The sequence below is a fragment of the Legionella sheltonii genome, assembly GCF_026191355.1.
In the GTDB taxonomy this organism is placed as follows: domain Bacteria; phylum Pseudomonadota; class Gammaproteobacteria; order Legionellales; family Legionellaceae; genus Legionella; species Legionella sheltonii.
The window spans coordinates 173015-230685 of record NZ_JAPHOQ010000003.1 but is presented as its reverse complement, the minus strand read 5'-3'; the positions used below and the strand labels follow the sequence as shown (position 1 = coordinate 230685).

Genomic DNA, 57671 nt, shown 5'->3' with positions numbered 1-57671 from the left:
TCTCGCAGAATAACTTATACGAACTTGCAAATAAAGATCATCTCACAGGCGCAATTAATCGAAATCGCTTTTATGATGTTGCTGCTGTATCTTTTGCTAATCATCTCAGGAGCAACCTAAACTTTGCGATTATGGTCATTGATGTTGATAGCTTTAAACATATTAATGATACATTTGGGCATTTAGAGGGTGATGAACAGTTAAAGTTAATTTCATCTATATGTCTCAGTAATATTCGACAGACAGATTATTTATGTCGATTCGGTGGAGATGAGTTTATAGTACTGGTTCATGGAGTAGATAGCGATGCATTAAAAATTAAAGCGGATTCAATTATAACTGCCATATCAAATAATCAAGACATCAAAACCAGTGTAAGCATCGGTGCAACATTAGTAGATAAAAAGGATACGAATATTGACGATTTAATTGCTAGAGCAGATTTAGCACTCTATCAGGCTAAGAAAAAAGGGAAAGGCAATGTGAGCGTCCTTTTGGGGTTAAATGCCTAGTGATGTAATCAAGCAAATTTGTACACCCCAGTTAAGCCACTTTTTTTCAATAACTCCCAATAACGATTTTCAAATTGATTCGTACTTTGATAATCCTACAACCAGGTGATTCCCTTATCACCATATTAACTTGTTGAAAATAAAATTCACTAGAGTTAAATGAATTATATATCTCTTCCATAATTTAATCCGATTGTATTCTCAGGGTAATTTACCCTGCTTTCTAAACCTTGACCAAGAAGCTCATGGGTCATAAACACATTTTCTGCTTCCTCGGCAAACACCCTTTTGGCTTTATCAGATAATTCAACCCGTATTTCCCCGAACGCATACCCTAAATACGGGTTGCATTGATATTGATGCTTTGCGCTGAAGCAAATCAAGCCCATTGGGTAATTCTATTCATCTTGGCATTATTTTTTATTCTGGGAAGAATTCTTCATGCTTATGCTTTTATTTATAATAAAAAGCATTTCAAATTTCGTGTGCGGGGAATGGTTCTGACGTTTTCTGCACTTTTTTCCTTGCGGTGTTAAACATTAGTTTAATACTTTATAAACTCGGGTGATAAAACAATTATTTTTTTACCCTGCATAAATCTGTTCAAAGTATTTACTTTTTCTGAGCGGGCAATCTATTAGAAAAAGAATTATTGAGATCGCTGGACTTATTATACTCAGAAGCATTATGCACACCAAATTTGATTTAGGCAACATCGCCACGCGAAGATGCCAATAATCCAAATTTCTTAGAAATTAAGTGGTCAAGAGATAGTGAACCCGGGCCATAAAATAAAATCAAAGCAAGCAGCATAGCCCAGTAACGATGGTCTATTAAATCGAGATAGGTAAACTGAATGACAGCGGTCATAGCCAGTAAAGGCAATGTTGCAAGTCTTGTTGCAAACCCAAAGATAAGAAGTACAGGGCAAGCGAGCTCAAAAGAGGTTGCAAGACAAGCAGTAATTTCTGGAGGCACAAAAGGAACTTTATACTCTTCCCTAAACAAGAAGACGGTCGACTGCCAGTTTGATATTTTAGTCATGCCAGAATACCAGAAGATTTTAGCCATCCAAAAGCGCATGAATAAAACAAGCACAGGAAGGGCAATTTTCTCCAAAACCTTTGTAACTAATAGATAAATCTGAATGATTTTAGAAATGAACGGCTTATTTATAGAAGTCTCTACCGAATTATTGAGCATTATTGCCTCCGGTTTTAATGATATTGTCGACCAGCTGCTCCTGTAACACAAAAGCAACTGCTGAAGTTAAGTCAAAATTTTGATTGATTGTTTGTGCATACTGGACGCTCTCTAAAAGCTTTGCACCTTCAAATAATTTCTTTATGAAATGCCACTGATCTTCGGCAATCCAATAGGTATGTATTTCGTTTTCCTTACAGCCAATAACACCATAAGCTGCTTCTGTCTTAAGGGTAATTGCTTTTGAACTACAATTCTCAATGGTATCATGAATATCAAACAACGGGTATTTGGACTGAAAAATACAAACTGAAGGACAAAAATTCAGTTTGATATGATCTATTTCCTCTTCGGGGATGGTCATTAAATCTTGAGGAGAAATGGACTTAGAGTCTACAGCCCCATACGCCAAATGTTTGAGCCATTCATAGTGGGCATAATCACTTAAATAGGGCAACTCAGACAGTTGCTGTAATGTGGATAGAAAGTCAGGGAAATCTCCACCAAAATCATCAAGCCAGCCTGTCTTTGGTAAGTACTTATCCTTTTTGCAATAAGTATAGGCAACACTATTGGCACACTCATTGCCGATTAATTTCCAAACGCCTGGATAAGTAATCCTCAAAGCATTGATCATATTTTCAAAAATAGTCTGACGATAAACATCTAGCCGTTCTTGGGAGAAATCCGAGCTTATAAAACTTAAATCATCGTCTTTTTTAAAGACATTTCGATAAAAAGACTGTTGTAACTTAAGTAATTCATGCATTTGCTACCCCCCTATTAACTTTGTAAGACGAGAGGTATGACTCGCATTTTGAAGCTTCCTCAATTAAAATATTGAGAGAAGGGATGTCTGCATCCCATTCAAGTAAAGTTGGTATAGGGCCAAATCTTTGAACAGTATAATCGTATAGAGCCCACACCTCATCACACACATAATTATTGTGAGTATCTATACGCAGAGTACTATCGTTTGACAATTCTTTTATGGAATGACCAGCAATATGAATTTCTTTTACTAAATTAAATGGAATAGAATCAATGTACTCTTTGGTATTCCATCCGTGATTCCAGGATGAGATGAATAGGTTATTCACATCGAGCAGAATCTTGGCACCTGTTTGATTGCAAAGCTCCACCAAAAAATCGGATTCATGGAGCCTGGATGACTTATATTCTATATAGGAAGATGGGTTCTCAATAAGAATTTCTCGTTTTAAAAAATCCTGTGCTATCGATATACTACGCTTAAAGGTGTTAAAACTTTCTTCTGTATAAGGCACTGGAAGTAAATCAGGCATGTGTATGCCACCAACATGTCCCCATGAAAGATGCTCAGAAACAAATTTAGGCTGCACCTGATGAACAAGATTCGATAGACGATCCAAATGGACTTTGGAGATACCATCGGATGAACCCAAAGATAGCCCAACACCATGAAGGCTTATCGGATAATATTCGGAAATATTTAAAAGAGCTTTTATCTCATTTCCGCGGTTGGAGAAGAAATTTTCGCTATGAACTTCAAACCAGCCAATCGAAGGTCGCTCCTCTAGAACTTGTGTGTAATGAGGGTACCGAAGTCCAATACCTATTAGCGGGTTCAAAGTCATAATATACGAATCGATTAATTTGCAACTTCTATTTTATCTTTAATGTCTTGCCCAACAGCGCTAAAATCACCCGCATTTATTTTATCACATTGACCTTTTGGTACTAAGATCCACGATTCAGAATCACCTGCTTTATTTTGTCCAGCACAGGAGTGGGAAGAACCTTTGCAATCTGCTTTGTTTTCCTTAATTAATCCCTTGCCATCTTTAACAACGCTACATTTCTCCATTTCACCTTCAGCAAATGCAACACTAGTTGTTAAAGTTATCGCTGCTGCAACTGCTGTAAAAATTCCGCTTTTTATCATTTTAATGCTCCTTTATTAATATAACAGTTACATAACATGGTATTGGAAAATAATCATATTATTTCAGGACTATCCGATATGTTATCCTTTAAATGTAGCACCGATCAATTCGCTGTCAAGGTTAAACAAGTTTATAAATTTTCATGTTAAGGAGTAACTTGGGATTAAGATCCATCGTTGAGACTATTATTATTCTGTAAAATCCTTCCTTAAAATAATCAATACAACGCTAAATATTTGTAGAAAGAACGCTATTTCAGAATACAATTTATTACTACCTTCGATTGCAGTTGCTTTATTTTGAATAGTCACTTGATCAAGATATAAATTATCAATATATTCACCATAACGCTCAATTTCCTTTTTAACCTCTTTGACAATATCCGCTGTACTTGATGTTCCTGTTAACTCAGAAAAGTCTCTCAAATAGTCTTTTTTAATGACCTGAACTTCGACCTCATCTTTTACAGGTAAAACAGACAGAAGTATCGCGATATCAGCTCTGGTTTCTTTTTTTACTATATTGTTCCATACATCTTTAATGAGAATTTGTTTGTTCTGCGCTTGCATTTTCAAAGAAGATATAAGCAGCTCATTTTGTCTGATAAAGAAATATGAAATCACAGCTGAGCTAACCATCATGGAGAGAGCAAGAATTAAAACTAAATTACTAAGGTATTTACTTGTTTTACTCCTTTTTTTTTCTTTCATATTCCTTCTTCAGCTAATGAACATGATATTATCGATATATTAAGCTCAACGTTTTAATGAAAAGTTTAGGTGAATATTAAAAGATGTCAAGGCTTTCCCAGCCACGATTACTGGCTTACCGCTGACGGTAGTCTGTTTAAAGGCTATAGAGTCTGTATTAATCACCACAATTTCCCGAATCTTTACTTAATGAATACATACTCATTACATCATTTCCCCTTCCAAACTTCTTAATTCGAACCGCAAAACAAATCCGGATGCAAACTAAGTGGGGAGGAGGATTATATTAAAACAGTGCAACTTATTATAAGTCTTTAGGGTCGATGCCTTTAATTTTTGGCCAATTAATATTTGCCTTCTTTATGTTGCCAGGTATATTTTTTGCCCAAACATCTTGTGTTTTGCTGTTTAAATTTAGATACAGTGTTCCATCCACAATTCTCCAAGCTAAAGGATCACTCACTATTTTGCTCCCAACGGATACGCCATACGCGCAATATCCTCCATAAGCGGGAAGATATTTTTCAGGATTTGCAAGAAATGTTTTTTTGTTCTCTTGATTAGAAAAAATATAACTCACACCTTCATAATATTCCGTGTAGTTTCCGCTACCACGTACAGGCCCACCTTGTTGAAAATAAGACACAGGATCATACCCCTGAATACCCACCAAACTGTAGGAAATATCTGAAGCCCAGGCAAGAACTGGCATCATAAAAATAAATATTAATTGCGCTATATACAATGAGTTAAGTTTTTTCATCGCTGCTATCCTTATAAAAGTGTTAACCATATTTAAATCTTTTTACATTGAAGTGGCACGGAAAAACTTTCCCTGGACTTGCACCTGCCGCAAAACAAAGCGGCGCTTTTGTTGCAAAAAAATTGCGGCTCTTGTTTATAATAAACCATCCAATGCTACTTTTAATTACACACATTTAGGCAGCCTGGCGACCATTAGTAGAAAAGCATTAATAGTTGAATTAAATCATTTCAGCTTTTATGGAGCGCTTGCCTGATGGTTTTGAGGATTTGTCCATGTATCCTTCCTTGTAGGAGCACGAAATAAATTCTCTGTGCTGTCCAATTGAGTATGGTCCTTTTTTACTTTTAGAGCAAATAATTTACTTATTACCTCCATTAAGAAAAAGAAATACAGATAGAAAAAACCAATGATTTTAATGAATGACTAGAAACGAGGCATAATAGTGTTTTAGACAAAAGGATTCAATTGATGGACAAACAATTGTTCCTCAAGCCAAACATACAATTTTTTTACCAAATAGCTTGCCGCTTTCTCATCCTTCATTTCATAGATTAATTGTTCACAAATTTCTATGAAAGAAGCCTTGTTTTGGATTGCCTTTAACATATTTAGCTCTAACTTATCCAGTAGATAATATCTTATTTGAAGTTGGCGGCGCCAAATGACTAAAGATTGTGAATGAGCCATTTTTTTAGGACGAGGAGGATGCTTGTAACCATTTCTTGATGCTTTAATGAGGTCAAAACTGTTCCAATGCATTGATAATAAATGACAAGATGGATGAAGATAAAATTTCATGTCAGGCCATTCGCTTCCAGGCACAAGATGTAACTCCGTTGTTGTAAGTAGCGTTGCGTCAGCTGCTGTAAACGCCTGCGCTTCAGCCCATTCGTAGGATGCAATTTCTCCTAAATGCGGCCTTTTATTATAGGGTGGTTTTTCAGACAGAAATTTACTTAGGTGTTGACCAAAAAAATTAAGAGAATAGCTGTATGAGGGGTATAATCCCACATAATCTTGACACATTTGACTGAACTCATCTTGACCCATTAATACTGCTAACGTTTGATAATCACTTAATAGTGTTTCTTCAAGCCTGCTATAAAATCCATCAGTGTATATCGCTATTCTGTCAGCAATACAACCTTTTGGTGGCAGTTGTAAATAGGGTTCAATAAGCGGTTCATCGCTCAAAATAGAGTTTTGTAATAATATATAGAGATCATCAGATGGTTTCATGCACTAAGCTCACTTTTGCTTTGGACAAGCTTGTTTGCTTGATTTTTTTTGCATAGTCTAATTCCTGCCATAGTTCTTCAAATGTTGGAATATGGTCATCTCGTTCAATCATGGTTGAAATATCACCAAATCGGTTAATCGCTTTAGCATATAGCTCCCAGACTTCTTTGATAACTGGGTGATCGTGTGTATCAATAATATATTCACCACAATTCATATGGCCTGCTAAATGAAATTGTTGGACCCGGTTTACTGGAATATGGTTTAGATAAGTTTCTGAATCAAAACCATGATTAAAAGCGCTTACATAGATATTATTAATATCCAATAAAATGAAACAATCTGCTCGATTGGCTATTTCAGATAAAAACTCCCACTCAGTCATTTCAGATTGTTTATAAGTGATATAGCTGGAAACGTTTTCTAATACTAGTTGCCGTTGATAGAAATCTTGTACACTTTTGACCCGTTCAACAATATGGCTAATCATTTTCTCAGTATAAGGAAGGGGTAATAGATCATGCATATTTCGTTGATGTACACCAGTCCAGCACAAGTGATCGGAAATCCATTTTGGCTCTATTCGGTCAGCTAGTTTTTTAACTTTGCTTAAGTAGTCACTATTTAGTGGATCTGAACTTCCGATTGATAAAGAAACCCCATGCATAACCATAGGATAATGTTCGCGAATCTTATCTAAATAATAAAGTGGATTTCCTCCATCAACCAAGTAATTTTCCGTAAGAATTTCAAACCAATCGATTGTTGGTACATGTTCTAAAATATATTGATAATGTTCTGTTCTAAGACCAAGCCCCATACCTAGAGGTGGATAGGGTATGCGAACCTCTTGACTCTTCTCCATCGATTGTACCATCCTGGCGGTAGTTCCTATGAGTATTGATGCCTCATTCAAGACATCAATAGTTATATCAATACAGATTATGATTTACATTTGTGGTTGCTTTTACAATTGCTACTACCTTTGCAGCTGTTCGTACCCTTACAACTGTTAGTGCCCTTGCATTTATTAGTGCCTTTACAACTATTATGGCTAGTTTTACACTTATTTGTACCCTTACAATTATTAGTCCCTTTACATTTGTTAGTGCCTTTACAGCTATTATGCCCCTTACAACTGTTTTTTTCTGACTTCATCATAGTAGTATTACTACCTGAGTTAGTCTCTTGGCTTGCTGCTGCATTTACGCCAGAGGTAAATAAAGCCGCGGCTGCAGCTGCTATAATTAAACTTCGCTTGTCCATTTTAAGCTCCCTGTTGATAATATTATCCAGCTTAAAGGTAGCTGATTAATTGATAAATTGCAAAAACCAGGCAAAACCACTCAACTGCCTAAGCTCTGTTTATCAAAGGCAAATCTTGTTGTGAGCCATAAACTTGGCATATTACTTCACGTTATTTTCCTGCATTTTTGAATAGTGGCAAATACTTACCATAACCTCTTTTCTGCAGATCCTTGACTGGAATAAATTCCAGCGCCGCAGAATTCATGCAAAAACGTTTATTGGTGGGCGGAGGGCCGTCATCAAAAACATGCCCCAAATGTGATTTTCCATGTTTGGAAATCACTTCAGTCCGACTAGTAAACATGCTGCTATCATCTTTATATATTATGTTTCCAGGTTCTAGCGGTTTGGTAAAACTCGGCCAGCCAGTCTTAGAGTCATATTTATCGAGCGAAATAAATAATGGTTCACCGGTAACAACATCAACATAAATACCCTGCTCTTCATTATTCCAATAAGCATTATTAAACGGGGATTCTGTACCCTGTTGTTGAGTAACATTATATTGAATTGTTGATAATTTTTGTTTGATGACAGCATCTGAAGGTCGTTTATAGGCTTGTTCTGCATAGGCTGTCAAAGAGGCAACACTCATGAAAAAAAATAACAAACCTTTGATAATACGCTTCATGGTGGTTTCTCACTGATTAATGCTCTAATCTTAAGTATAGTCAGAATTCCGAACAACAGAATTCCGAACAACTGTCAATTTCCTTGACGTAAGTTATATGGTCTACTACAATTATAAAGGGCAAGAGGATACTGTCGTATTCCAATCTATCCAAAAATAAGGAGAAGTATCGTGCAACGTATTAAAAAAATCTCTATCGCTAACGCACAAGGCAAAGCCAAAGAGCTACTAGAAGGCACAAAAAAAGCTATGGGCACTGAATTAAATCTATTCAGCACATTTGCCAACTCACCAGCGGCACTGGAAGCCTACATTGGGATTATGACCTCTCTTAGCAAAGGTGCTCTTAACCCTAAACTACGCGAACAAATCGCATTGGTCTCAGCAGGTTATAATGGCTGTAACTACTGCGCATCCGCTCATACCTATCTTGGAGAAAAAGCAGGGATTAATAAAGATGAACTTAAAGAAAACCTCTCAGGAAAATCGTCTGATAAGAAAACACAAGTGGCTCTCAATTTTGCTACTCAACTGATTGAACGTCGTGGTGGGGTGAGTGAGTTCGACATCAAGACTGTCCGTGAAGCTGGATTTAGTGATGAAGAAATGGTTGAAATTTTAGCGCATGTAGCGATGAACACTTTCACTAACTACTTCAACGAAGCATTCAAGACGGACATCGACTTTCCTGTCGTTGATACCCATAAAGGACGTAGTGCAGCATAAATTATTCTAAGGGGTGGCTTAAAAACCACCTCCTTAATAGAAAATCCAAATTATATTTTGCCCCAAATACAAACCACCCTAAGATTCAATCCTCAAGTTTTTATTCTTGACTTTATAGAACGTCGATTTACAGCGGTTGAACTGGAAGATCCAGAGATCTCGAAATACCAATTGACTCAATGGACAAGCTTTTTGGTATCTACGTTTTTATTTTAGAACAAAAAACATCAGAGAAAAAGTTGCCATTCTTATTAGCGATCAATTGCCCCACACATTTTTCCCGAAATAGATACTATTCTATGGCGGGATATTTATCTTTTAATTGTTCGTGTCTTCCCAAGCTAGACTAGACATCATTATTATAAAAAAATCAGGACCAGAAGAAGGAGTATATATTCGTGCTGGAACCACAAATAGAAAAGCTGACACAGAAATGATTAAAGAGTTAAATCGCATAGTCAGCAATCAAACTTTTGATGAGCAACCCTTAACTGCATTGAACTCCGAAGCGATAGACTTCAGAGCTGCTTTAGAGCAATTCGAAAAAATTAGGAAGATCAATAAGAAAGATCTAGAAACGGTCGTTATCTTAATGGATTATCAAGGCAAAAAAGTACCTACAGTTTCAGGGTTAATATTATTTGGTAAGGACAGAGCCAAAATATTTCCAGATGCATGGATTCAAGCGGGTCGATTTCAAGGAACAGACAAGAGCTTGATTGTAGATAATGCTGAATTTCATAATTCTCCTGGAAAAGCAATTAAAGAAACAAGCTTTGCTTTTAATGAGGCTATACTGACGAAACAGCCCGATGCAAAGAACGTCATTCCTCCTCCATCAGTTGCCGTGATTAGCTGGAAAGCGAACACTCAGCGCGACGATCATTTTTGCCTTTTGCAGGACGTGGGGTGTATGGTATGGCAAAAGAAAAACAATTATGGTTTGCGCAGCCATATAGAGTTGGCTATTTTGCGTTACAAAAAAGTCATGGGGACAGCCATGAAAGCAAGGGAATTACCTCAGCAAAAAACAGAAGGTGGGATTGCTACGCGTGCTTTAAACCGAATCACTTCACTGGGTATGCCATTCTCTGTGAAAGTGAAGTAAAACCAATCCGGTTAGGTGAAATGTTGCCTAATTTTGATTTATTCAACAATGCCATATTGGATCATCCCGCCAATTATTTATAAATCCCATTTCAATTCCTGGAAACTGCTCATTTCTTTCAAATAGCTCAAAGAGCTTTATTTTCCAATTAGATTCAGGTGCAATTGTTTCTAATAATTGATCTATGATAAAAGCGATTAATTGAAAACGATAGTTACCATCAATATGGGTTTTAATAGGCGCATTCTTAGGTATTAGCGGAGGAATAACAAGCCATCTATTCCATAATCTTGAATGATGAGCACAGAGGTTCCTTGTATAGGTTAAACTTTTTATCCAAGATTCAATTACAGTTGTATGCTGACCTAAAAAAGAAGCAATCTCATTACGCACATCTTTCGACTGGATATTATTAAACATCTTAGAACAGACACCAAAGGAGAGTGCCTCAACCATCATCCAAATTGGTGGAAAATATGGTTTATCATAATTCTTATGATAATGTTGAATAAATAGTTCCTGCTTATTGGTACTAATCGTTTTAATTGTTTTTAGATAATCATCAAAAAAATCTCTTTCTCTATTTGCACCAGCTTTAGCCTTAAAATAATTTCGTTCTACATACCAAAAAGGATTAAATCGGATACTTGTCACATTGGTTAATGCCGCTCGAAATGCCACCTCTATTTTTTCAATTGCATCAGCAACAAGTAACCTTAGCTCTCTGTCAAATTGATAAAGCTGCCAAACTTGTTCAAATGTAGCGTTTTCTTTAAATTGGCGAGGGTTCTTTGCATTGTGGGATTGCTTAAAAGGCAAAAGATAGGATGATAAGCGATAATAACTTACTGTTTCCAATGCACGAATAGCTAGTTTTTGATCCTCAATCTGCAAACCCTGAGAAATTAAAAACTCCAGCTGTTGACTAACAGTAAGTGCAGGTTTCGTATAACTCTTTTCAGCCATAAAAAAATAACCCGTCGTGGTGCGCATCGTTGAGAGGCGTGACGGGCATGGTTAATCATATTATAGCGCAACCACTCTCAAATTCAAATACGCGTTTTGTATTTTTATTAACTCAGGTAATAAGAGATTATACCATTCAGAGTCAGTCTAATCAAAATACTAATAATCAACAATAGGACTCTAATGTGGCTGTATGTCGCACAGGGAAATATTGATTGGGACTGCCTAGCGCTGCCTGACACAACAGTGACGAAATCGTGCCGTAACAGTGACCGTTTGTAGTGTATTTGTGGCAGTTCTAGGCAGTAATTCGATGATTTGATGCATCGTAAGTTGTTGATTTATAATGTTTTCTATTATTGAGTATCAGGCTTCGAACCAAGGTGTCGGGGGTTCGAGTCCCTCCGAGCGCGCCATCATGATATAGTGTATTAGCCAATTAGATGTTATAATTATTGAGTGGTGTATTTTAATTATACGCCCTATTATCTTCTTATTGCCTATCTAGGGAAATTCATTTTTATCCTGCAATTTCTTTTCATTACCTCATAGTCATTAGGAGCAATTAGCTATTTATATAGGATATCTATGAGCTACCAAACGTGTCATTATTGTTTAGAAATTAAAAGTGATTTTTCCTTAAGAGGTAAATCTCGAGCCAAAAATGGACAATTCCTTTGCTATCACCTTTGTCCATCATGTACCCAAAAATTCATTGGCATTAATAGTTTCTCTGACAAAGAAGGTCGTCAATTTTTTATAAACGCAGTAAAAGAAAACGCTCAAAAATCTCCCATATATGTTGATGAATGATTCCTTTACGGTTAAAGACTTAATACGTAAATAATTGACTCATGTAAGGACGCATCATCTACGAATAAAAAACGTAGCGCAACAAAAATGAAAATAACTGCATACTAATAAGAACTGGTTCAAAATTCCTTTTCAATTAGATGCGTTTTGTTATAAGTAATTTGACCATTGTAATTACCAAATTCTCTCTCCTGCTGGCTTAGCATCCAAATAAAAAGAGAGTCTAAATTATTCCCAGAGCATTCTTTAATTTGAATGTCATCAAAATAGATTCTCGATGTGTAAGTAAACATTTTTTCTCGATATTAAAGCGTGTAGGCGCACCATGTGTACGAGCGAAGAAAGGTATAATATGATTAAGCGAAGAAAAAAAGAAAATAAAATGTTGATACAATCCTTTAAAATATTATTGCATAAATAGGATATTGAGCGCCTTAAACAATTGGCATGCTACAAATCGATTGACTTTTACCCTTAAAGAGTAGTAATCTAAACTCAGCTAGAAAATGTCTATTTTATACTCTCCAAATCGTCGTTTTATTCATTTAATCCCTCGTTCTGTAGTTTTTAATTCTTGACCGGTTTCCGGCTAAATTCGCCTATCCAGGCATTACAATAAATATAAGGATTACTTATGTCTAAAACAGTAAACGGGGTTGTTAAATGGTTTAACGAATCAAAAGGGTTTGGTTTTATTGAGCAAGATTCTGGGCCGGATGTATTTGCCCACTTTAAAGAAATTTTAAGTTCTGGCTTCAAAACCCTCACAGAAGGTCAGCGAGTGCAATTCATTGTGACGCAAGGAGCAAAAGGTCTTCAAGCACAAAATATAATAGCTCTTTAATTTAAGTAGTTAGTATTATTTAACCACTATATCTCTTTGTAGTTGTAGTGGTTACTTGGAGGAAACAACAGTGAGGCAAAATAAAATTTTTGTAGGCAACTTACCCTTTGGAGTGACTGAAGAGACATTACAAGCAGAATTTTCAAAATATGGTAAGGTAGACGAACTTCTTTTAATCAAAGACCGCTTTACTGGCCACATTAAAGGTTTTGGCTTTATAACCTTTAGCTCCCAACAAGAAGCTCAATCCTCTTTAGGTATGAATGGGAAAATCCTGGAAGGACGTCCATTAAAAGTAACTATGGCCCAAGAGAAACACACCTCACGCGGACGTCATCGATAATTTAAACTAGTTTTTATATAATATTTTACCTTGTAGACAGATTATCCTATACATTTTTACCTTTATATATCAAACCATTTTATCCATAAAGAGTGAGCTGCAGCATTTCTTGAACGAAAAAAAGAGAATTATTAAAATGTGACAAAAACACGACATCAGGTGAGACCACACCTTATACGTATCAATGGCAAATTAAGCACCAATACGGGAAAACGCTTCATGACTCAAACAAAAGATGCCGCTCAGCACCTATCATTCACTCAACTTCCTCTTCGCCAAGAATTAATAAAGAGCCTTGCTTCTTCAAATTATGAAAATATGACCCCTATTCAAATGCACAGCCTACCCATAATTCTTCGAAATGAAGATATTATTGCTCAAGCAAAAACAGGGAGTGGAAAAACCGCTGCTTTCGCTTTGTCTTTATTAAATAATTTAAAAGTTTCTTTTTTTGCAATTCAAGCATTAGTTCTTTGCCCCACCCGTGAACTGGCCGAGCAAGTAAGTCAAGTTATCCGCCGATTAGCCTGTTTGATACCCAATGTCAAAATTATTAATTTATCAGGTGGTATACCAATGAAACCTCAGATTGATTCATTACGGCATGGAGCGCATATCATTGTAGGAACACCTGGGAGAGTTCTTAAGCATTTAAAAAACTCCTCTTTAGACTTATCTCAGGTAAAAACCTTGGTTTTAGATGAGGCAGACAGAATGCTGGATATGGGTTTTTTTGATGACATTAAAAACATTATTTCGATTTGTCCCAAACAAAGACAAACTCTTCTTTTTTCTGCGACCTATCCCGAAGAAATCAAACAGCTTTCAAAGCAGTTTATGAAAGACCCCAAAGAAGTTTATGTAGAAACTCCTCCTGAAGAAACTGATATCGAACAATATTTTTATGAGGTCTCGAAACAAGCTCAGAAATATCCCTTATTAAAATCATTACTGTTGCACTATCGTCCTCTATCAACGTTAATTTTCTGTAATACCAGACAACAAACAATGGAAGTAACAGACCAGCTTATCCACGAAGGCTTCAGTGCCATCGCTTTAAATGGAGATATGGAGCAAGTCGATCGTGATCTCGCTGTTTTGCGTTTTGCCAACCAAAGCTGCTCTATTCTTGTCGCCACGGATGTTGCGGCACGAGGACTTGATATCAAGGAGCTTTCTGCGGTGATTAATTTTGATCTCGCTTTTGATAATGACATCCATATTCATCGTATTGGTCGCACTGGACGAGCAGGAAGTAAAGGCATTGCCTTAAATATTACAACCCCAGCAGATGCACAACGAATTTGCATCATTGAAGACAATCTACAGCAGCCCATTCATTGGGGGAACATTGATGAGCTAAAAAACCACCCCACTACACCGTTAATACCAGAAATGGTTACACTTTGTCTTGGTTCCGGTAAAAAAGATAAAATTCGCCCCGGTGATATCCTTGGAGCATTAACCAAAGATGCAGGATTAGCAGGCAACACAATTGGTAAAATTAACATCACCCCCATGTACTCCTATGTTGCAATTCACCACAACCAAGCAGATAAGGCGTACCAATATTTGCAAAGTGGGAAATTAAAAGGACGCAAAATTAATGTGCATAAAATAAATTGATTTGTCTAAACCCTACAAAAAATTTACCGCAACAATTGGAAAAAAAGAAGCCGTTGTTATTTGAAAGGCTTAATAATACAAAACCTATGGATTTATAGGAGCTGTTGAAACGATAATATATAGAGATAAGACATTATTTTACATCAGGACATTACTCAAATGACAATACAAGCGGGTCTTCATGAACGACGAGCTCTTAAAATATCAATAGCTGCTACCTTTCTCTTAGCGGTGGTAGGTATTTTATTTGGGCTATTGTCGGGCTCATTGGCTATCGTATTTGACGGTATGTTTAATATGGTTGATACCGTTATGTCAATCCTGGCCTTTTTTGTTGCTCGTCTTCTAACCAGTAAAGGAAATCGAAAGTTTCAATATGGCTACTGGCATATTGAACCCATGGTTCTTGTTTTGAATGGTAGTATTCTAATACTTCTTTGTACTTATGCGATGATAAATGCGATAGGTAGTCTAATATCCGGTGGACATGAGCTGAATTTTGATTGGGCATTTGTGTTCGCACTTTTGGTATTTTTTTTATCAACTGGCATGTATTTTTATTTAATTAAAAAGAACCGCAAAATTAAATCTGAATTTTTGCGATTAGACATTCAAAGTTGGTTAATGTCTGCGTTGATTTCCTCGTCTCTCTTATTGGCTTTTGGCATCGCTGCTTTATTGGAGGGTGGAGCCTATGCATACTTTACTCCCTACATTGATCCCCTTATTTTAGCGATTCTTACTGCTTGTTTGATTTTTGTTCCTATGACCGCAGTGCGCGATGCCATGCGAGATATATTTCGCATGGCCCCCTTGGAGCTTGATGAAAAAATAAGAGAGTTTTTAGATGAGCTGACCAAATTGCGTAATTTCCAAACCTATACAAGCTACGTTGCAAAAATAGGGCGTGCACAATTTATTGAAATACATATCGTAGTACCCAAGAATTTTCCAATTTCAAGCATTGAAACCTTGGATGAAATTCGTAATGAAATTGCGTTGGCTATTGGTGAAGACACACCACATCGTTGGCTAACTATCGCCTTTACTGCAAATGAAAATTGGATTTAGCGGTGAAGTGCGAGGTAAATCATGCCAACGAAAATTATTAATCTCGGCTCATTTCAATGCTTTTTTGCTACGCATGATTAGTACAGCGAGTTACTGGATTACCTTCATAGGTAAAAGCGCAAAACTGGATGCCTCTCAGGTTGTGTTTTAAAATAATGATACCCAGTTTATTCAATAGCGCTAGTCTTGCTAATCTTCAGGGGTAAATGGGGCTTTTTGACATCGTTATCTTCACCTAAGATCCCAAAAAGCCTTCAAATAAAATGATTGCTTGAGTCATACAGAGTAATTTATTCACTCCATCGCTTTTGATTCTCTTTTCTAACTTAGCGTGTAAGTTTTTTTTCTGAGGTACCATAGCACTTGTCATTTTCAATGGCTTTGCAAAAATCTAAAAGCCCATTTCCATCGTTCTTACCTCTTAAAGTGTAAATTATCCGTTTGATTCAGATTGAATAGGATCTATAACCCAAACATTCATGCGTGCTTAACTTATTTGATCATTTCGCTCGATGCTTCAACGCGTTTCGTACACCAGCGCCATATTCTTTATCGACTTGATCAAATAATTTAATTTGCCGCTCAATAATGAAATCAGGAACGCTCTGCATGCTTTCGGCTATGTTTGCATAGAGTCTTTGCTTTTGTTCTTGATTAAACAAATGGAATAACTTTTTTGGCTGGCTATAATCATCAGTATCCTGGTGTCGATCATATCGATCTACATCTCCGTTGATAGGCAAAGGAGGCTCGTTGTACTTAGGATCTTCCTTTGGCCCAGCAAAACTGTTCGGCTCGTAATAAGCTTCGGAGTACTCTGTATTGTTATCGTAAAAGCGTAATGAACCATCCTTGTGATAATGGTGTACAGGACATTTGGGAGCATTAACCGGTAATGATTCGTAATGGGTCCCTATTCGATAACGGTGTGCATCTGCATATGAAAAAATACGCGCCTGCAACATTTTATCTGGAGAAAACCCAATTCCAGGAACAATATTGGAGGGCGAAAATGCAAGTTGTTCGATTTCAGCAAAATAATTATCAGGATTTCGATTCAGCTCTAAAACTCCCACGTCCATTAAAGGAAAATCACGCTGTGACCAAACTTTGGTAAGATCAAAGGGATTGTATTCTAAGCTATTCGCCTGCTCTTCAGTCATAATTTGCACACAAAATCGCCATCTTGGATAATCACCTTGGGTGATGGCTTGGAATAAATCTTCCTGAGTCGACTCCCTTGTACGACCTATCACTTCAGCGGCTTGTTCATTTGTCCAATGTCTATGCCCTTGCATTGTTTTACAATGAAATTTAACCCAAAATCGCTCATTCTTCTTATTGATAAAACTAAAAGTATGAGAACCAAAACCATCCATAAAGCGAACAGATTGAGGTAACCCTCTATCTGAAAATAAAATGGTAATTTGGTGAAGACTTTCAGGCGATAACGACCAGAAATCCCACATTGCTGTAGGTGAACGAAGATTCGTTTTGGGGTGTCTTTTTTGTGTATGAATAAAATCTGGAAATTTATAAGGATCACGAATAAAGAATACTGGAGTATTATTACCTACGAGATCCCAATTACCTTGCTTTGTATAGAACTTTACTGAAAATCCACGTACATCTCGCTCAGCATCTGCAGCCCCCATTTCACCAGCCACTGTTGAAAAGCGTGTAATTAATTCTGTTTTCTTTCCTATTTCAGAAAATAAATCAGCTTTTGTGTAGGCAGTAATATCATGAGTCACTGTTAAAACGCCATGTGCTCCCCAACCTTTAGCATGAACCACACGCTCGGGTATTCGCTCTCGATTTTGGTGCGCCAATTTTTCAATTAATTGGTAATCTTGAAGTAATAGAGGCCCTCTGGCTCCAGCAGTTAAAGCATTTTGATTATCACCAATCGGGTTACCACCGGTAGTGGTCAAAGTGAGCTTGGTCATGTATAAGTCCTTATCTGATTATCGCGGTCGTCCGCAGATATTAATTATTTTAATTGTAAATCCACTCTAACTAATCGTTCACTATTGTGAATGCACTTTTATTTTTTAATCTATTTCAATAATCTTATTGAGCATGATTGCATGCAGAGAAATAGTTTTCCCCATAAGAGTTACAATATTCCATAAGCACGGCATTCTGCAATTGATTTCGCTTTGCTGCACAAATAATTATAGGGGCATATTTACCTACCGATAACTCCATGAGAAAAATACCCTTGCCAAAGTTTCTTCATTCACATAAATTACCAAACAACCTGATGAAAAAGGAATTTTTTTTGAAAAAAAGGATTGCAGTAATTGGCTCAGGAATTTCTGGTTTAACGAGTTCCTATCTTTTAAGCAAAAACCATGATGTTTCCTTATTTGAAGCCAACGATTATCTTGGTGGTCATACACATACTCTATCTGTCGAAACTCTAATCTAGGTCTGGTAATCTGGAACAAAATTCAGGAAAAATAAGAGCTATTCCGAATTGGTTTATTAACTCCTGCTCTCACAGAATGGCTTATCCACAAGTCCATAGGCCAGTAGAGCCTTCATCGTCTCGGATAGGCCTGTGGACCCTGTGGGTAAGCCATGACACACCGAACTATGTTTTAGAAACCGTACTAGGGTGTCCGAAATACACTTGAGCTGGTGTTAAATATCCAAAAGACTGATGGAGTCTTCGGTTGTTATAATATTCAAAATACTCAGCTAATTCCAGCTCTATCTCTTCGATTGTTTCGAAATCATACCGATAGAGTTTTTCTTGCTTAACACTGCGCCATAAACGTTCTATGAAAATATTATCGAGGTATCGGCCGCGCCCATCCATACTGATAGAGATTTTGTGGGCCTTCAAGGTATTGATCCAATCATTAGACGTGAACTGAGCACCCTGATCGGTATTAAAAATATCACACCGCCCCTGTAATAACGCGTTTTTTAGCGCCTCTACACAAAATTCTGCTTCTAATGTTGGGGACACCGCCCATTGAAGCACATACCGACTATACCAGTCCATGATGGCAACCAAGTAAACATGGCCTCCCTTCATACGCACGTAGGTAATATCAGCAGCCCAGACCTGATTAGGCTTAGTGATATCGATGTCACGTAATAGATAGGGGTACACGGTGTGCTCTTTATTGGGAACGCTTGTATTTGGCTTTGGGTAGACGGTTTCTAATCCCATAGCCTCCATGAGTCTCTTGATGCGTCGTTTACCAACAGGATAGCCAACTTCAAGGGACAACCATTGTGCGCGCTTCACTTTACCTTCACATGGATACTGGAGATAATGCTCGTCTAACAGCGCCATGAGCCGCTCGTCCTCTGCTGATATAGGAGACGCTTTGTAATAATAACTGGAAATACTCAATCCGAGTAGCATGCATTGTTCTCGGATTGATATTTCAGCGTTGCTATCAATCAGCTTACGCTTTTCATCCAAGCTCAGTGGCAGTCTTTTTTTTTAACCATGATAATTGGGCTTGAAGTCGACCAATTTCCTCATACAAAGCACCAACAAGCTCGGCTTGCTCTTTTTTATCCTTATCATGAGAATTGGAAAAAGCATCTGAAATAGCCTGCAATGCTGTTTGCTTCCATGCTTTAATTTGGGTAGGATGCACACCGTATTCGCTGGTCAGTTGAGCCTGAGTCAATTTTCCTTCAATTGCCGCAACTGCTATCTTTGATTTTTTTGATGCCGTGTAATAGTTTCTTTTTTTGCTCATTCTATTCTCCTCTGTTACTTAGAAGAATAGCTCTTAAAAATTACCTTTTTTCGTCCAAAAAACCGCGCCTATATCACTCAAGAAACTGTATACTCGATTGATACAGGATTTATCGTTTTTAACAAAAAAACATACCCCAACTTTTGTAAATTACTTGAAGAGTTAAATGTAGCAACTCAAACCAGTGAAATGAGTTTTAGTTATCGCGCCGATCATAGGGGACTTGAGTACAGCGGTCATAATTTAAATACTCTTTTTTCAGATCGTCGAAACCTATTTAAATTAGACTTTTATCACCTAGGGCGTGTCCTCAATTTAAAGCCATTAATTGAACAGATTTATCGATTTGTAAATTCTTTTTGTTCATCATTCCACCAACCATTTATTTTGTCTTAATTTAAATCAAAAAAACAATTAAAATCCTGTAGACTTTTACTCCTGATGTGCGACTATTTTGCAAAAAATTAGGGGCACATATGCCAAGACAAATACTCACTGATGAGATATGGATACAACTTGAAAAGACAATGCGATTTCACGGCTGCCATAAATGGAATAATGATCGTAGTGTTATGGAGGCCATTTTATGGAAACTACGCACAGGAGCGCCATGGCGCGATATTCCGAAAGAATTATGTCCATGGAAAACAGCTTATAATCGCTTCAATCGGTGGGCTGCAAAAGGATTATGGGCAGATTTTTTTTTGATGTACGAGGCGAAATTGATACGGAATGGGTATTCACCGATGGAAGTTACGTCCGCGCTCACCAGCATGCGAGTGGATCTCGGCTTGGAGAAGAGCGAGCCATTGGTAAGTCTAGAGGTGGAGCTACTACAAAGATTCATATTGCAGCCGATGCGCATGGAAATCCGATCGATTTTGAAATCACTGGGGGTCAAGTCCACGACTCCCAAGTTGCATGTAAAATAATAGAAAAAGTGGGCTCAGCAGATCATTTCATAGGCGATAAAGGTTATGACTCGGAGGATATTCGAGAAGAGGCCAGAAGTGCGGGAATGAACCCTGTTATTCCTCGGAAAACAAACAGTAAAAAACCTAACCCAGAGTTTGATTCATCTTTGTATAAATTACGCCATTTGGTGGAGAATCTTTTTGCTCGATTGAAACACTTTCGAAGTATTGCTACGCGCTTTGAAAAATTGGCACGAAACTTCAAATCGATGCTTTTTTTAGCATGTTCGATAATTTGGCTTAAATTGAAATGAGAAATTGGTGTAATGATGAACAAAAAGAATTTACAAATCGACAAATCTGTTCAATTAATAGCTTTAAATTGAGGACACGCCCTAATCAAAGACATCATTTTATTTAATGCTGATGCAAAAAAATTCTTGCTTCGAACCAATGATCTGGAAATAACCATCAATGACTTCATTATGGAAAACAAATACTCGGAGCAATTTAAAGAATGTTATCTAATTCCAATGATGGCTGCTATTTGGTCTAAAAATAAAGAAGATACCCTAAATTGTTCCGCTTTCTTTATCTTACAATTTTATAACAATCACGGACTTCTTGATTTGTTTAACCGACCTATGTGGTATGTAATTAAACACGGCTCAAAAAACTACATTACACCGATGCTTGAGCGGCTAAAAGATCAAGTGTACTTAAACTCCAAAGTAGAGCGAATAATACGAGAAGCGAATAAGATTAAGCTAATTGTGAACTCAGAAGAGCACGTCTTTGATGCAGTCGTATGTGCTACTCATAGTGATCAGGCGTTAACCATGCTCGAGGAACCTACTCCTGAAGAAATCAATATTTTATCGGCAATAAAATATACTGAAAATGAAGTAGTTCTTCATAAAGACAAAAATGTAATGCCAAAAAATAAAAGGGCTTGGGCAAGTTGGAATTACCTCGATAACCAAAGCGCAGCGCCTACACTTACTTATTACATGAATCGATTGCAATCCATTCATTCCAACCATGATTTTTTTGTATCAGTTAATCTTTCGAATGAAATTGCGGAAAATCAAATAATCCAATCATTCAACTATGCGCATCCCTGTTTGACTGTGTCTGCTTTAAAAGCTCAAAAGCAAATTAATTTAATTAATGGGATGAAGAATACATACTATGTTGGAAGTTATTGGGGCTATGGCTTTCATGAGGATGGTGTCAATAGTGCGATCAATACCTGTAAGCTGCTAGGAGCCTAGATGATGGGCCATCTCATTTTTACAGGACATGTACGACATCGCCGCTTTGTTCCAAAAAAGCATCAGTTTTCATATAAGTTATTTATGTTCTACTTTGATTTAGCGCAGATAAATAATACCTTCAAAGACATCAAACAGGTTTCCATAGAGAAGTTTAATTGGTTTTCATTTAAACGCAAAAATTATCTTAATAAATCGACTATCCCACTTGATGAATACGCTCGTCAATTGGTGATGAATCGGTATGGAACTTACCCAAAAGGAAAAATCTATTTATTATCCCAACTGAGTTGTTTAGGATATTGCTTTAACCCTATCAGTATTTATTTTATTTTTGATGAGACAAATCAAAATTTGGATTATTTAATTTTGGAGGTTACCAATACCCCTTGGGGAGAACGGCATAATTATGTATTGAAGTATTCAGCCAAACCTAAAAATGAAATTTATTCGTATCAATTTCAAAAAGAACTGCATGTCTCCCCCTTTATGTCCATGAATTATTCCTATCATCTCAATTTGAAACTAAATAAAGAAAAAATTGTGGTTCATATGGAAAATCATATTGAAGGAAAGAAAGATTTTGATGCAACATTAATTTTAAAGGCCCAAGATAATTGCTCCATTAAAAAAGTATTTTGGCATTATCCTTTAATCACTTACAAAGTTTCAGCAGCGATTTATTGGCAAGCATTAAAATTATGGATTAAGGGTGTTCCATTTCATGCACACCCAAGTTCCAAAAAAAGGACATCGAATGGACCAAAATAATCATTTATCTACTCAGCGGACAAGACTTTCCCAAAAAATCTTTTTCAAGTTATTAAATGGCATCACCCACGGATCCATCAAAGTCCATGACGTGAATGGTAGCTATGCATTTGGTAATGAAAAAGAGAAAAATGATTCAATTGCCAACATCACCATAAACCACCCCAAAGCCTATAAATCAATTCTCATGGAAGGCTCTGTTGGTGCTGGATCAAGTTACATTGATGGTGATTGGGATACAGATGACCTACAAAAATTAATTGCGATCATTATTAAAAATGACGCCATCTTCAATCAGATTGAGAGTCCCATCGCCCGTTTTTTTAGTTTCATGAGAACAATAAACTATAAATTAAAAATTAACTCGATTCGTCGCGCTAAGGAGAATATTCTGGCTCATTACGACTTAGGAAATGATTTTTTTAAATTAATTCTCGACCCATCGATGATGTACTCATGCGCTCTTTATAAGCCATCGAATATAAGTTTGGAGGAAGCATCTCAGAATAAAATTCGAGCCATTTGTAACGCATTGCAACTAAAACCCAGTGACCATATTTTGGAAATAGGTAGCGGATGGGGCGGATTTGCATGTTTTGCCGCTAAAGAATATGGATGTAAGGTCACGACGACGACAATTTCAGAAAAGCAATACCTCTATGTCAATGAAAAAATAAATCAATTGGGCTTAAATCATCAGATTAAATTATTAAAAGAAGACTACAGAAAACTTTCCGGACAATATGATAAAGTCGTTTCAATCGAGATGATTGAGGCCGTTGGGCATAAATATTTTGATACATTTTTTCAGCAATGCCATCAGCTGCTAAAACCTGGAGGTTTATTTTTCTTACAGGCCATTGTTATTAACGATCAAGCCTATGAAGCTGCAAAAAATGAGGTTGATTTTATTAAGAAATACATTTTCCCCGGGGGTTGCCTGCCCTCTGTGCATTCCATAAGTAAATCAATTGCCAACAAAACAACACTGCAATTGCTTTCATTTGAAGACATAGGCCACCATTATGTCTCTACCTTGAATGACTGGCATAAAAACCTGTTAACCAATAAAAAGGAGATTTTAGCACAAGGATTTACTGAATCTTTTATTCGTACTTGGGAGTTCTATTTTTGTTATTGTGCTGCTGGTTTTCAGACCAATTACATCAGCGATATTCATGCCTTGTGGCGAAAAAGACGATGAATACATTACATTACCTCATTCACACGACTGCTTATTATGTTGCTTGGTTCGCTTGCATCACGCTCGCTGCTCGAGGATATGCATGGATAAGCGCTCTTATTGTGGTTGTTTGTGTTATGTTGCAGTTGTACTGGCAACATCAAACGGGAAGAACGCTAGAAGGGCTATGGCTTTTATTAGCAATAGTCATCTCTATAAGTACTCTAATTGATAGTGCCCTGGTTTATAAAGGACTAGTCATTTATTCAGCAAACCCTTTTTCCCCCTATTTTACTTCTCCTTGGATGATAACCATATGGATAAGTTTTACGGTTGTTTTATATGCCACATTAAGTAACCTATTTGATCACCTATTCTTGCTCGGCTTTTTGTCATGCGTAGGTTTTGCAGCGGCATTTCGCATTGGTGCCAGCTTAGGGGCTGCTTTTTTTCCTTATGGCAGCAATACGACTTGCCTTTTCATCGGGGCGGTTTGGGCAATTGTATTGCCATTTTGCGTCTACTGTTATCATAAGATAAAGGATGATAATTAATGTATTCTCTCGGCATTGTAGTGATTTATCTTTTTTTACAAATGAGTTTTATTTGGGGTTTGTATCGTATTCTAAAGAATCCTTCTGTTGTTGATGTCTCATGGTCATTAGGATTAATGGTTTCAGGTTTAATCTATTTAGGCTTAACCCCATTAAGTTTTCGTACTGTGATTATTGGCTTTCTTCTCATTTTATGGGCTTTACGCCTTGCATTTTATCTATGGTACACACGAATAAGAAAAGGACATTTAGATAAGCGCTATATAGAACTCAGTGCCAATTGGAAAATTAGCCCCTCTGTTGGTTTTTTTCTTAACTTTCAACTCCAGGGACTGCTCATCCTAATCATTTCAAGTGTGTTTTTACTGATTAGCCAAGCAGGACTGACTCACATTACCATGATAGATATCCTTGCATTTTGCATGGTTACAGTGGGGATAATGGGAGAGACTATAGCCGATTTACAATTGCAACGTTTTAAAATACGGCATAAAGGGGAAGTGTGTAACCAAGGTTTATGGAATTATTCACGTCATCCTAATTATTTTTTTGATTGGTTAAGCTGGATGGGATTCGCTTTATTTGCGGTACAGTCCAACAATGGATACCTAAGCTTACTTTCCCCTTTGATGCTTTATGTTATTTTTACACATATGACTGGCCCCATGACCGAAAGAGGCTCCATAAAATCACGGGGACAAAAATATCTTGAGTACCAAAAGCAAACTTCAATGTTTTTTCCTTGGTTTAAGAAAAAAAGCGGTTCTGAATGAAGACAGCAAATAAACTACTCAGTCCACATAAGACCATGCCCCAAATAAAATCGATTAATGTGATTTTCAAAGGCCAGTTCGCAAGGATTGAGTAGTTGGTGAAATCATAGATCCCATAGGTTACAAATCCTAGGATTACTCCACCAGCGAGTGCCAGCATGTAATTGCCTTGTGCGCCGGGCAAGACGAAATAAACGATCCCTAATGCGATGCACACATAAACGACTGCCGCTGCCCACCAAATAGGAGCCATTCCTGTACCCGACTTTCGTAACAAGATACCGATGTTTTGGGCATAAACCGATTTCGCAATGATACCCAACCAAATCATATCCAACACAAAGATACATACCATTGTTAAGAAAAAGAGTCCTGTAAGTTTCATTGTCATTCCCCTATGGATAACTACTTTTTAGCTAAATTCTGCTCTAATAGAGATTTGGGCAGCGGTTTAACATCCCAGACGATACCCATGAGTTCTAAAAGTTTGATTAGGTAATAAGTGATATCAATCTCCCACCATCGAAAGCCCTGACGCGCTGATGCAGGGTAATGATGGTGGTTATTATGCCAACCTTCACCAAGCGTAATGAGAGCAAAAAACAGGTTGTTTTTGCTGTTATCCGACGTTTCATAACGTCTTGTACCATATACATGACACAGGGAATTAATGATTACGGTTGTATTAAATACTGCGACCAAGGAAACGCTAAAACCCCAAACCAACATTTCACCGATACCCGTGTTCCATTGTGGTTTATACATCTGGAGTATCCAACCTGTGATGAAAAGAGCAAGAAACAATAATACAGGCATTAAAATGTCATAGCGTTCAAGAAAAACGAGTTCTGGATATTGCTCCAAATCTCTAACTCGCTCTGGATTGTAGTGGTAATGTTTTTTGGTAAGAAACCAACCTACATGACTCCACCAAAACCCGTGGTGTACTGGGGAGTGTGCATCCTCAGGGGTATCAGACACCATGTGGTGCTGCCTGTGATGCGCTGCCCACCAAAGAGGACCGCGTTGGGCTGACGTTCCTGCAAGAGCTGCAAAAATGAATTGCCAAAAGCGATTGGTTTTGAACGCTTTATGTGAGAAATATCGATGATAAAAAGCACCAATGGTAAACAAACGAAAAAAATACAGAGTCACTGCGACACTCAAGGCAATCCAACTAAAATGCACATAAAAAATCAGTAAACAGCTCAGGTTAACCATAATAAAAGGTATCGCACGAACCCAATCGATTGTATTGCTTAATGGTTCATCAGGATTGTAATTATTTTGGTTCACAAGCCAACTCTGTATCAAAGCTCCTAAAGACTTCATCAAATTAATCCCTAATTTTTTTTAATCGAAAACATACATCGAGACTCAATGACTAATTATTTTTGGCGTGCTTAGTCTTTGCATAAAGAGGTATGTAATCAAAAGTCTGTGGCCCACGTTCGGATCCACATTCATCATAAGTATTATCAGCACACAGAAAAAATTCTTCAGCCCCATATTCTGCAGCGCGCGACATTGCCTCGTCAATAGAGTTGAAATGCCATAGTTCTTTTCCCTTATGAATAAATTCATCAGAATTTTTAGCAATAATTTCTACAATATATTCATGGAGTTCAATCGGTGAGTAAATCAGAGCAATTGCTTTAGAACCACTATTAGCCTGATTAATAAAATCTTCGCGTGTATGATGTACCATGATTCTATTCCTCATAAAAGGGTATTAGCTAAATTATAGCTGCAATTTTGCTGATGTATTGACAACCAACCTAATGGTAATGTCCTTCTGTTTTACCTCTAAAAAGAAAGTAGGCATATAAAGTATATGCAAGCAATATGGGTAACATGATAGCCACACCGACCAATATAAATACAAGAGTCGAAGATGGGGCTGCAGCCTCCCAAATGGTGATCTGACGTGGAATCAAATAAGGATAAACACTAATCGCTATACCGATATAAGAGCACAAAAAAATGACAATGCTGTAAATAAAAGGCTTGCGTTCGTCAGAAGCATTTAAAGATAAGTTTCTCCAAGCCAGAAAAATGGCACATGCGGTAATTAAAGGAAGTGGGCTTAACAATAAAAAATTGGGAAATTGATACCAGCGATTGAAGATTTCAGTGCTATGCAACGGGGTCCAGATGCTAACAAACACTAAAAAGAAACTCACAGCGATCAGCAACCCTCGGGCATAGTGGACCATTTTACTCTGAAGTTTACCCCTGCTTTTGATAATCATCCATGTCGCTCCAAGAAGCCCGTAACCACATATTAGAGCAACACCAGTAAATAAGCTAAAAGGAGTCAACCAGCTGGACTGAATAATTGCCATAGTCTGAGGATTTATTGTAAAACCTTGAACAAAACATCCTAAGATGACTCCTTGAAAAAAGGCAGCGGCAATCGAACCAATCGTGAATAACCAATTCCATATAGGTTTGGATTTATCCGCTTTAAATCGAAATTCAAAGCTAACTCCACGAAAAATCAAAGCGATTAACATGAACATGATAGGGATATAAAGAACGGGCAAAAGAGCCCCATAAACCAGAGGAAATCCGCCATAAAGTATGGCGCCACCAAAAACAAGCCAGGTTTCATTCCCATCCCATACTGGGGCAATTGAATTCATCATCTTATCCCTTTCGCCTTCACTACTGGTAAAAGGAAATAAAATTCCGATCCCTAAGTCAAAACCATCTAAGATGACATACATCACAACAATAAAGGCAAGTAATACAGCAAATATAAGTGGGAGCATTATTTTTTCTCCACATTTAAATCAGTCATGTATTGAAATGCATGATGTTCAACTTGTTCTTCAATGACTTCAGGACCTAAACGAATCATTTTCAGTAGATAGTACAAATAAAACCCAAAGACAACGCCATAAGCAAGAACAAGCAGAATAAAAGAGATAATGACATCTTCGACACTGATTGCAGAGACAGCATCATGAGTTTTTAATAACCCATATACTACCCAAGGCTGTCTTCCAATTTCAGCTGTGAGCCATCCGGAAATACTGGCTATAAAACCGAGCGGTGTCAGTACAAAACACCAATAGTGAAACCATTTTGCCACATAAACTTTGTTTTTATAACGAAGAAACACCCCAACAACAGCTGTTGCGAACATCAGAAGTCCGATGCCGACCATGATTCTAAATGAGAAAAATACTGGCGCAACTCTGGGTTGTTGATTGGGTGGCACAGAGTCTAAACCAACCATCTCTCCATCCCAATGATGAGTATTGATAAAACTTGCAAGTTTAGGAATTTCAATAGCATAGTTATTTTGTTGTTCTGCCTGAGAAGGCCAAGCAAACAATACTAAAGGAGCCCCTTTTTGAGTATGCCAAAGCCCCTCCATCGCCGCTGTTTTAAGCGGTTGATATTCTTTAACCTTGAGGCCCACAACATCACCAACACCAATTTGGACAGGAACAAGAATCAAAGCGGCCCAAAGTGCAAAAGACATCGTTTTCTTTGCTGCTTCCACTGATTTTTTTCGAAGCAAATAATAAGAAGCTACACCCATGATCACAAAGGAAGTTGTCACATAAGAGGCCAGAATCATATGGATGAAGCGAGATATAAAAGATGGGTTCATCACCACGGCCCACCAGCTAGCAACTACATACTTCCCACCAATTACCTCATACCCGCTAGGCGTTTGCATCCACGAATTTGCAGACATAATCCAAAATGCAGATATGGTTGTGCCAATAGCAACGAGAAAGGTTGCAATAAAATGCAGTAGCGGTGGTACTCTTTTCCATCCAAAGAGCATGACGCCTAAAAAACCTGCTTCAAGAAAAAAGGCGGTTAGAGTTTCATAGGCGAATAATGCACCCAAGACATTGCCGAACTGGGTAATAAACGGGCCAAAATTTGTTCCGATTTGATAAGCCAGGACAATGCCCGAAACAACGCCCATTCCAAAAGTAAGTGCAAAAATCTTGGTCCAAAATTTGCAAATTTCAAGGTAAACTGTTTTTTTAGTTTTAAGCCAAAAGAATTCCATAATGACCAAAAATAAGGCCAACCCCAAATTCAATGTTGGAAATAAAATATGAAATCCGATGCTAAAACCAAATTGGGCACGTGAGAGAATTTCCACAAGCATTTTGAACACTCCACTCATTACTGTAAGAGTTTTGTAATGCAGCCGCTTAAATTAAATCAAGAAGAGTAACTAACTGATGACACATTGAATCTGCATCTAACCATGCAGCCTAAATGCATTACTGCTCTAATAGTATATTATTGTTCAAGTATAATAAATTATCAAATGCATACTCTTTATTCTTAATTAAAATAATCATAAATAAGCTTGGTTTGACAAAAAGCGTTCTTTTCAATGAACAAAAAATATTGAACTTTTAAGTTTCATCCTGCATAGTGATTTTAATTCACTTTTTTGTGAATTTTACTTCAAAAAATCCAATTTAACACTTTGCTTCAGAAAATTAAAAACTAAATTTCGCATGTTCATTTCAGACTACATTTCCATTCATCTAATGAATTTGAGCTAAATAAATTTATGCTAAAATGAAACTGTAAAGCACAGCCAGGATAAATAATGATCGGAAAAAAAGAAATTCTTTTAAAATTATCAGATTATCAAAAATCGGTATTGAACCTGAAACAAAAATGTGACCAGCTCAACCTTCATTTTGAAATGAATACCGAGCGCTTCTTTGAAACACCCATCCCCTTTGATGTATTTTTCGCTAATAAAATAAATGAAACTTTAGAGTTGTATACGAAACTCAATGACCTGAAACTCGATCACAATAACCTAATACGAGAAGCACGCAACAGGCCTGCCAGAATAAAGACAGGGAATGTTAAAATACAAATTTCCCAACAATTGGAATTAATCAATACCACTCAAGGACAATTGGAAGCTAAGGTACAACAGCTAGTTGATATTTATACGCAAAACAGACATTTTATCTTTGGTCAGATAACTGCTCTGAATCACATTCAAAATATTATTAATTCTCTGGATAAAACGCTGGTATTTTTTAAGAATCATTCGGATAAAAAAGATTTAATAGAAAAATTAACTGCTGTAGTAAGCGATAGCAAGTTGGCTCAAACCTTTTGTAGGGAAAATAATTTTCAGTTTCAGGTAATTGATAAATTATCCCAAGAACTCTCAAAATTGCGCCTTGAAAATGAGTCATTGAAACTTCAGGTAGATCAATTTCTTGGGAAAAAGGAACAATCTGATAAAGAGAACCGAAAAGAGATTAATTTCTTTTCCAAAGCACCCTAGTTGTTTTAAACTCTTACTGGCTTTATGACTTAATTATTAAAGCAAATTACTTTCATTAACCACGCCTACAGCTTTGCTTAATCCAGAAAATATTTCATTAAATTTAGTGACACCATGCAGAGTAATTAAGGTAATTGCTGGAAAAGCTAATGAAAACACCCTCATTTCATCTTTATATCCAAAACAGATAAATAAAGGTATTAGAGGTAAAAAAGCAGCCCAGAAGTAATTACGATATCTTTGTGACGACTCATTCCAGGCGTGTTTAAAAAAAATAAATAAAGGTACAGCAATTAATGGATTTTGCAGACTTGGAGTATGCACTCCTTTGGCGATTACATTATAAAACTTAAAGAAATTGGCTGGTTTCGTCCAGAAGGCAATATTTTCACGAAAGTGATATTCAACAAAATTTCCAAGATTAGCCTCGTAACCACTCATGATATAAAAGCGACTGGCAAAACAAATAAGCAACTGCAATGCCAAATCGATGATCCGTGTTTTTAAAGTAACCTGTTCTGGATGAAGAAAAAAAAGGGCAAGTGGTACCAAAAAAAATGTTTCTTTATTAAAGGAAAACACCGCAATACATACCGTATACATAATTCTCTGTTGCTTCAGTACGAAATAACAGGCACAAAATATACCGAGCAATTCTATAAAATCATAATAATAACCATAAGATTGAAAGGTCAAGGGATATAACAAGCTGAAGCTAATCATACAAACCAAAGCTTCACCAAAATTCAAATGATGCATACGTCCTAAGAGATAAACAATAAAAAGAATTCCTGTGGTCGCTAAAACAATTATCAAATACATGAGATTGTATGTTATCGCAATCACTGGGGTCCAGGAGCCCATAGACAGTATTGAAAAATAATGTGATCGGAGTGAATCTTTTCTATTAATTGATTGAAATAACTGTTTTTGAGTATCCAAACTCAATTGCTCAGTAAACCATTTTATCCCTTTCGGTAAAATAGAGCGATAGACAAACGGTTTATGAGCATCTCCATTCATCATCAGTATAAGACTATTTCTGGTGTCATTTTCTTTAAATCCAACTTGTAATAAAAAACTATTGGTAATGTTTCCGCTACATATTAGTATCAATAGAACTAGAATTGAAAATCTACAAAATCTTAGATAAAAGTAGTCATTGAGCAAAATATTTCTTCTCCATAAGTGAGTGATAAGGGGTAATAAGGCTTATCACAAAACAAAAGCACCCTCTTTAAAAAATGGTGATACCCAATGGAAAAATCATCAAGCATCCCGACCATTTCGGAACCATACTTTAAATGAAAATTCCTGACCTGAAAATCAAAAGTATCAGACTCGATAAGATTTAACCTGCCAACCCTAGGAATAAAAGTAATATTGTGGGATAATTATTGACCAATTTAAGTAATATTCGTCTGATTGTATGAAAATAAAAGCATTTGTTTTAATGATCTCTATTTTTTTCCCTGTCGTTTTATTCGCTGGTACTTCGACTTGTCCTTTATCAAACGGAATCAATGTACATACCAAAACGCGAACTTTAGCTATTTGTAAACACGGCACTGTAATTAAGACCTTTAAAGTCGCTCTCGGATATAAAGGCGTCGGTAAAAAGAAAGCGGGTGATAATAAAACTCCAATTGGATTATATGGGTTAGCTCATCCAAGAAAATCTAATCAATTTAGAGTCTTCATTCCAATTCTCTATCCGACTCCAAAGCAATCAGCTGCAGGATATACAGGTAGGGATGTAGGAATCCATGGGCCCACTCAGTCTTCTGGATGGTTTAATTGGTTAAACAACTTACCCTACTCAACGCGTGGATGCATTGCTGTTGGCAAAAATACCCATATTGAGTATGTGGCTAATTGGGTAAAAGCCAATCCTGGGGCTAAGGTTTTAATTATCTAAGTCGAAATGAAATTTTATATCGTACGGTTCGTCTTAGTTATTTTTGATGCAAAGGCCAGTCATAATGACAGAGGAAGTAAACATATAGAGCGTCTTAAAATATAAGGTTACTGAGGGAGCAACTTACGCCAATAGCCTCGCGATAAACTTTTTCATTGAAAAAAAGAAGCAGGTTAATTTATAGTTGGCCAAACATATTTTTTTGGTTCCCGACTCTATGCTTACCGTTAAACAATTAAAAGAACTACTCTGTGTTTATCAAAATCAAAAGACAATTTTTTCTCCTGACCTGGATGCGAAAACACTGAAGATTATGCAGCAAGAGTCTGCATTTACCTTTTCCTTTTTTACTCAATTAATCCAGGGTCGGGATGATAATTCTTCTCTTGATAAAGACGCCATAATCTTCAGAAACTATTTTAAAATGCGTTGGGAACTGCTGAAAAAATCGAATCTAGCCTATACCCGTCATCCATTTTTACCTGCTAACCAGTTCTGTCTCAAAATAGCAGAAGCAATTGCGGGTCCTAAAGAAGCAATATGCAAGATTTTAATGCCTGGTCTTGTTGGTTTGAATCGAGAAAGTGCAGATCTCAAATTTGAAACAGAGCAAGATGGACATTTTGAACTTGAGAATTACATTACTAATCAGGCTCAAACCAAACTGATACCGATAGCAGAAATCTTTCAAACAGCTAAAGTGGATAGCAATCTCGTGATTGCTGATTTCCAACCCTCAGCAAACCAAGTGGTCTATAAATTGGGCGGTAGAGATATGCTCAATCTAGAACAGGTTGCTGGCAAGGCCAGTGAAACATTTATTCAAGTATTAAAGAAACAGCACAATCAAAAATATGACAATAATTCAATCGGTTTTGCGCTACATCAATTAGCTTTGGAGCTTGAAAAAGCCTCGGTTGCTGATTCAGGCAGTGAGGAATGGGCAGATAACGAGGTTGTCGCCGGATCAATTAAAACTTTTTATGAACTTTGGCGCAAGCTCCCCCAAGAGCTGAGTTTACCCGAAAATACAGCTTTAGCTCACAAACCGCCAATTAGACAACTCAACCTTAAAAGTTATGGCCGTGCAGAGCTGACTCTCGAGAGTTATTTATTGGCTTTATTTGTTCGCCATAAAGATTGTGTTCTCACAGATGAAGAGTTTAAGCGACAGCAGCAAGAAGACATTTTTCCTTGCGCTCATCAAATATCCAATTGCCTCTTTGAATTCCTTAATCAATATCCAGATCTCTATAAAGTTCCCAGAGATGCGAAGACAAATCAAGCAAAAGAGGACTTACCGTCCCTGACTTTATTGTTAGATGAGGTATTAGAAGCCTTAACACATCGTCCCCAAATGTTGGATGGTGATGATGAGGGATTGCTTGATCAATTGATTCAATTAATCGGAAAAAGTTCAGAATATCATGATATAGAAGCAACCACTTTTATAGAACCGTTTATTCAGAGTTTTCAGGATTTCATCACTCTGGCAGATCATCCCCAACTTTTTAAGGAAGTGGCAGCCTGTGTTCAGCCTCGTTTTGCGGAGCTCAACTCTGTCGCGAAAATCCATGGGCTTATCCATCTGTTCTCAAAAGAACAGCAACAACTTATTGTTGATGCTCAATTTAAAGCTCTGATCCAAGAATACAATACTAAGGAGAAATATCAAAAATTAATCGCCAAACTTGTAGAGCCAGCAAAAAGTAGTTTGAGAAAAAAATATGCACAACAGCTGGCACCTTCAATTACCTCCTGTCAGGATTTTTTGCAGTTAGGAAAAAGAGTAAGCCCTGAGTTACTTGAAGAAGTGTTTGCATCTCTAGAAGATAAATATCCAGTACTGCTCAACAGCTATGATAATACATGCCAGATTCTTCAAGCACTTTTTTACTACAGCAATCAACAAAAGAAAGTTCTAGCGTTTGTTAAACCTAATTTATATCAGTGGTTAAATTCCGATAATTACAATTCATTCCATCAATTTTTACTAAGCTATGACGCAGCAGTACTAGATCGTATGATGGTCGATGAGATAAGCAGTCACATTACCTCCTTTAAAGAATGGACTGCATACTATGTTGCCTGGAACAACCATGATGCGATTCAATCTGCTCTATTAGAACAGTTTTTTTTGCAGTTTAAGGATGAAATTAAAGAGGGCGATGCGCTAATTTCTTTATTACAAAAAACGGGAAACAATTCTAAATTTAAAGTGGTCGAGAAGTTTCTCTATCTTATTAACTCAAAAGATCTATTGGAACAATGCTTGGCTTTGATGCCCAGTAACTCACAGGAACGCCTTTTATCAAAAGTTCCTTTTGATTCTTTTGTTTCTACAATTTCGGAACTGCAAGAAATTGCTGATTTGTTCGAATCTGACAAACTGCGTCAAATTATTTTTGCCCAATTCAATCCAGAAAAATTAGAGTGCACAAAAGAAGAGTTTGCATTATTAACTCAATACAAATTCGAACTCAAAATGTTAGAAGAGCTCTCTGAACGCTTTGATCCCCAAGCAGCAGTGACTGATTTAAAACATTACATCGAGAGTAAATCCGGTTATAGTCATTCATTTTTTAGGCCAAACTCGAATCATAGAGTGGAAATGGCGATGCACTTAATCAATCGATTACAAAATGATAGTTTAAGTAAGTTAGAAAAATTGAATGCATTAAGAGAGGCTCAGCAAAAAATTGCAAATGAATATAATCCGTTTTCACAGTGGAGTTCGGCTTCAAACAGTCAATTATACTCCATTATTAGTGATAGCTTGAATAAAGAGGTCGAAAGCCAGGAGAATTCCTCGAATACTGATCAATCCTTTAGTAGTTTGAGTTTATGAGTGCAGTCATTTAAAAATCAGTGACTGCGGAAAGAGCCAAAAACTAATCAGATCGATTACTAAGGAGCCAAGAGGATTTTGATGTTTAAATTAAGCTAAAATTTATATATGCAGTGTTAGATTCTGGACTATGTATGGTATTAACGGTAAGCGACTTAGAAAAAGATATCTATATGGATAAAAAATGACCACCAGCCGAACGTCAAAGTTAATTTATCAAGGTATGTGCTTATAATAAGTGATCAAAAACCAAGTTCAGAAATTTTTATAAATTGTAATTTAATAACTGAGTATCAAGAATGCTGGTCCAACTCAATAAAATTGGATGGCTCCCCCTCAATAAAATGTTTAATTAATTGTTGCCAAAAAGGACGGTATAAAATATTAAATAAAGGATGTGAATCATCCACTGGAAAACAAGGTCCATGATTTGCTTCCAATAACCAAAGTTTATTTCCCTCTGCTTCAACCATAAAATCAAAGCCAAAGCACGCAATTCGCGGCTGGCTATCTTGCCAAATAGAGGTAAATTGATTTTTCAATGCATTTACTAAAAGTTGGCAGATAGAAATAATAGTCATCTTATAAGGTTGAAAAATGGCGATTTCATCGCTTAGGCGTTGCACCACATTAAGTCGTTCCTCACTTAGATGTTCATTGGTAAGATGAGCCTCCAGTTGATTGAAGTTATCTTCTTGATACGGTTTTAAGGCAATATTCACATAGCCACTCGGAAAAAGTGCTGAGCCTGCATGTGTCGATAAGACCAACAATACTCGAATGGAAAACTTATGCCCCAAAGTGGGCCCTTGTATCAGTTGCGGCTTAACAATATAACGTTGCAAAACTTGGGCCCCTCCCATTCGCTGATGGGAAAGAAAATGTGCCTCAATGGCATTAAGATCATGAAAGATATGAATATGTTGTCCATTATTTAACATGGACGGTTTTAATATCCAAGGCGTGTTGGCAGACCCTGAGTTACTGATATTAGCCAAAACAGAAGGCCAAGTGTCATCATCGATGAAAAAGGTCTCTGGCATCAAATATTCGAGATGGTTTGCTTGTAGAAATGCCGCAAGCAGATGCTTGTACTCTAAGGTTTGACTAATCAGCGGTGAAAAATGGAGCCATTTCTCATTCACTGACGCCAGCGCAGAAAACTTACTTGGCTTCCATCCTTCGGCCTTCAAGAATCGAGCTAAATTAGCATGCGTTGGTGTTTTATCTTCTACTAAATGAAATTTTCTCATAACCTTTCATATTAATTGTTTCAATTCTGTATTTAAAACAAGTATAGCCTTCATTAAACGACCCCGTAATCGCGTGAAAGATTCACACCCCACCATTTACATCAATACATCTCTTTGATGACTGGTCAAATAGCCTATATAATCTTTGTTACATAACTCAAAATCAATGGCTAAACGAGACTCAACCATTGCTATGGCTAAGGATACCCATGTTTCGATCCGCTTTAATAATTGCACTAATCACTTTTAGCATCATCACCCATGCAACCCTCCCTGCAGATCCAATTCAACATTGTTTAGATGTTAGAAGACTTGTGGATTTTACCTCAAGACAGAAAATGGCTGCCAAAGAGCCTGGTGTGTTGCGGTTTAAATTTCATAAAATTTCGGCTTCAGAACTGCCGTTAGATAACTCAGTGGGCAATATGGATGAAGTAATTAAAGCCTTAAATAATCAGATTGAAAACTGCAATAAATACCATGGTGAATTTCAAACAGTAACTATTGCTGGCCATCAGTTTAAGCGACAAGAATGGTGCCTCGAAGCCAACAAAAAAATGCTCAGTCTTGCAAAAGCTGCCCAAGGCAATTTTCAAAAATATTTAGCGAGTATCAAAAGCGAATTTGACTGGTATAAAAGCGATGGTTGGCCTGAAAATCATGCAGGATTTAAAAAAGGTGAATTTCAATTTACTGCCTATTATGCGCCAGCCGCTATTGAGGCTCGCACCAAACGTGGAGGAGGATTTTTATATCCTATCTACAGTAACCCAGGTGTTGTCAATGCAGCTTCAGAATGCAAGAAATTTAATTTGAAAGCTCCTCTTTGCGGAGTTGACCCGCTTACCAAAATACCGCGTGGATTTTGTCTAAAAAATGCCGATGGTACCTACTCAATAGCGCCAGACCGCGAAGAAATTGATCACGGGGCTTTAAATCCAAAATATATAATCGGTTATGTTAAAGACCCAAATGACCCTTCCTTTTTAATGCTTCAAGGATCTGGTTCATTAATTCTCGATGGCCAAGTATTTCGTATTAATTACGATGGCGCCAATGGCAGGCCGCGCACCATGCTGGGTCGCATAGTCCAATGTGCACAAGACCCAACCTGTGGTGGTAACCTGGATAGAATGGAACGTTGCGCTAAAGATCCTAAATGTCATGATGAAGCAAAGTTACGCTGCAACCTATCTAAAGAGATTAAACTAAGCGGCGCATCAGAAAAGCGAATTCGCCAATATCTCGATAACCCTCTAAACCGCGATAAAGCTGCTGACTTGCGGAATCGCGACCAAAGCTTTGTATTTTTTACTAAAGAAGCTGGAGGACCATATGGTTCTGAAAATATTTCGCTCACCCCACATGCTTCATGCGCAACAGATCACCGCGTAATTCCTGTTGGAGTGAGTTTTATCTATAACTGCAAAAAATCTACTTCATGGTGTGTAGCCCAAGACACAGGCGGTGCCATTGTGGGCGCACATGTTGATGTTTATAAGGGTGAGGGCAATCAAGCTGGTATGGAAGCAAATGCGCTAAATCACTCAGGCTCATTATTTGTAGCACTGCCAAAAAAGTGAACAGAACCTCCAGCAACCAAAATCTCATCCGCCAAAGCTTTCAGGAAGCACAAGGAGAGCGGCATTAAAACACGAGCCCACGCGGCCAAGCCGCTGGGGGCAACAATGTGATCAAAAGCGAGCTGCTCACAACCAAGCCTCTTCCTGTAGCAGGTTAGCTATGATACATTGATCAACTGCTCAACAAATGATAACATTGAACAAATCATGAATAAATAGATCATTATTTAGTTAACTCCAGCCACAGAACAGAGCCTGTTTACATTAGCTATATTTGAACAAAAAAGCAGAAATACAAACAGGTTCTAAGTATCGTAGCGAATATTTAGTATAGGAAAATTTGTCAATGCGCCTGAATCTTTCAAACAAACAAACCGATCAAATAATCTCTGAACTCAAACAATTAATAGGCTCTGGAATCACCCATCTTGATCTGAAATTGAATCATCTTGGAAAAAAAACAGTAGCAGAGTTGATAGCGATGTTAAGCACTCTCAAAGGTTCTGGAATCACCCATCTTGAGTTAGGAGGAAATGGCCTTGGCGAACAAACAGGACCAGACCTTGTTGCCATATTGAGCATCCTCAAAGATTCCGGAGTCACCCATCTTGAGTTAGGGGGAAATAGCCTTTGGAAAAAGACCACACCAGAAATGGTTGCCCTATTGAACGCCCTCAAAAACTCCGGAGTTTCCCACCTTGATTTGTTTGCGAATGGCCTTGGGAAAAAAACCGAAGCAGAGTTAGTAGCCCTATTAAGCACCTTCAAAGATTCTGGAATCACTCATCTTAGTTTGCGCGCGAATGGTCTTAGCGAAAAGACAGGGATAGGACTGGTAAACCTATTGAGCACCCTCAAAGACTCTGGAATCACCCATCTCGATTTGAGTGACAATGACCTTGGGCAAAAATCAGCAGCAGAACTGGCAGCCCTATTGGACGCCCTAAAAGATTCAGGAATCTCCCATCTTAATTTAGGCTGGAATGGCCTTGGCCGAAAGACAGCAGCAGAACTGGCGCTTATTGTTCAAGCAATACCTCAAAATATTACAACTGTGTCTTTTGCAACTGAAGAGTTAAAGAAAATGAGTACAGAACAACTACAAGCCATTCAAACTCGATTCCCGAAAGCAAAGCAAATTATTTTAGTTGATGAAGAGAATCAGAAGTGCAATCCCTTTTTAAGCAGAGCGGAAGCTAATCTTTATGCTCGTCTAGGATTTAAGGTGACTACTCCATCTTTATTTAATACCGCCTCCTTCTTTGTCGCCATAAATAAAGATAAATTTGGAACTAAAATTGAAGGCACGCTCCCTAATGAGGCGATAGAAGGTGTGAATCGTTTTGGAAATAAAGCAAGTCCAAGGTAGACACCACCTACATTAGGTGAAACAACAGGCACAATAACGTCCTGTTAGCCTTACTGAAAAAACACCTTGGAAAAGGATGAGTCATCTGCTTAACCCCTAAATTGTACATGGTGCTTGACAGACTATAAACAGACTTATCCACAGAAAATGTGAATAACTTATATAGTACTATTCGGATTTAAAAATAGAATAAAGCAGGCTCTGCAAGGGCTTTTTATAGACTGTTAATTACTGGTTCACTATTGATTGAAATAAATATCCACAGACCTGGATCATTTTGAAAGGGAATTAGGCGTAGCTATCTTATACAAATAAAAATTAAAAAAACAGTCTTGACTCAAACTATTTTTCATTTTTATTTGATTTTAATAATTCATAAACCGTACGTTTAAATAATTTATTTGTTCAAAGAATAAAATTGTATTGGGTGATTCACTTCGTTGGCTATAACAAACTAATAATCATTAAACCCTGTGAAAGAAACTTCGGAACAAATCGTTAACAACTCTTCAGGCTGTTTCGCAAGGTATGTAGGCTGATGCTTTAATAAAGTTTTCTCTGAATTGTAACCCCAGGTTACAGCGATTGATTGAATATTATTTCTCTTTGCTGCCTCAATATCTCGGGTTTCATCTCCAATATAAAATACTTTGCTTTTATCAATTTTGTATTTTTTGAGCGTTTTTTTCAGTAAATGACGTTTAGAAAAACAATTCGATTCATCATGGATAAAATTAAAAAAGTGGTGAATTTGATGCATGTCTAGCCATAAAAGAACATTTTCAACTGAATTAGAAGTCAAGATGCCGAGTGAGTATCCCGACTTATAAAAAGTCTCTAAGATTGTGGGAATATTAGCTATTGGCTTCATATTCACCATTTGCTCGTGTAAAAGATACCTAATCTGTCGTATTAAGGAAGGTATTTTATAAAAAGAAATCCCTAAAAAATTGATTAATTCTCGTGATGAAAGCTCTCGAAGGGATTCAATTTCATGCTCTTTAATCTTTCTGAAGTTGAATTGCTCAGCCAATAAGTTGGTGTTTTCAATCACGCAGTCAAAACTATCTACTAGCGTACCATCAAAATCAAAAAGTAAATGCATAAGTAAAATGTCCTGATGTGGGCGATAATTTGTAATTCATACAAAATAATAATAGATCTAATCATACCTATTAAGCAAACTGATGAATTGAGGCTTACCTTCTCGTGCAGCAAAAAAAACCAACGTAGATTTAGACCTTTCTACGTTGGTTTGACAATCACTATACTCTGACGAAAAGAATTAGCGATAAGGTCAATAAAGTGATCACTGGCTCATTTTCGGTGGTGCTGCAATTCCTATAAACACGACCATCCCATCCCCTCCCGGATTAAAGTAATTGTCACTAAAAGGAAGTGGTTTCCAATTATTTGCAGCCCAAACATTTCCTGCTTGATCTGAAATGGCGTGAGTGAGACGCATTAAAGGATTAAAACTGGGTGGTCCACCTGCGCCATTAAGCGGAGTACCATCGGCGAGCAATACTTGGCTCCCTGCACTGGGTAAGGTATACCCGGTTGAGGGAGATATTGCATCACCTGTAGTTAATCCTGTCGGGCACTTAGCTGTGTTAATACCACAAAGTTTGGAAATTGAAAATTGAGGGGGAAAGCCAATGCCCTCAAAATTAGCCACCCAGATATTATCGTCACCATCCACAGTAACCCCCCAAGGTCCAGACACACCACCTTGGCCGTTATATGCAACAAAGGTTCCGTTGGGGGCAATTTTATAGATTGTGGAGTCATTTACAGATGCCACCCAAGCATTACCTTGCGAATCTAAAGAAACCTCCCTTGTTGAGCTACCGGCTGGTAATTGAACATCTAAAGTTTTGATGAGTTGGGTTCCGGAAATCACATATTTATTAATTACCGAACCTGGGTTGCCAGCAGAAGTTTTGCTGTTACTCACCCATGCAGAACCATCTTGAGCAATAGCTATGTCAAAAGGTCCACTGTTTGCAGGTTCTTGATAATAAATGGCAGAATTAGGATCACCATTTAAATAAACAACAATCCTGTCATTACCATAGCTGGCCATCCAAATGTTGTTATTTTTATCTGAAACAGTACCTTGAACTCTATATAAAGCCGATATATAGCCTAGAGGACCTGAAATTGGAATACCAGTTGAAGAAAATTGAGACACGCTCCCCTCGCCTCCTGGAGGCAAACAGGTATCACAACTCCCCCATCCAAAATTGCCTGTCCATATCGATCCACGCGTATCAATTGTAATTCCAAAAGCATTCCCTAAAAGACCACCGCCAAATAGTGGCGATGTGGGGGTGTCATTTATTCCGTCCGCAGGTTGGCCGTTTGGCTTTAAAACAATAAGCCAGTTGGATGAATTGGGAGTGCCTTGAATCACGTTATTCGTTATCCAGGCGTACCCGTTTTTATCAAAAACCGTTTTGGCTGGCCCACCAAAAGGAGCTGACAAACTGCCTGAATTATTAAATTTTACAGCTAAAGTCCACGCATCAGGTTTCGTTTTTAAAGAAGGTTGATAAGTAGCAAATTGATTCGATTGGACATAGATGCCTAATACATTATTCGCCGGATTATGCGCTATATTTAGCAATACATCTAAGGTATTTGTAGGTGCAAAACCATTGACTGTGGTTAATCCAAAAAGAACAGTACATGCACCTGGCGAATTTTGAACACAAGAGGCAATTAAATTAGATAAATTATTGAGGGAGCGCATTGTATTTGTTTGATCTGCATTGGGTGACGCAGTAATCACTTGCGATAGAGTACCTTGAATCGGCGAAACTAAATTATCATTCATGCCTGAGGCAATTTTTAATCCTAATGAGCTACCACTAATCTGCCCATTATTAAAAAATTGTGCCATTGAAAAAGCTGCGCCTACAGTCGTCAATTCGTTAATTGTAATCGCTGGAAGCAGATTTTTACCTATTACAGTCACCAGCTTGGTGTTATTTCCCTGGCGGGCAACTGCATAAAATGAAGCTGTTTGGGGTATTTGTTCCGGTGGAATATAAATAAAAAATTGTCCTGATCCATTGGTTGTCGCATTAGCAATCGGTATTGCAGACGTTGAACTGGCAGTGTAAATAGTAACATTTGCATTCGCAAGAGGAATTGCAGAAACATTCCCTGATTGAACCACCCCTTTTATTGTAGGTTCGAAGGCCCTAACATTTAAAGGTTCATTCGTCCCTGCGCATGCTGGAACATTAGGACTACAAACAAAAAGATGATTATGAGGATTAGGATCATGTGGATTAACAGCACCTGAAACCTTAAGTTCCAATGTACAGCTCCCTCCTGGCAACAAGGTAAAATTTGCACCACATAAATCAGAATAAGTTGTATCGTTGAGTACTTGGGTAACGTTAGGTGGTAAATATTTAACAAATCCCCCTGGTAGCGTACGACGCGTAGCATTCGTTACGGTATAAAATGCTGTTGCAGTATTTCCTAAAACAAGTTGAGTAGGTAACACTGTACCTGCTTTGGGTACAACATTGTAGGCAACCCCATAGCTCATCGTGCTTAACGAAGTGGCACTAATAAACAGAAATAAAGAGGACATCCTTTTATTCTTTTTCATTTTTCCTATTTCCTAAATTAAATAGCTTAGTTGTACTAGGGCTTCCTGCATATAAAGATGGGGTAGTGTCAAAGTACTTGTGAACGGTATTACATCAAGCACTCCTTCATCCAAATTCGCCTCACCTAAGCCCACATAACGATAGCCCACCCCTAAGCGCCAGTTTTTACCTAGATCCATATCGATGCCAAGACCAAGACTATAAGCAAAATTCGTTGTTTTATGATCCTCAAATTCTGGGGTAAACGTTAGAAACGGGGGCACGCTAGTCTGATAATTTGAAGCATTATTGAAAGCAGCGCCAAGACCTAAAGAGACATAGGGATGAAAAATCTGTTTAACAGAATGTAATAACTTGCCTTCAAAAAAAAGTTGGCTACTTTTTATTTTATAATTGTAGGTAAACTCATCCGCTGATTGCTCATCTATACCTTGTATTAAAATACCGCTACTAGAAAAATTATTAGGCCTATAATAACTGATACCAAGCTGCAAAGCCCACAGCGAATTCATTGGAACTTCAGTTCCAATAGACCCGCCCCATAACATCCGATTTGAATGGCCATGGCTGGGGGTATATTGATACGTTGTGAAATCACCATCCATGTTTAAAGTTTGTGAATGTCCTGTCTTGGCAACTGCTACACCACCTGAGAAAGTAATAAATGGATGAAACCAACTTAAGTCTCTTTGGTTCGCTTGGTGATTTATTTGAGCTGGATCAGCATAGCTTGCATTGGCAGTCACAATCACTGAACTAAAAATTATAAATAAAGAACGTATGGAAAAAGATGGTGAGAAACAATCCGTTTTTGTTCGTTTAAACATAAAATATTCTTCCTTTTCTCCCTGAAGTAAAAAGGGGATTAAAATCCTTTCTGGCTAAGTCAATTAATAATCACCTTAATTTGGTCCACAAGATAGCTGATTTCGGTCTTTTTCTCAATGACAGAAAACCTAAATCCAGATATTCTAGATCGCGCCCTGCTTTGTCGATCAAAAAAATTGGTTACAAAAGGGAGTTGTTGTTTCTCTACAATTTATATTTATTTTAAAAGGAATTAACGTGACTCTTAAATCAATTTTATTCACAGCTGCTCTCATAATTTCATCTCAAGTGCACGCAGATAATTTATTTAAATTGACTCAAAAGCCTTTGACGATTAATCAATGCCCCATCACAGCGACAGGAAATGCACTCGATCTTGCTCTGCTCAACCCTGGTTATTTTGTTGTATCAAGTGGCAAAAAAGACAGTGAACTACTGTTTACACGTTTTGGCAGACTCTATTTAGACGCTGATGCTTACCTTCGCACAGAATGGGGTGACTACCTTCTTGGAATAACAAAAAAATCAGCCCCCAAGCATTTAAATAAAATCAAAATCTCCCAAAAAAATTTAGCGCCTAAAGCCACCAGCAAAATAAAAATGGGCGCCAATCTTCCTGCTATGGCAAGCGAGGGTGATAGCTATGTAGCCAGTTTAATGATTTTCGACTCTCTATCTAATACCGATGAATTAACGATTAAATTAACAAAAACTGGAGTTGGCATGTGGAAGGCCGAAGTATTTGTTGGCAAAGTAATGCTGGATGAAGGCACATTACTGTTTAATGCAAACGGTACGTTAACAAAACAACAGGGACTATACCATGTTCAATGGCCAACAGACTCTGGTATTCAACAATTAAAAATTGATTTTAAAGAGAGTACCCAATATGCAATCCCATTTTCTGTATTTTTTATGCATCAAGATGGTTATGGCGTGGGATTATTCACCTCGGTTATGATTACAATAAATGGCGAAATTGATTTGCTCTACACCAATGGACAATCTAAAGCGTTGAAGAACCAGATAGCCGTCGCATTGTTTACCAACCCAAGCTATCTAGAAAATGTGATAAGCCATTTATACAGACCCACTGAAAAGTCAGGTCAACCAAGACTCTATTGGAAAAATAGTGAGCATGCTGTATTAAGTGGCTATCTTGAAGAAGAGCCTTGTATTGCTCATTAGATTTTTATTTGCTTTCTGACCTTTACTGTTTGCATTTTCGACAAAGAATATTCGATACAACAAGATTGTCAGGAAGCACTCTCTGCGAGCTATGCTCCTCTATTAAGGGGCTAAAAATAGGAATCATAAACTCCTTCGAAAGGTTAAGACATGGATCCAGTGACGCATGCGGTTTTAGGGGCAGCCTGTTCTCAAGCAATTTTGTACAGCAAGGACAAACACAATGCCTGGCTTGTCGGTGGCTTAGCAGCCATGGCACCTGATTTGGATATATTCATTCAAGAATCAGGCAATCCAATGCTGTTTTTTCTCTATCACCGTCACTTCACACACTCCCTAAGTTTTATCCCCGTAGGTGCTTTAATCATTACTTTAACTTTGTTGATTTTTAAACGCTTTCGTACCCAGTGGAAATTTACTTTTTTAGCCGCTTTAATCGGTTACTCAACTCATGGCCTGTTAGATGCCTGTACGACTTATGGAACGGTTTTATTTTGGCCATTTTCTGATACTAGAGTGAGTTGGGATATTGTATCTATTGTTGATCCCTTTGTGACCATCCCCCTGGGCTTAGGAGTAATCGCGGCCCTGGTCTTTGATCAAAGAAAGCCTGTCCTTATTGCTTTAGTCCTAATCAGTTCATTTATGCTATTCAATATCGAGCAACATTATCGAGCAATGACTGCAGTTCGAGATGAACTTGCCCAATTAGGAGTAAGCACAGACAAGGCACGTGTATTTCCCATGTTACTCAGTTCAACACAGTGGAGAGGAATTGCATTAAATAAAAATCGTTTGTACCTCATTAATGTTTCAACCCCACTTTTAAAAGAATCAAGAAGCCAACTTGTGACAAGTTATCGTGCGTTTTCTTATCAAAAATTACCTGAATATGTGAAAAACTCATCTTCATTAATGAGGGATTTCATTATTTTTAACTGGTTTACAGACAACTATCTCATCACCGTTAATAATAAACCGTTATTATTAGCTGATGGACGTTTTTTATTAGACAACAATGCGGCCATAGCGTTATGGAGCATTCTGTTTGTAGCGAATCAACCACATGTGAATGAGTTTCATTTTTTGCGCATAGCCAATTACAAACACAATTCTTGACGATCATGAGTTCTGTAAAATTATTAAGCACTTAATCAAAAGAGTTTGTTTAAAACTTATGATCAGATATAATTTGAAAAAATGCTCTGGAATATCAAGAACCAATCCTTTAACAAATAACGATTACCATTTTATTAACTCACTAACATTATGTTTCATATCGCCCTTTACCAACCTGAAATCCCTCCAAATACAGGAAACATCATTCGACTATGTGCCAACACTGGGGCAAAATTGCATTTGATACATCCTCTTGGATTTTCATTACAAGAAAAAGCACTGAGACGTGCTGGCTTGGATTATCATGAATGGGCCTCTATTGATCAATATGAAAATTGGGAAAAATTTATTCAACAACACCATCAAAAGACTATCTATACCTTTAGCGCTCGAGCTACACGATGTTACTCAACCGTTCAATATACCGCAGATGATCTGTTTTTATTCGGTCCAGAATCCAGAGGATTGCCTCAAGAAATTTTACAGAAATTCAGGTCGCTCTCTATCCCTATGCGTGAGAACAATCGAAGTTTAAATCTCTCGAACGCTGTTGCAGTCATTTTGTATGAAGCTTGGAGACAATTGGGTTTTAACAAATGACAGAAGTTTCCTTATATACTCTGTTCATTTCAAGCAGTTCGCTAGACGTTTGGAGGCGAGTAACTTTTTAAAATACAGTTACCCGCACCCACAACTCATTTCACATTCTCATACTTGGGGAAGAAGGATAATTATTTTTCAGATTTTCCTCTCTGGTGTTGAGCTCTTGTTCTTTACAATCCACGCATTTACCACAACAACAACGGATGGTTCGAGAGGCAACTAAAGGTGTCGTTCCTCCTGCCCCCATGCCTAAACAATAAGCGAAGTACCAAGGTATGGGCGTGAAACAGGAAACGAGAATCCCACCAATTAAACCGAAAGTAAAACCGCATCCTATGGCTAGTCGTTCTTCCTTAGTGATGCATGACTTTTTAAGTGGAACATCCCAGGTTTGTCTTATGTCATTTTTTTGAGTTGTAACAACGTTTTTCAGTTCCGCAATTGCGTTTTCTTCCTTGCGACGCTTTTGACGAGCAATTTCGGCTTCTTTGTATTGGAGGTGACCTATAAATTGGGCATGTATTTGTGAGTAGGTTCCTTTATATTCTTTATCACATATTTTAACGTAGATTTGCTTTGGATAATTAGAAACCAGCTTTTTGAAAGTTGAATTAGTCATAGCGAGATGATTCAGCGACTTAACATCAAGAAAAAGCAATATCAGGTACATTACGTCATTAGGAACCTGAGAAAAGTTTCCTGTATTTGTGGCAATTTTCTGTACTTCTTTTTTTTTAAACACAACTCCTCCACTAAAACGATTAAAAAATGGAATGTCGTACTCCAGCTCCGCTGATATTATCTAATACTATCGAATATTCAAGAAGTTATTTCATATCGCTCTTATATCCCTTTTTTTTTGTGTTGAACGCTGAGTTTATTATCCCTGAAAAAAAAGAATTGAACGCATATTCGATAAATTGAAATTAAATTCATTTTCATTGACAATGAAACCATGGATCTGTATATTCATAAAACGGATATTTAGTGGATTTGAATTCAAATGAGCCGATTTTCAAACCTATTATTATTAGCAATATGTATTTTTTTATCCTCTTGCAAAACGAAAGGCAATGAGAATAGCCTGCATTTTGTCACATCAGCAGAGTATCCACCTTTTGAATATAGCGACCATGGGGAAATAAAGGGATTTGATATTGATTTGGCGAGACTTATTGCTAAAGAACTTGGAAAAAAGGCTGTTTTTGACAACATGCAATTCAGCACTGTTCTTCCTGCAATCAGTTCTGGGCAAGATGATATTGCCATAGCTACAATCACGATTACTGATGCGAGAAAAGTCAATTTTGATTTCTCTGACCCCTATTACTTTGAAGGGATGGCCTCGGTATATCATTCCAGTCAACCCATCACCACACCCAGTCAACTTACAGGAAAAAAAGTAGCAGTGCAGCTTGGTAGTACGATGGAGATATGGCTACGAGAAAATTACCCTAAGGTGGAGCTCACTACATTTGATAATAATAACCAAGCGATTGAAGCACTACTTGCAAATCATGTTGATGTTGTTTTATTAGATGGTGCCCAAGGTAAAATCTATAGCAAAAAACATTTGGAACTCTCTTCTTCGCTAATTGCTAAAGCAGACTATGGATACGCATTAGCACTGAAAAAAGGTTCTCCATTAACGTCAAAGATTAATAAAGCCCTGCAAAAACTGAAAGCCAGTGGAGAAATTCAAAAACTAGAAAAAATATGGCTCAAGGATTCATTATGAACATTAATTCAAAATCTAACAGAAACCATATTCTGATTTAATTTAGGAGGCTCAACATGTCCCTTTACACTCCAGTTAAAAACACGCTTGTTGAAGAAACTCATTCTCAACCGATTAGCGAAGTAACCACCAATACCTTCGTGATCAATTTACAACAAGCACTATTTGATCTTGAGACAGGTACCTATCAAGACAAAGGACATAGCCCAGGACCATCAGAGGTAAAGAAGACATCCTCTCCCCCAAAAATCAAGCACTTTCTTACCGGAACCGAATTAAGTATGGAAGAATTAAAGCATGTCTTAGAGAAAGCAAAGGCCTTGAAGCAAACCCCCTCGTTCTACAATCAGGCTCTGGCTCATAAAAGCCTTGCCATGATTTTTGAAAAACCGTCTTTTCGAACTCGCCTAAGTTTTGCAATGGCAATTCAAAGTATGGGTGGAATAGCCATTGAAAGTGTAAGTAATACGAGAAAGCAGGAAACCCCTGCGGATATGGCTAGAGTTCTAAATGGTTATGCAAATTTTGTTATGGTAAGAACTCATTCGGATGAAATATTACAAGAAATGGCCGCTTATGCGAAAGTTCCTGTAATCAATGGCCTTTCCGCCTTACATCATCCGTGTCAGATTTTAGCTGATTTATTAAGTCTATGGGAGCAATTTGGCTCTTTGCAAGGACTGACTGTTGCCTATATTGGTGATGGAAATAATATTTTGCATAGTTTGATGCTGCTTGCGCCGCAATTAGGAATAACAATTAATTACTGTTGCCCCGCATCCCATCAACCTAATGCTTCAATTATCCAACAGGCACAGGACATAAAGCCAGATAAGATTTATCATTTTTCCAAACCTGAAGATGCGGTTAAAAATGCCCATGCAGTATACACTGACGTTTGGACTAGCATGGGTTTTGAAGAACAGGAAAATCATGAAGCCTTTCAGGGATTCCAGGTCAATGAATCCTTAATGTCGCATGCAAAACCAGAAGCCGTATTTATGCATTGCATGCCCATGGAACGAGGAAAAGAAGTATCCGAAACCTTGCCTGACAGTCCAGCTTCAATCATCTTCACTCAAAGTGAAAACAGAATGCATGTACAGAAAGCCTTACTTTTATTCTTAAATCTATAAAAATAGTTCTGGATCAGTTATGGCTAAAAACCTTCTGTAGGTGCAGCCTTTGATCCACCTGTTAACGAATTCAATCTGGTACTTCTTTTTTTGTGTTTTTTTTAAAAAAAAAAGACATTCATACAAACCATGATTTATTCAGCTCAGTCCTTCGTTGTAAATCCTTAGAGCATTATATATAGTAATAGAGGATTATCAGTGATAGGCTAGTACTACATTTGCTCGTTTGCTTATCATGTCACCATTGAGTTCTGCGCTGAAAAGCCAGATAAGCTCAAAACAAACTCACCTCAAATTGCCTTTTATTTGAAAATAGTTAAAACCAAAGCCATAAATTAATATTCGTTCAATATCCGGAGAATTTAAATGCCTGGCCCTTATAATACCCAAATCATAGTGAATGTGTTGCGCTCCTTGACACAACTTGTATCCCAACACCCAGAATTGTTAAAAACTTCTGGAGTTTTTCGAGTCGCAGGAGCAAAGGAAGAAACAGAAAAGTTACTTGAGCAACTGATCAGCGAACAATTTGATGGTGCTATTCTAAGTAACTATGTGATGAAAGAGAATAAAGTAAACAGTGAGCATCTACATAATAGTTTGGGAATGATTCCCGCTGTTCTTAAAAACCGTCCCTTATTAGACTCCAAAGATAATCTACAGATCAGTTTCTCTAAAAAATTAAAATTATTACTGGGTGTTCAACTGAAAAAAGATATTACAAAAGCAGCAAATCAATTACTCGATGAGTTCATTAGTGACCTTTTACTGTCAAAACGAATAGATCATCAGCGTGCAGGAGAAATCATTTATCATTACTGCTATTTAATGCATCAGGCTGGCAGATTCCAACAGACTAATCGTATGACGTACCATAATCTCGCCATTATTATGGCTCCCCGATTGACTCAAGATTTAGATCTCTTTCCAGCAACAGATCTTTTGGGTTTGAGTGGTTTTTTAAGTCAATTAACTCCCGTATTGGAAAATTGCATCAGCGATGACAACTGGAATAAAGATTTTAAAGAACGTCATGCTGATAAACTGGAACATTTAGCAAATACAAGCCATGTAATACGCGAAAAACTGGAACATATGAGAGAATCCTCTAAAACAGTAGTACTTGTTTCTATGAAAAATTTGGTGACCCAGGTAACGAGCCTTAAAAACCAAATCAATTCGATTGAAAAACAATTACAAGATGATTCCGTTAAAAGAAAAGTGAAGAAAGCATTAAACAAAGAACTCGAACAGTTAAAAGAAGAGCAGAACGAACTGAGCTTGAAAGTTTCTGAATTAGTCCACAAAGTTCCTGCCTTAAATCGTGGCTATCAACAAATACAAGAAGAAATCGATCTCATGTCTATTTCTGAAAATGGAGAAAAGGAAGCGAAAGATCCGCATGGGAAGCAAGAACGCAGTTCCAGTCTAGTCCAATTCGGCATTTTTGAATCGAAAAACACCACTACTACGCCTACTTCTTTATTTCCGGCTCCCGAAGCAATAGAGGCATTTAAAGTACAAGGAAAGCTTGAAGACGATCAGCACTTAGGAGGTCCCAATTAGACTCACCTTTATCTTCTCAAGTGTTGCTTCCGCATCGCTTGAGAGCGCTTTCTTAAGGCTGAATGCCGCTTTAAAGCGTGAAGTGAGTATTGCTCTCTCTACTGCTTTTTTGTCAATTTTTCGAGCACTTATCACCGTACACTCTCCCGTAGTTCTTTATTTTGATGAATAATTTAGATGTCTTTTTATTACTTAATAAATTCTTAATAAATTTGCTTTACTATGAGTTTGCCTTCGCAGGAGGTATGTGAAGAATATTGAATTATTTATATTTTTATTTATTCTTCATAGTTGCCAAATTGGCATCTTCAAATATTATTTAACCAAAAGGAAAATCGTATATGCGTAAATTATTGGTGTCATGTTTGTTTGCTCTATTGACAATGTCGTATGCAACTCTTGCTAACAGTTATGGTGTTCATGAAGATCATCCTTATGATTTTGTCGTTACCAAAGATGTTTATAAGTTTTCAGAAGTTTATCAAATTAAATCTCCCCAAAGAGAAACCTATCCGGGGTCAATAAAAAAGAGCGCATTTCGTATTCGTACAAACTATGATTTATCCAATAAAGATGGATGGCAAGCGACCGGTATCACGCGAATCATTTCTTTAGGTTCTTTATATCCTTGGGCTAAAGAGATTGATATTTATGATACTCGTGGCGTACAAATTGGTTTTATTGACGGGAATTTAGCAACCCTGGAATCTGCAAAATTCACCATATATGACTATGATGAGTCAGGGAAAGCTACTGAAATTGGTTATGCTTATGCAAATCCCAGCTTTGACCGATTCGTCATTTTAGCATCAACGAGCGGTCCTCATCCTATTGCCGAACTCAATCGCAATTTTGGCGATAAAACCTGGAGTGTTTCAGTTCATTATCCTGAAAAAATAGATGATCGCATTGTTCGTATTTTTGCCGGTTTTGTAATTGATTACGAAGATAAATTTTTAGCAGGTCCAGATGAATCAGATGATGACGAGTTCATTAATCAAGAAAGATCAGTAAATTAAGGTTGCAGTCACTATCTGAGCGAGTATAAAAACGTTCCTCAGGAATATTTGGGCTTAGTTTAAAAATCGATAGGGATGTCGATTTTTTTCATAAGAATTTTGGCAACAAATCAGTTAACAATCATTTGAAAGTGAGACTTAATCTTGGGTACACAATTGTTAAAGGATACTACTCTTTTATCTCATTGTTGTTTTTTACTGTGTTTTTCTTGGCGTTTTTCAATATCTTCCTCAGACTCATCTGTTGCAGAACGTTCGTGTTTTTTAGATTGACTTGCTACAGGCTCCTGCGTTTTGCTTTTACTCTGAAAAAACTCCATCCAATTAGAATAAAATCCTGGTTTTTGTGGAGAGGTTACTTTTATCCGGACACTTGGGCCCCATAAAGATCCTACATAGCTACTATCAGAGAGCATTGCAAATTCATCTAGAGTAAAAGGGCTATTACCACCCACTTCTCCATAACTTTCGGCTTTCGTAGAAAAATGTTCCATGCACCGCTCATATATTATTTCACTGGGAATATTAAGCTGTGAATAATGCGTTTTATTCATTGAGGCTATTTTTTCTTTAGATCGTAAAACCATTTCATACGCAGCTTTGTAATGACTATCCAACAAATAGGTTTGGAGATGAGGTAATCCTAGTTCTTTACCAAAACAAAGCAATAAGGAATTTAAAACAAAAGGAGAACGACAACTAAAACTAAATTGTTTTGAATCTAATGGATCATTGGAAGCGCGCATAGAATCCTCTACAGAATCCAATGTCATTTCCCAAAGACTTTGACCATATTTTGTTTTTACTGAAACCAACACTTCAAGTAATTGCACAAAGTTCAGTTTTTTTCCTGTTTTAAGATTCAAATCGATAACACCTTTTTCGATTGCGTGCGCAAATGCTTCAAGTAATAATCGATGAGAATAAGAACCATGTAACAGCACACGATCAATTTGCTTATTTTCAGTAAAAAGTTGGCCGCTTGAGATGACTCGGTCCGCTATCATGCTACTGACAAAACCAATAAATTTAACCACATAACCATTTTTATTTACATCACGGGAATTTTCATGCTTCAATAATAGCGTATCCAACATCCTTGCCTTTTTTAAAGGTTGATAGGCATCTGGAGCACCTGGAATGAAGTTGCCTCTTCCTGCAATCAAATAAGGAGGACTATAAGTTCCTTGTGATGGAAAAATTTCACTTTCTTGCATTAATTTTCCCAGTTCAGCATCTAAATCTTTGAGATGATCTACCACTTTCAATGGATCATAAGCAAAACCCATTAATTGGTTGGCAATGTTTGCTATCTCTTCCGCAGACATCTCTTTTAATAAAGGTTCAGGGATATTTAAATCCTCCATCTTGACCTTTGGCGGTGGGTTTTTTGGAGCTTGAATCGTAATCTGTTCTTGCTCCATCTTAAAATCTGGCTTTACCATACATTTATCAAAAAAATCTGCGCTTCTATATTTGGGATCTTGAGTTAATTTTTTTACCGCCATGGTTACAGTAATACCATTTGAATTGATTTCAGGCGAATATTTCCCATCAAAAGACATCATGACCTCGCTTTGTATAATAATCATATTAAGTATAGAATATGGTCATTTAATATGCAGATGCTTTCTCTGAGCGTTAAAAAGAATTTCTACAAGAAGTACTTAAGATGATTAATAAAGAAAAATGGGACAAATTAGCTGAGTTCATGGTGAAACTTCATATCAATGAATCCGAGCTGATTGAGAAATTTATTATTGGTAGTGGTAAGGGGGGGCAGAAACTCCATAAAACTGCCTCAACAGTATATTTGAAGCATACTCCTTCAGGATTGGAAATAAAATGCCAAGACTCAAGAAGTCGTGAAGATAATCGATATTTTGCCAGAATACGGCTTTGTGAAAAATTGCATTCGATATTGAGTGATGAGAAAACAAAAGAACAGCAAAAAATTGAACAATTAAAACGTCAAAAGAAAAGACGTTCAAGACGAGCGAAACAAAAAATTTTAGATGAAAAATCCAGGCAAAGTGAAACTAAAATGCTGAGGAAAAAACCTGATTCCCATGAATAAAATGATTTAAGAAATGAAAAAATCGCAGATCGTAAAAGGGTAGTGTTTAAATAACTGTGTCATCTCTTTTAATTTGTTTATAATTTAACACTTAAAAGAGGTAGATATGAATAAAAAGAAAATAGATTTATCGAATTTTGATTTCAATGAGTTCAAATTAGAGGCTTTGACCCAGTTAAAGTCTGGCCAATCTCTCACTGGAAAAGACGGCATACTGACCCCCTTAATAAAAGAGCTATTAGAGGCGGCATTAGAAGGTGAAATGGATTCTCATATGACTGATTGTCATGAGACAGGTATTTCAAACCGTCGCAACGGCAAAACGACTAAAACAATTAAATCAACAACTGGAGTTTTTGATTTAGAAACACCTCGAGATAGGGATGGCAGCTTTGAACCCGAGCTTGTAAAAAAACGTCAAACGGTACTCAACGAGTCACTGGATAATAAAGTCCTAGCCCTCTATGCGATAGGCATGAGTTACGAGGCGATAAGCGAGCATTTATCTGAGATGTATGGACTAGAAGTCTCGAGTGCTAAAATCAGCCTGATTACTGACAAACTATTACCCCTGATTACCGAGTGGCGTAATCGCTCCCTAGAATCTGTATACCCAATCGTTTTTCTTGATGCCATGCACTTTAAAGTACGTGTTGAAGGTAAGGTCATAAGTAGAGCATTTTACACCGTCCTTGCTGTAAATTCAGAAGGTAAAAAAGATATTCTAGGGCTCTATTTATCTGAGGCAGAGGGAGCTCGTTTTTGGCTTAGTGTATTAAATGACCTTAAAGCTCGTGGTGTAGAGGATATCCTTATAGCAAGCATCGATGGACTTAAGGGATTTCCTGATGCCATTGCTGAAGTTTTTCCTAACACCGAGATCCAGCTTTGTGTCGTTCATCAAATTCGCAACTCATTAAAGTATGTGGTTAGTAAGGACCAGAAAGCCTTTATGGCCGATTTAAAGCTGGTTTATAAGGCTTCAAGCAAAGATATGGCTTTGCATCATCTACTTGAGTTGGAAGAGAAATGGGGCAAAAAATACCCGGCGGTGATGAAATCCTGGAATAACAACTGGGAAGCTCTATCACAATACTTCAAATACCCAGAAGAGCTAAGACGCATCATTTACACTACCAATATTGTTGAAGGCTTTCATCGGCAAATTCGCAAGTACACTAAAAATAAAGGCGCTTTCACCAGTGAAAACGCCCTTATTAAGCTTATTTATTGTGCTTGCCAGAAAGTACTGGAAAAATGGAATCAGCCCATGCACAATTGGGCGCTTATCGTGTCCCAGTTACAAATCTATTTCGAAGACAGACTAACCCTGGGACTTAGATAATGACTGAGGTGACACAGTTGGATGAACACTCTCCGTAAAAGCACTACCATTTAATCTGATAATATTCCCCTTCCACGAGCTGTGTAGTAGGTTTTTCTATTCTCTTTGAAATTTCATGATTTTTAATTAAAAACTTCAGATTTTCGTCAAGCACTTGATGTCTTTTATCAAAATGTTCATGCTGCCCCTTATAGCTACCAAGCAGTTCTTTAAGTTTACTGTCATAGCTCTCCTTTAATACAGATAAAACTTGATCATGAGCTCGGGTATCTTCTGATTTTCCTTTAAAAAAGGCTAAGCTACTTTGTGGAACAAAGTTTTTAGGACTCTTGATTAGATTCTTTTTAATTTGCAGGTATAAATCATTCAATTGAGTCATTGCAATTAAAGGATTTTCATCGAGCGTTTTCCCCAATTTTTTCTTAAATGTTTTCGGATGATTTAAAATAGAATTTGCATCAGACTCCTGAAGAAAGGTTGATGCAGAGGAAATATTGGGTTGGGCCCCTGCTTTTATCAATTTTACGCATAACTGATAAAAATGTTTCGATAGAGCAATATCTAACATGGTTTGGCCATGCATATCTTCTGTATTTAAATCAACTTGTTCCTTTAAAAGATAATTACTTAAGGCCATAAAGTTGATTTCAGCATCCTCCGAATATCGAAATACTTCAGCAAGTCCATGATGCAATGGATTCCTCCCAGCAGGATTTCTTTTATGAAGTAATGTAGGATCTCTAGATACAATTTCATGTATCATAGGTAAAGGAGAACGACCTATTGTTGCATGCAAAATATTATTTCCATCTGTATCTACGTAGTCAACCTTTGCACCCATTTTCAATAATAATTGCATCGATTTAACATCCCTCAATACCATAGCATTGTAGAGAGGAGGACAATGATTATCATTTAGTTGATTCACCAATCTTTTATCTTGCTTCAATAGTACTTTTATCAGTTCTTCTCTGCTTTTTTCTTGAGTATAAAAAACATAATGTAGCGCTGTATATCCTCGTCCATCGGTTTTACTTGTATCAGCACCTTTTTCTAATAAATAATTAACTAGTCTTATATCCCCTCTTTGAACCGCCAACATTAATGGTGTTCCCTTATCATCAGTTATCGGAGTATTAATGTCTATTCCAGTACCCTTAGTCTGCAAAAATTGTTTCACTATACTTCTACTTCCTATACTCAGAGCAATATAGAAAATTTCTTTAGTTGTAAGAAGCTCTTTGTTTTTTTTAATAATTTTTTTTAATGCCTCTTTATCATTCCGCACCAATACTTCATCTAAAAGATCTTTAGTGATCTCTGCCCCAGAATCTAATAGTTTCTCAAATACCTCTTGTTTGTGATTCTTATAGGCTAAAAATATAGGTGAAGAACCCCTCTTATCGGTTTCATTGATCTGAATCTCATCTGTGGATGTTAAGGCAACAACCAGCTCGGGATTTCCGTACTCCGCAGCATAATGGAATGCTGTTTTTCCCTGATTGTCTTTAGCGTTTAATACGGCAAGAGCATTTTTCTGGGATAGTATAACCGTTAATATTTTCCCCATTATCTGCATATTTCCAGATTCAGCAGCATAATGAAGGGCTGTTTTGCCGTCGTAATCTTGAATTGATAAATCGGCTTTATTAGCAATTAATGCATCGATCATTGCGATGTTGTGCATCATCACTGCTAAATGAATAGGGGCTTTACCTACATAAATTGGAGGTGCACCCTGCTTGATGCATTCATTTATCTGAGCTTCATCAGAAGCAAATACCAGCTCATTGATATCACGTGGCTCGCTCAAATAAATTGCCCCTCGATGAAGTGGATATTTCTTTTTTAATGGCTCAAGACACTCTCGCGTGTTGTCGTATAGCCTTCCAATGTCGGAAAATGAAAAATCTATATCTCGAATCTCCTGGTAAGAGGGACTATCAAGCATCTCCATAAACTTTGCCTTATCTTCCAAAGTTTCACTATATCCATATAAAGAAATACCTTTTTTATTGTGCTCAAGAATCTCCACTGTATTTAAAATCGCTTCTTTAATAACGACTACTAACTGATCAGCACTATATAAATCAAAAACATTGGGCTCATAAAATGTCGCCGGGGGCAAACCCTGTTGCATTAAAAGAATATTTAATAAATTG

Annotated in this window: 56 protein-coding genes (2 of these 56 running past the window's edge); 30 read left to right on the top strand and 26 right to left on the bottom strand. The window is 37.3% G+C overall.

The window, feature by feature from the left end; translation table 11 throughout:
* Window positions 1–512 carry the 3' portion of a sensor domain-containing diguanylate cyclase gene (locus OQJ26_RS04830; protein WP_131774949.1) on the top strand. The gene continues 400 nt to the left of window position 1, outside the view, so the window shows 512 of its 912 coding nt (coding positions 401–912); the start codon falls outside the window, past its left edge; it ends in the stop codon at window positions 510–512.
* A 350-nt stretch (window positions 513–862) separates the two neighbouring features.
* Window positions 863–1048 carry an MAPEG family protein gene (locus tag OQJ26_RS04825; RefSeq protein ID WP_416209943.1) on the top strand — a complete coding sequence of 62 codons (186 nt, stop codon included), beginning with the start codon at window positions 863–865 and terminating at the stop codon, window positions 1046–1048.
* 169 nt (window positions 1049–1217) lie between these two features.
* Here OQJ26_RS04825 and OQJ26_RS04820 read toward each other — a convergent pair whose 3' ends face one another.
* From OQJ26_RS04820 to bufB (OQJ26_RS04785), 8 genes are all read right to left on the bottom strand, one after another.
* A complete protein-coding gene (locus tag OQJ26_RS04820) occupies window positions 1218–1715 on the bottom strand; it encodes a DoxX family protein (RefSeq protein ID WP_061489745.1) in 498 nt (165 codons plus the stop codon).
* Entirely contained in the window at window positions 1705–2484 is a 780-nt protein-coding gene (locus tag OQJ26_RS04815) for an HvfC/BufC N-terminal domain-containing protein (protein ID WP_131774951.1), read from the bottom strand. The genes OQJ26_RS04820 and OQJ26_RS04815 overlap by 11 nt, the downstream gene beginning before the upstream one ends.
* Window positions 2477–3331 carry an MNIO family bufferin maturase gene (gene bufB, locus OQJ26_RS04810; RefSeq protein WP_131774952.1) on the bottom strand — a complete coding sequence of 285 codons (855 nt, stop codon included), beginning with the start codon at window positions 3329–3331 and terminating at the stop codon, window positions 2477–2479. Before bufB (OQJ26_RS04810) ends, OQJ26_RS04815 begins: the two co-directional genes overlap by 8 nt.
* Before the next feature lie 14 nt (window positions 3332–3345).
* Window positions 3346–3639, bottom strand: coding sequence for a BufA1 family periplasmic bufferin-type metallophore (gene bufA1, locus OQJ26_RS04805; RefSeq protein ID WP_061489742.1), 294 nt, complete (start codon window positions 3637–3639; stop codon window positions 3346–3348).
* 189 nt (window positions 3640–3828) lie between these two features.
* Entirely contained in the window at window positions 3829–4350 is a 522-nt protein-coding gene (locus OQJ26_RS04800) for a hypothetical protein (protein ID WP_131774953.1), read from the bottom strand.
* 304 nt (window positions 4351–4654) lie between these two features.
* The gene (locus OQJ26_RS04795; RefSeq protein WP_165482902.1) at window positions 4655–5113 is read right to left on the bottom strand and encodes a YHS domain-containing (seleno)protein; all 459 of its coding nucleotides are present in this window, start codon (window positions 5111–5113) and stop codon (window positions 4655–4657) included.
* Window positions 5114–5563: 450 nt separating this feature from the next.
* Window positions 5564–6355 (bottom strand): HvfC/BufC N-terminal domain-containing protein, encoded by a 792-nt coding sequence (locus OQJ26_RS04790; RefSeq protein ID WP_131774955.1) that lies wholly within the window; start codon window positions 6353–6355, stop codon window positions 5564–5566.
* Complete coding sequence (bufB, locus tag OQJ26_RS04785; protein ID WP_131774956.1) at window positions 6342–7220, bottom strand: MNIO family bufferin maturase; 879 nt, start codon at window positions 7218–7220, stop codon at window positions 6342–6344. Before bufB (OQJ26_RS04785) ends, OQJ26_RS04790 begins: the two co-directional genes overlap by 14 nt.
* Window positions 7221–7310: 90 nt before the next feature.
* Between bufB (OQJ26_RS04785) and OQJ26_RS04780 the strand changes: the two genes are divergently transcribed.
* Window positions 7311–7670, top strand: coding sequence for a hypothetical protein (locus tag OQJ26_RS04780; RefSeq protein ID WP_265678076.1), 360 nt, complete (start codon window positions 7311–7313; stop codon window positions 7668–7670).
* A 102-nt stretch (window positions 7671–7772) separates the two neighbouring features.
* Here the strand turns inward: OQJ26_RS04780 and msrB are convergent, their stop codons facing one another.
* Entirely contained in the window at window positions 7773–8294 is a 522-nt protein-coding gene (gene msrB, locus OQJ26_RS04775) for a peptide-methionine (R)-S-oxide reductase MsrB (protein WP_131774958.1), read from the bottom strand.
* 171 nt (window positions 8295–8465) lie between these two features.
* On the opposite strand from msrB, the gene OQJ26_RS04770 reads away from it, so the two are divergent.
* Both OQJ26_RS04770 and OQJ26_RS04765 read left to right on the top strand, forming a co-directional pair.
* The gene (locus OQJ26_RS04770; RefSeq protein ID WP_131774959.1) at window positions 8466–9020 is read left to right on the top strand and encodes a carboxymuconolactone decarboxylase family protein; all 555 of its coding nucleotides are present in this window, start codon (window positions 8466–8468) and stop codon (window positions 9018–9020) included.
* A 328-nt stretch (window positions 9021–9348) separates the two neighbouring features.
* Entirely contained in the window at window positions 9349–10128 is a 780-nt protein-coding gene (locus OQJ26_RS04765) for a hypothetical protein (protein WP_242605416.1), read from the top strand.
* Between the two features lie 42 nt (window positions 10129–10170).
* Here the strand turns inward: OQJ26_RS04765 and OQJ26_RS04760 are convergent, their stop codons facing one another.
* Window positions 10171–11094, bottom strand: coding sequence for an Abi family protein (locus tag OQJ26_RS04760; protein WP_165482904.1), 924 nt, complete (start codon window positions 11092–11094; stop codon window positions 10171–10173).
* A gap of 1447 nt (window positions 11095–12541) precedes the next feature.
* Here OQJ26_RS04760 and OQJ26_RS04755 point away from each other — a divergent pair.
* The 4 genes from OQJ26_RS04755 (at window position 12542) to OQJ26_RS04740 (ending at window position 15791) form a co-directional block, all read left to right on the top strand.
* Window positions 12542–12751 carry a cold-shock protein gene (locus OQJ26_RS04755; RefSeq protein WP_058498931.1) on the top strand — a complete coding sequence of 70 codons (210 nt, stop codon included), beginning with the start codon at window positions 12542–12544 and terminating at the stop codon, window positions 12749–12751.
* 70 nt (window positions 12752–12821) lie between these two features.
* Window positions 12822–13094, top strand: coding sequence for an RNA recognition motif domain-containing protein (locus tag OQJ26_RS04750; RefSeq protein WP_265702820.1), 273 nt, complete (start codon window positions 12822–12824; stop codon window positions 13092–13094).
* Window positions 13095–13313: 219 nt separating this feature from the next.
* A complete protein-coding gene (dbpA, locus tag OQJ26_RS04745; protein WP_265702819.1) occupies window positions 13314–14720 on the top strand; it encodes an ATP-dependent RNA helicase DbpA in 1407 nt (468 codons plus the stop codon).
* Between the two features lie 159 nt (window positions 14721–14879).
* Window positions 14880–15791: a cation diffusion facilitator family transporter gene (locus OQJ26_RS04740; protein WP_265702818.1), complete on the top strand. Its 912-nt coding sequence runs from the start codon at window positions 14880–14882 to the stop codon at window positions 15789–15791.
* A gap of 500 nt (window positions 15792–16291) precedes the next feature.
* On the opposite strand, the gene OQJ26_RS04735 is transcribed toward OQJ26_RS04740, so the two are convergent.
* On the bottom strand, window positions 16292–17740 hold the full coding sequence (locus OQJ26_RS04735; RefSeq protein ID WP_265702817.1) for a catalase: 1449 nt from the start codon (window positions 17738–17740) through the stop codon (window positions 16292–16294).
* Window positions 17741–18075: 335 nt separating this feature from the next.
* Here OQJ26_RS04735 and OQJ26_RS04730 point away from each other — a divergent pair, with 335 nt between their 5' ends.
* Window positions 18076–18225 (top strand): NAD(P)-binding protein, encoded by a 150-nt coding sequence (locus tag OQJ26_RS04730; protein ID WP_265702816.1) that lies wholly within the window; start codon window positions 18076–18078, stop codon window positions 18223–18225.
* Window positions 18226–18390: 165 nt separating this feature from the next.
* Here OQJ26_RS04730 and OQJ26_RS04725 read toward each other — a convergent pair whose 3' ends face one another.
* Both OQJ26_RS04725 and OQJ26_RS04720 read right to left on the bottom strand, forming a co-directional pair.
* Window positions 18391–19236, bottom strand: coding sequence for an IS3 family transposase (locus tag OQJ26_RS04725; protein ID WP_082650874.1), 846 nt, complete (start codon window positions 19234–19236; stop codon window positions 18391–18393).
* Complete coding sequence (locus OQJ26_RS04720) at window positions 19229–19522, bottom strand: hypothetical protein (RefSeq protein WP_065235619.1); 294 nt, start codon at window positions 19520–19522, stop codon at window positions 19229–19231. Before OQJ26_RS04720 ends, OQJ26_RS04725 begins: the two co-directional genes overlap by 8 nt.
* A gap of 476 nt (window positions 19523–19998) precedes the next feature.
* On the opposite strand from OQJ26_RS04720, the gene OQJ26_RS04715 reads away from it, so the two are divergent.
* The 6 genes from OQJ26_RS04715 to OQJ26_RS04690 all read left to right on the top strand — a co-directional run bounded on the left by OQJ26_RS04715 (window position 19999) and on the right by OQJ26_RS04690 (window position 24991).
* Window positions 19999–20750, top strand: a protein-coding gene (locus OQJ26_RS04715; protein ID WP_416209942.1) for an IS5 family transposase whose coding sequence is annotated in 2 segments (ribosomal slippage) — window positions 19999–20200 and window positions 20200–20750 — 753 coding nt in all. Because the reading frame shifts where the segments join, the coding sequence is not laid out codon by codon here.
* A 171-nt stretch (window positions 20751–20921) separates the two neighbouring features.
* Window positions 20922–21710, top strand: a complete 789-nt coding sequence (locus OQJ26_RS04710; RefSeq protein ID WP_265702814.1) for an NAD(P)/FAD-dependent oxidoreductase — start codon at window positions 20922–20924, stop codon at window positions 21708–21710.
* A complete protein-coding gene (locus tag OQJ26_RS04705; RefSeq protein WP_265702813.1) occupies window positions 21711–22481 on the top strand; it encodes a DUF1365 domain-containing protein in 771 nt (256 codons plus the stop codon).
* Window positions 22468–23685, top strand: a complete 1218-nt coding sequence (locus OQJ26_RS04700) for an SAM-dependent methyltransferase (protein ID WP_265702812.1) — start codon at window positions 22468–22470, stop codon at window positions 23683–23685. The genes OQJ26_RS04705 and OQJ26_RS04700 overlap by 14 nt, the downstream gene beginning before the upstream one ends.
* Window positions 23682–24218 carry a DUF2878 domain-containing protein gene (locus OQJ26_RS04695; RefSeq protein ID WP_265702811.1) on the top strand — a complete coding sequence of 179 codons (537 nt, stop codon included), beginning with the start codon at window positions 23682–23684 and terminating at the stop codon, window positions 24216–24218. The genes OQJ26_RS04700 and OQJ26_RS04695 overlap by 4 nt, the downstream gene beginning before the upstream one ends.
* Window positions 24218–24991 carry a DUF1295 domain-containing protein gene (locus tag OQJ26_RS04690; RefSeq protein WP_265702810.1) on the top strand — a complete coding sequence of 258 codons (774 nt, stop codon included), beginning with the start codon at window positions 24218–24220 and terminating at the stop codon, window positions 24989–24991. The genes OQJ26_RS04695 and OQJ26_RS04690 overlap by 1 nt, the downstream gene beginning before the upstream one ends.
* Here OQJ26_RS04690 and OQJ26_RS04685 read toward each other — a convergent pair.
* The 5 genes from OQJ26_RS04685 to OQJ26_RS04665 all read right to left on the bottom strand — a co-directional run bounded on the left by OQJ26_RS04685 (window position 24966) and on the right by OQJ26_RS04665 (window position 29132).
* A complete protein-coding gene (locus tag OQJ26_RS04685) occupies window positions 24966–25376 on the bottom strand; it encodes a DUF2177 family protein (RefSeq protein WP_265702809.1) in 411 nt (136 codons plus the stop codon). The two genes, OQJ26_RS04690 and OQJ26_RS04685, sit on opposite strands and share 26 nt — an antisense overlap.
* 20 nt (window positions 25377–25396) lie before the next feature.
* Window positions 25397–26323: an acyl-CoA desaturase gene (locus OQJ26_RS04680; protein WP_265702808.1), complete on the bottom strand. Its 927-nt coding sequence runs from the start codon at window positions 26321–26323 to the stop codon at window positions 25397–25399.
* A 52-nt stretch (window positions 26324–26375) separates the two neighbouring features.
* Window positions 26376–26699, bottom strand: a complete 324-nt coding sequence (locus tag OQJ26_RS04675; protein WP_265702807.1) for a hypothetical protein — start codon at window positions 26697–26699, stop codon at window positions 26376–26378.
* A gap of 70 nt (window positions 26700–26769) precedes the next feature.
* Window positions 26770–27765 (bottom strand): cytochrome d ubiquinol oxidase subunit II, encoded by a 996-nt coding sequence (gene cydB / locus OQJ26_RS04670; protein ID WP_265702806.1) that lies wholly within the window; start codon window positions 27763–27765, stop codon window positions 26770–26772.
* Window positions 27765–29132: a cytochrome ubiquinol oxidase subunit I gene (locus OQJ26_RS04665; RefSeq protein ID WP_265702805.1), complete on the bottom strand. Its 1368-nt coding sequence runs from the start codon at window positions 29130–29132 to the stop codon at window positions 27765–27767. Before OQJ26_RS04665 ends, cydB begins: the two co-directional genes overlap by 1 nt.
* Before the next feature lie 456 nt (window positions 29133–29588).
* Here OQJ26_RS04665 and OQJ26_RS04660 point away from each other — a divergent pair, with 456 nt between their 5' ends.
* The gene (locus tag OQJ26_RS04660) at window positions 29589–30290 is read left to right on the top strand and encodes a hypothetical protein (protein WP_265702804.1); all 702 of its coding nucleotides are present in this window, start codon (window positions 29589–29591) and stop codon (window positions 30288–30290) included.
* 36 nt (window positions 30291–30326) lie between these two features.
* Here the strand turns inward: OQJ26_RS04660 and OQJ26_RS04655 are convergent, their stop codons facing one another.
* Complete coding sequence (locus tag OQJ26_RS04655) at window positions 30327–31316, bottom strand: hypothetical protein (RefSeq protein ID WP_265702803.1); 990 nt, start codon at window positions 31314–31316, stop codon at window positions 30327–30329.
* A 403-nt stretch (window positions 31317–31719) separates the two neighbouring features.
* Here OQJ26_RS04655 and OQJ26_RS04650 point away from each other — a divergent pair, with 403 nt between their 5' ends.
* Window positions 31720–32208, top strand: a complete 489-nt coding sequence (locus OQJ26_RS04650; protein ID WP_265702802.1) for a L,D-transpeptidase family protein — start codon at window positions 31720–31722, stop codon at window positions 32206–32208.
* A gap of 184 nt (window positions 32209–32392) precedes the next feature.
* The gene (locus tag OQJ26_RS04645; RefSeq protein WP_265702801.1) at window positions 32393–35056 is read left to right on the top strand and encodes a hypothetical protein; all 2664 of its coding nucleotides are present in this window, start codon (window positions 32393–32395) and stop codon (window positions 35054–35056) included.
* A gap of 293 nt (window positions 35057–35349) precedes the next feature.
* Here the strand turns inward: OQJ26_RS04645 and OQJ26_RS04640 are convergent, their stop codons facing one another.
* A complete protein-coding gene (locus tag OQJ26_RS04640; RefSeq protein WP_265702800.1) occupies window positions 35350–36309 on the bottom strand; it encodes an ATP-grasp domain-containing protein in 960 nt (319 codons plus the stop codon).
* Between the two features lie 209 nt (window positions 36310–36518).
* Here OQJ26_RS04640 and OQJ26_RS04635 point away from each other — a divergent pair, with 209 nt between their 5' ends.
* Both OQJ26_RS04635 and OQJ26_RS04630 read left to right on the top strand, forming a co-directional pair.
* The gene (locus OQJ26_RS04635) at window positions 36519–37892 is read left to right on the top strand and encodes an MltA domain-containing protein (RefSeq protein ID WP_265702799.1); all 1374 of its coding nucleotides are present in this window, start codon (window positions 36519–36521) and stop codon (window positions 37890–37892) included.
* A gap of 346 nt (window positions 37893–38238) precedes the next feature.
* Window positions 38239–39261, top strand: a complete 1023-nt coding sequence (locus OQJ26_RS04630; protein ID WP_265702798.1) for a leucine-rich repeat domain-containing protein — start codon at window positions 38239–38241, stop codon at window positions 39259–39261.
* A gap of 454 nt (window positions 39262–39715) precedes the next feature.
* On the opposite strand, the gene OQJ26_RS04625 is transcribed toward OQJ26_RS04630, so the two are convergent.
* The 3 genes from OQJ26_RS04625 to OQJ26_RS04615 form a co-directional block, all read right to left on the bottom strand.
* Window positions 39716–40366 carry an HAD-IA family hydrolase gene (locus OQJ26_RS04625; RefSeq protein ID WP_265702797.1) on the bottom strand — a complete coding sequence of 217 codons (651 nt, stop codon included), beginning with the start codon at window positions 40364–40366 and terminating at the stop codon, window positions 39716–39718.
* Between the two features lie 204 nt (window positions 40367–40570).
* The gene (locus tag OQJ26_RS04620; protein WP_265702796.1) at window positions 40571–42889 is read right to left on the bottom strand and encodes an NHL repeat-containing protein; all 2319 of its coding nucleotides are present in this window, start codon (window positions 42887–42889) and stop codon (window positions 40571–40573) included.
* Window positions 42890–42901: 12 nt separating this feature from the next.
* Window positions 42902–43717, bottom strand: a complete 816-nt coding sequence (locus OQJ26_RS04615; RefSeq protein ID WP_265702795.1) for an outer membrane protein — start codon at window positions 43715–43717, stop codon at window positions 42902–42904.
* Window positions 43718–43955: 238 nt separating this feature from the next.
* Between OQJ26_RS04615 and OQJ26_RS04610 the strand changes: the two genes are divergently transcribed.
* From OQJ26_RS04610 to trmL, 3 genes are all read left to right on the top strand, one after another.
* Window positions 43956–44906: a flagellar hook-basal body complex protein gene (locus OQJ26_RS04610; RefSeq protein ID WP_265702794.1), complete on the top strand. Its 951-nt coding sequence runs from the start codon at window positions 43956–43958 to the stop codon at window positions 44904–44906.
* Window positions 44907–45056: 150 nt separating this feature from the next.
* Window positions 45057–46025 carry a metal-dependent hydrolase gene (locus OQJ26_RS04605; protein WP_265702793.1) on the top strand — a complete coding sequence of 323 codons (969 nt, stop codon included), beginning with the start codon at window positions 45057–45059 and terminating at the stop codon, window positions 46023–46025.
* A gap of 150 nt (window positions 46026–46175) precedes the next feature.
* A complete protein-coding gene (gene trmL / locus OQJ26_RS04600) occupies window positions 46176–46625 on the top strand; it encodes a tRNA (uridine(34)/cytosine(34)/5-carboxymethylaminomethyluridine(34)-2'-O)-methyltransferase TrmL (protein WP_265702792.1) in 450 nt (149 codons plus the stop codon).
* Between the two features lie 100 nt (window positions 46626–46725).
* Here trmL and OQJ26_RS04595 read toward each other — a convergent pair whose 3' ends face one another.
* A complete protein-coding gene (locus tag OQJ26_RS04595) occupies window positions 46726–47370 on the bottom strand; it encodes an F-box protein (RefSeq protein ID WP_265702790.1) in 645 nt (214 codons plus the stop codon).
* Window positions 47371–47631: 261 nt separating this feature from the next.
* Between OQJ26_RS04595 and OQJ26_RS04590 the strand changes: the two genes are divergently transcribed.
* The 4 genes from OQJ26_RS04590 to OQJ26_RS04575 all read left to right on the top strand — a co-directional run bounded on the left by OQJ26_RS04590 (window position 47632) and on the right by OQJ26_RS04575 (window position 52087).
* Entirely contained in the window at window positions 47632–48366 is a 735-nt protein-coding gene (locus OQJ26_RS04590; protein ID WP_265702788.1) for an ABC transporter substrate-binding protein, read from the top strand.
* 56 nt (window positions 48367–48422) lie between these two features.
* Window positions 48423–49502 carry an ornithine carbamoyltransferase gene (gene argF / locus OQJ26_RS04585; protein ID WP_265702787.1) on the top strand — a complete coding sequence of 360 codons (1080 nt, stop codon included), beginning with the start codon at window positions 48423–48425 and terminating at the stop codon, window positions 49500–49502.
* Between the two features lie 366 nt (window positions 49503–49868).
* On the top strand, window positions 49869–51068 hold the full coding sequence (locus OQJ26_RS04580; RefSeq protein ID WP_265702785.1) for a Rho GTPase-activating protein: 1200 nt from the start codon (window positions 49869–49871) through the stop codon (window positions 51066–51068).
* 341 nt (window positions 51069–51409) lie between these two features.
* Window positions 51410–52087, top strand: a complete 678-nt coding sequence (locus OQJ26_RS04575) for a hypothetical protein (protein ID WP_265702784.1) — start codon at window positions 51410–51412, stop codon at window positions 52085–52087.
* 182 nt (window positions 52088–52269) lie between these two features.
* Here the strand turns inward: OQJ26_RS04575 and OQJ26_RS04570 are convergent, their stop codons facing one another.
* Complete coding sequence (locus tag OQJ26_RS04570) at window positions 52270–53655, bottom strand: hypothetical protein (protein ID WP_265702783.1); 1386 nt, start codon at window positions 53653–53655, stop codon at window positions 52270–52272.
* Window positions 53656–53759: 104 nt separating this feature from the next.
* Between OQJ26_RS04570 and OQJ26_RS04565 the strand changes: the two genes are divergently transcribed.
* Together OQJ26_RS04565 and OQJ26_RS04560 are read left to right on the top strand one after the other, a co-directional pair.
* Window positions 53760–54164 carry a peptide chain release factor family protein gene (locus OQJ26_RS04565; RefSeq protein ID WP_265702781.1) on the top strand — a complete coding sequence of 135 codons (405 nt, stop codon included), beginning with the start codon at window positions 53760–53762 and terminating at the stop codon, window positions 54162–54164.
* A gap of 106 nt (window positions 54165–54270) precedes the next feature.
* On the top strand, window positions 54271–55509 hold the full coding sequence (locus OQJ26_RS04560) for an IS256 family transposase (protein WP_265701939.1): 1239 nt from the start codon (window positions 54271–54273) through the stop codon (window positions 55507–55509).
* A 43-nt stretch (window positions 55510–55552) separates the two neighbouring features.
* On the opposite strand, the gene ankX is transcribed toward OQJ26_RS04560, so the two are convergent.
* On the bottom strand, window positions 55553–57671 hold the 3' portion of the coding sequence (ankX, locus tag OQJ26_RS04555; RefSeq protein WP_265702780.1) for a Dot/Icm T4SS effector AnkN/AnkX/LegA8. It continues 722 nt past the right edge of the window; 2119 of the gene's 2841 nt are visible here — the last part of the coding sequence; the start codon falls outside the window, past its right edge; its stop codon occupies window positions 55553–55555.

What these genes read in the sequence shown, in the direction of transcription:
- OQJ26_RS04820 (WP_061489745.1), bottom strand. Translation starts at nt 1,715, where the DNA reads ATGCTCAATAATTCGGTAGAGACTTCTATAAATAAGCCGTTCATTTCT.
- OQJ26_RS04815 (WP_131774951.1), bottom strand. Translation starts at nt 2,484, where the DNA reads ATGCATGAATTACTTAAGTTACAACAGTCTTTTTATCGAAATGTCTTT.
- bufB (WP_131774952.1), bottom strand. Translation starts at nt 3,331, where the DNA reads ATGACTTTGAACCCGCTAATAGGTATTGGACTTCGGTACCCTCATTAC.
- bufA1 (WP_061489742.1), bottom strand. Translation starts at nt 3,639, where the DNA reads ATGATAAAAAGCGGAATTTTTACAGCAGTTGCAGCAGCGATAACTTTA.
- OQJ26_RS04800 (WP_131774953.1), bottom strand. Translation starts at nt 4,350, where the DNA reads ATGAAAGAAAAAAAAAGGAGTAAAACAAGTAAATACCTTAGTAATTTA.
- OQJ26_RS04795 (WP_165482902.1), bottom strand. Translation starts at nt 5,113, where the DNA reads ATGAAAAAACTTAACTCATTGTATATAGCGCAATTAATATTTATTTTT.
- OQJ26_RS04790 (WP_131774955.1), bottom strand. Translation starts at nt 6,355, where the DNA reads ATGAAACCATCTGATGATCTCTATATATTATTACAAAACTCTATTTTG.
- bufB (WP_131774956.1), bottom strand. Translation starts at nt 7,220, where the DNA reads ATGGAGAAGAGTCAAGAGGTTCGCATACCCTATCCACCTCTAGGTATG.
- msrB (WP_131774958.1), bottom strand. Translation starts at nt 8,294, where the DNA reads ATGAAGCGTATTATCAAAGGTTTGTTATTTTTTTTCATGAGTGTTGCC.
- OQJ26_RS04760 (WP_165482904.1), bottom strand. Translation starts at nt 11,094, where the DNA reads ATGGCTGAAAAGAGTTATACGAAACCTGCACTTACTGTTAGTCAACAG.
- OQJ26_RS04755 (WP_058498931.1), top strand. Translation starts at nt 12,542, where the DNA reads ATGTCTAAAACAGTAAACGGGGTTGTTAAATGGTTTAACGAATCAAAA.
- dbpA (WP_265702819.1), top strand. Translation starts at nt 13,314, where the DNA reads ATGACTCAAACAAAAGATGCCGCTCAGCACCTATCATTCACTCAACTT.
- OQJ26_RS04740 (WP_265702818.1), top strand. Translation starts at nt 14,880, where the DNA reads ATGACAATACAAGCGGGTCTTCATGAACGACGAGCTCTTAAAATATCA.
- OQJ26_RS04735 (WP_265702817.1), bottom strand. Translation starts at nt 17,740, where the DNA reads ATGACCAAGCTCACTTTGACCACTACCGGTGGTAACCCGATTGGTGAT.
- OQJ26_RS04720 (WP_065235619.1), bottom strand. Translation starts at nt 19,522, where the DNA reads ATGAGCAAAAAAAGAAACTATTACACGGCATCAAAAAAATCAAAGATA.
- OQJ26_RS04710 (WP_265702814.1), top strand. Translation starts at nt 20,922, where the DNA reads ATGGAAAACAAATACTCGGAGCAATTTAAAGAATGTTATCTAATTCCA.
- OQJ26_RS04705 (WP_265702813.1), top strand. Translation starts at nt 21,711, where the DNA reads ATGATGGGCCATCTCATTTTTACAGGACATGTACGACATCGCCGCTTT.
- OQJ26_RS04700 (WP_265702812.1), top strand. Translation starts at nt 22,468, where the DNA reads ATGGACCAAAATAATCATTTATCTACTCAGCGGACAAGACTTTCCCAA.
- OQJ26_RS04695 (WP_265702811.1), top strand. Translation starts at nt 23,682, where the DNA reads ATGAATACATTACATTACCTCATTCACACGACTGCTTATTATGTTGCT.
- OQJ26_RS04690 (WP_265702810.1), top strand. Translation starts at nt 24,218, where the DNA reads ATGTATTCTCTCGGCATTGTAGTGATTTATCTTTTTTTACAAATGAGT.
- OQJ26_RS04685 (WP_265702809.1), bottom strand. Translation starts at nt 25,376, where the DNA reads ATGAAACTTACAGGACTCTTTTTCTTAACAATGGTATGTATCTTTGTG.
- OQJ26_RS04680 (WP_265702808.1), bottom strand. Translation starts at nt 26,323, where the DNA reads ATGAAGTCTTTAGGAGCTTTGATACAGAGTTGGCTTGTGAACCAAAAT.
- OQJ26_RS04675 (WP_265702807.1), bottom strand. Translation starts at nt 26,699, where the DNA reads ATGGTACATCATACACGCGAAGATTTTATTAATCAGGCTAATAGTGGT.
- cydB (WP_265702806.1), bottom strand. Translation starts at nt 27,765, where the DNA reads ATGCTCCCACTTATATTTGCTGTATTACTTGCCTTTATTGTTGTGATG.
- OQJ26_RS04665 (WP_265702805.1), bottom strand. Translation starts at nt 29,132, where the DNA reads ATGCTTGTGGAAATTCTCTCACGTGCCCAATTTGGTTTTAGCATCGGA.
- OQJ26_RS04660 (WP_265702804.1), top strand. Translation starts at nt 29,589, where the DNA reads ATGATCGGAAAAAAAGAAATTCTTTTAAAATTATCAGATTATCAAAAA.
- OQJ26_RS04655 (WP_265702803.1), bottom strand. Translation starts at nt 31,316, where the DNA reads ATGATGAATGGAGATGCTCATAAACCGTTTGTCTATCGCTCTATTTTA.
- OQJ26_RS04650 (WP_265702802.1), top strand. Translation starts at nt 31,720, where the DNA reads ATGAAAATAAAAGCATTTGTTTTAATGATCTCTATTTTTTTCCCTGTC.
- OQJ26_RS04640 (WP_265702800.1), bottom strand. Translation starts at nt 36,309, where the DNA reads ATGAGAAAATTTCATTTAGTAGAAGATAAAACACCAACGCATGCTAAT.
- OQJ26_RS04635 (WP_265702799.1), top strand. Translation starts at nt 36,519, where the DNA reads ATGTTTCGATCCGCTTTAATAATTGCACTAATCACTTTTAGCATCATC.
- OQJ26_RS04630 (WP_265702798.1), top strand. Translation starts at nt 38,239, where the DNA reads ATGCGCCTGAATCTTTCAAACAAACAAACCGATCAAATAATCTCTGAA.
- OQJ26_RS04625 (WP_265702797.1), bottom strand. Translation starts at nt 40,366, where the DNA reads ATGCATTTACTTTTTGATTTTGATGGTACGCTAGTAGATAGTTTTGAC.
- OQJ26_RS04620 (WP_265702796.1), bottom strand. Translation starts at nt 42,889, where the DNA reads ATGAAAAAGAATAAAAGGATGTCCTCTTTATTTCTGTTTATTAGTGCC.
- OQJ26_RS04615 (WP_265702795.1), bottom strand. Translation starts at nt 43,717, where the DNA reads ATGTTTAAACGAACAAAAACGGATTGTTTCTCACCATCTTTTTCCATA.
- OQJ26_RS04605 (WP_265702793.1), top strand. Translation starts at nt 45,057, where the DNA reads ATGGATCCAGTGACGCATGCGGTTTTAGGGGCAGCCTGTTCTCAAGCA.
- trmL (WP_265702792.1), top strand. Translation starts at nt 46,176, where the DNA reads ATGTTTCATATCGCCCTTTACCAACCTGAAATCCCTCCAAATACAGGA.
- OQJ26_RS04590 (WP_265702788.1), top strand. Translation starts at nt 47,632, where the DNA reads ATGAGCCGATTTTCAAACCTATTATTATTAGCAATATGTATTTTTTTA.
- argF (WP_265702787.1), top strand. Translation starts at nt 48,423, where the DNA reads ATGTCCCTTTACACTCCAGTTAAAAACACGCTTGTTGAAGAAACTCAT.
- OQJ26_RS04580 (WP_265702785.1), top strand. Translation starts at nt 49,869, where the DNA reads ATGCCTGGCCCTTATAATACCCAAATCATAGTGAATGTGTTGCGCTCC.
- OQJ26_RS04575 (WP_265702784.1), top strand. Translation starts at nt 51,410, where the DNA reads ATGCGTAAATTATTGGTGTCATGTTTGTTTGCTCTATTGACAATGTCG.
- OQJ26_RS04570 (WP_265702783.1), bottom strand. Translation starts at nt 53,655, where the DNA reads ATGATGTCTTTTGATGGGAAATATTCGCCTGAAATCAATTCAAATGGT.
- OQJ26_RS04565 (WP_265702781.1), top strand. Translation starts at nt 53,760, where the DNA reads ATGATTAATAAAGAAAAATGGGACAAATTAGCTGAGTTCATGGTGAAA.
- OQJ26_RS04560 (WP_265701939.1), top strand. Translation starts at nt 54,271, where the DNA reads ATGAATAAAAAGAAAATAGATTTATCGAATTTTGATTTCAATGAGTTC.